This window comes from Roseibium sp. M-1 (genome assembly GCF_054515675.1).
Map to the genome: position 1 here is coordinate 5,166,029 of NZ_CM137257.1, position 56,790 is coordinate 5,222,818.

Here is a 56,790-nt window from a genome sequence, read left to right on the forward strand (position 1 = left end):
TCGCAGATGTCCTGGCTGACAGGCGGCGAGGACGGGCTCAACTACAAGATCCCGCGCGAGTTAACCCCGGCCTTCAAGCTGTTCAGCGCGAAGATCTTCGGTGTCACGATCAACGGCAAGGTCCTGGCCTACTACCTGGTCTTCTTCGCGGCCCTGATCTTCTTCCTGGTGATGCTCAGGATTGTCAACTCGCCCTTCGGACGGACGCTGAAGGCGGTGCGCGACAATGCCTTCCGGGCCGAGGCCATCGGCTACCGCGTGGTCTGGTACCGGACCACCGCAACCGTGCTCTCCGCCGTGATGGCAGCGCTCGCAGGATCGCTGCTCGCCATCTGGCTGCGTTATACCGGTCCGGCGACGACGCTTTCCATGGAAATCATGATCGACATCCTCTTGATGGTCGTGATAGGGGGCATGGGCACGCTCTACGGGGCCGTGCTCGGGGCGACGCTGTTCATCCTGGCACAGACCTATCTGCAGTCGCTGATGGGGATTGCGGCCGAGGCGACGAGTGCGGTGCCGTTGCTGTCGACACTGGTGGCACCGGAACGCTGGCTGCTGTGGCTGGGCGTCCTGTTTATTTTGTCGGTTTATTTCTTCCCGTCAGGCATTGTCGGGCGATTGCGGGCAGGGCGTGCGTGAGCCAGGAATTGCTGCATATCCGGAATGAAGGCACGGGGCGGCCGCTTGTTCTCGTTCATGGCTGGTCCTGTCCCGGAAACTTCTTTCACGCGCAGATCGAAGGCCTCAAACAGCACGCCCGCTGCATTGTCCCGGATCTTCCGGGCCATGGGCTGACCGGTGACAAGTTGCCCTTGAGCATCGAAGCCGCCGCCGATGCCCTTCATGAGGCGCTGGCGGCGCGCGGCCTGACGGACATCGTCCTCTGCGGCTGGTCCATGGGGTCTCTCGTTTCCTATGCGATGATCGAGCGTCACGGCGCGGAGCGGATCGCACGGTTCGTGTCCGTGGACATGTCGCCGAAGGTGCTGAATGCGCCGGACTGGAAGAACGGCACGCTGAACGGCCTCACCGCGGACCTGAACGGGCATTTCCTCGATGCGCTGGTTGCGGACTGGCCAAAGTTGCCGGGCCGGATCGCCAAACGCCTCTTTGCACAAGGCATGGAGATAGCTCCGGACAAGCGCGACTTCGCCCGCCGGGAAATCGCCGCCTGCGATCCGGTCCTGCTGCGCCAGATGTGGGCCTCGCTGACGGCGCAGGATTTCCGATCGCTCCTGAAGAAATTTCCGGTGCCGTTTCACCTGGCGGCCGGACTGAAAAGCCAGCTCTACGGCGAGGGCGTTCACCGCTGGCACCGGGACAACGTGCCGGACTTTCATTTCCACGGCTTCGAGTCCTCCGGCCACACGCCGCATCTGGAAGAGCCTGAGGTCTTCAACCGGCTGCTGCTGGAGCTGGTGCATTCATAAGAGCTGGCCCAACGTGATGCCTCATCCTGAGGAGGACCGACAGGTCCGTCTCGAAGGATCGGCGGCACACTTATGAGCAAGCGGCCCGATTCTTCGAGACGCGCGCGAAGCGCGCTCCTCAGGATGAGGGGGAATGTGAAGCACTGTCGTCATCCTTTTGGGGCGCGTCAGTGGCAAGACCGGTTGCAAATTCAAAACAAGCCGCATCCCACGATGTCACCCCGGGCGACCAAAGGGAGACCCAGGGCCTACTCATTTCCAGAGAACACGTGTTTCGGTACCAGATCGGCAATTCACCTGCTTCAGCAAGCGGATATGCGAGTAGGCCCCGGCTCTGCGCTTCGCTTGACTGGGGTGACACCAGAGTTGACGGCGAAGCAGGTCTGAAACACAGCTGTCTCCCTAGCTTGCAAAACGCCTCGCATCCTGATCTGCTCAGAAACCTGAGCTTTTCCTAGTGCCCGCCACCGAGTTTCGCCTTCACGAATTCGATGATCCGGTCGAGGAAGGTCAGGCCGAGAAAGACAGCCAACAAGCCGGCGAAAAACCTCAGGTCTGTCACGAACGTGCCTCTCGTGACACTCCAGGTCTGGAAAACGGCCGGGACATAGGTCCAGATGGCCCAGGCGATGGCGACCAGGGCTGCTGTCATGACGGTCGAGATCAGGACGGTCTGCCAGAGGGGAAGCTGCGGGCTGTCGCTCATTTCAACACCCTTGCGGTCGAAAGATCCGCCTTGAAGACCATCAGGTCATCCAGCCGTTCCACGTCGCCCTCGACCTCGATATAGAGCGCCAGCAGCGGATTGATTTCGTCGCCAAGAAGGTTGCCATCCTTGTCCGCTATCAGAAAGAACGAGCGGCCCTCGACCGTGCCGGAGGAGACGAAGACCGGCGGGATGCCGCCTGTCAGGCAGAGATCGGCGCAGGCCTTGTGGGCAAGGCCGCGGCCGGGGCGCATGGCACCGGCATAACATTTGCCGTCGCAGATCTCGCCGGTGAGTTTCCAGCGTCCGAGCGGCACAGGCTCAGAAGGGGTGAAACTTGCCGTCTCGCCTTCGACAGGGGTCACCTGGCCAACCTGGATCATGGTGAGATCGCCGCGGCTGACCGGCACACCACGAAGGGTCACCGATCCCGAACGGTTGGCTTCCGCCTGTTCGAAGACGCCACGTTTGCCCTGCCCGGCAAGCATATAGGTGCGTGCGGGCGCTTCATCTGCCGCCGGGACGCGCAGGACGGGGTAAGGACGAAGTTCCAGCACGCCTTCATTTTCGAACCGGTTGCCCCATTGGAAAGCGCCATTGCCCGGATCACTCTGCGTCGAAGACAGGGCGAAGGCGGCAAGGCCGAGACCGGTGACGAAACAGATCGTAAAGACACCGAGAAACGCCTGAAGCGGCTTCGGCACCTTGGTGAGATAGCCGACGAAGAAGGGCGCGGCCTTGGTCTGTCTCCAGGTCATGCAGCACCTCCGATCACGACCGGCTCGACATAGGTGCCGGGCGGCAAGGCCTTGGGGTCAAGCAGGACGGTCGAGCCGACGAGTTTCAGGCGGTAGGTGGCGATCTTCTCGGTGAAAGGCGCAGGTGCGCGGCCGTCGGCGAGATTGTACTGGTAGCCGTGCCAGGGGCAGGTGATGCAGCCCCACAGCACCTTGCCCTCGCCGAGCGGGCCGTTCTGATGAGCGCAGACATTGGTGACCGCCGAGAGCTTGCCGTCATATTTGAAGATGGCGACGCGCTCGTCCTCCGAAAGCGTGACCACCTTGGCGCATTTGTCGTCGATGTCTTCGATGTCGCCAGCAATGACCCAGCCTTCGTTTTCGAGCGACGCTTTTGCCGACGCCTCGCCGCGTTCGCGGCGGACCTCCATGCGCCCGGTCGCAAAGTGAAGGCCGGAGACGAGCACCACGCTGGCGGAAACCATGGCGGTGAAGACCGGGTCGGAGGGACCTTGAAGCGCACCGAGTGCGACATGCAGCACGACGAAGGCATAGGCGGCATAAATAGCCATGTGCAGCGCCTTCCAGATCGGCGCACCCAGAAAGCTCAGCCAGAAATCGTGGCTGGTGGCAGCCAGAACGAACAGGATGATCAGTGCCAGGATGCCGAAGGCCTCGAAGGGAAAGCCCAGGATCTGCGTGTAGCTGGTGTTGGAGGAGAGCAGCGCGACGTAGCTGTCCGTCGGCGAGAAGGCAAAATACCAGCCGAGGACATAGCTGGCATGAACGGCCGCGATGCAGGCGGTCAGAACACCGAAATGGCGGCGGTTATAAAGCAGCGGCAGGAAACGGCGGTCGAGGCGGGCGAGTGGGCCGATGCAGAGGATCACCGTCAGCATCAGGAAGGCGCAGCTGCCGAAGGCGCGCATCCTCAAGGTGGCGCCGTCGATGGGTCTGGTGACGTCTTCAAAGAGCGGGCCAACCCGGATGAAGATGTAGAGATAGAGCGAAACGGCGACGATCAGCACCGCGTCGTAGATCATCTTGTTCCGGTTCCAGATGACCGGCGTGTATTGCACGCTCATTGGCCGGCCTCCATGGAAACAGGGGCTTCGATCAGGATCGCCGGGCGGTCCGCGGGCGGAGACTGGCGCAGCGCCAGGACCGTGAAGAAGGCGAGCGGCAGCAGGATGACAAGGAGGGTCCAGATCCTGGCATGGGCCGTCCGGTGGGCACGCTTCATCGCCTTGCCTCCCCGTATCTGGCAAGCACATACCAGCGATAGAGCACCAGCGGCCAGACGAGGCAGATGCCGGGAATGAGCAGCGGGCGGAACGCAAAGGAACCGCGCGCGGACGGCTCCACCCGGTCGATGCCGATCACCAGGAACAGGGCCGCGACCACGCCACCGGCAATCAGGTACCAGCGGCCAATCTCGATCAAAAGGGAAGCGGTTTGCAATGGGTCCCCCGAACGTCCTGTAAGCGCCGAGCTGTCAGCTTAGCGAAAAATGAGTTGGTGCCAATGATCTGGATTCCTAAATTCCTGACTTATTGAAATGGCCGCCAGCACCTCTTCAGAATGCGAATGACACTTGAAATTCAAGGCCAGGCAACTTGCACCTCTCTCCTCCCTTGAGGGGGCAATTGCATTTGGGAAACAATCTCACCAAATGCGATTAGGAATTTACCTCCACGGTGTCACCCCGGACAAGCGAAGCGCAGATCCGGGGCCTACTCGCCGGGCCAAATACCGAAGCACAAGACGTTTCTTGAAGATGGGCTACCCCACTTCAACTATCTGGAAACGAGTGGGCCCCGGGTCTCGCGATGCTCGCCCGGGGTGACACCTGTGCTTTCGGCAGGTCCCTTCCATATGCGATTGCCTGCCCTCAAGGAGGAAAGGGGAGCAAGCCGACAGACCAGCTCTCCGCTTCGCTCCGGCCGGGATGACAGCGGTGCTTGTGGAGCGTCCTCACACCAGATCCGGATCTGTGATGATCTCCACCAGCGACGGGCCCTTGTGGGCGATGGCATCGGCAATTGCGTCCTTGAGGTCCGAAGCTTCCGTCACCCGGTGACCGTGACCGCCGCACAGGCGTGCGAAAGCTGCGAAGGAAGGGTTGGTGAGGTTGGTTTCCCAGACCGGCCATTCGCCCGCGCGCTGCTCCTTGGAGATCTTGCCGAGCTCGGAATTGTTCAAAAGGATATGGCTGATATCCATTCCGTATTTGACGGCCGTGGTGAATTCCATGCCGTATTGGCCGAAGCCTCCGTCGCCGGATATCGAGATCACCTTGCGGCCGCGAAACTCCTCGAAATCCTGTGTCGCCGACCAGGCGCCGAGGGCGGCCGGAAGACTGAAGCCGATGGAGCCGAGGTAGCCGGACATGAGGATGCGCTGGCCGGAGGGTTCGAAATAGCGGCCGAAGGAATAGGTGTTGTTGCCGACATCGACGGGAATGATCGCGTCGGACGGGCAAAGCTCGCTGAGCGCCTTGAAGACGGCGGCCGAATGGATGCCCCTGCCGGCGGCCTCGTTCAGGCGGCGTTCCTTTTCTTCCCGCCAGATCGCCCACCGGACGACCAGTTCCACCACCTGGTCCGCCGCATCGCCCGGCCGCAGAACGCCGTCAAGGATCGCCTCGCAGAAGGTTCCGATCTCGCCCCAGACAGGCAGGGTGACGGGGTGGAACTTGCCAAGCTGCATGCGTTCGAAATCGACCTGGATGATGGTCTTGTAGGGCGCGATGCCGGTGTGATTGGCAAAGGACGACCCGAGCGAAATCAGAAGATCCGCCTCATTCATGAACCAGCTGGCGACCGGTGTCCCCGAGCGGCCGAGAACACCGGCGGCGAGCGGATGGGTGTCCGGGATGAGGCCCTTACCCTTGAAGGTGGTCAGCACCGGAGCACCGATCTTTTCGGCAAGCGCGATCACCTTGTCCCGCACGTCCTTGGCACCGTAACCGAGCACGATGACGGGACGTTTGGCGGTGTTGATCATCTCGACGGACCTGGCAAGGTCGTCCGCGGACGGCGTGATGGATGTGCCGCTGATCCGCCCCTCGGGCTTGCCTGCTTCCTTGCTGCTGGGGTTGGTCTGGACATCGTCCGGGAAAATCAGGTTGGCGACGTCCCGTTCCACCAGCGCCGTCTTCAATGCCAGGGACATCAATTCGGCATGATTGGAGCTGCCGAGTACCGGCTGCGAGAATTTCGACACGGCCTCAAAAGCGGATTTGAGGTCGATGTCCTGGAAAGCGCCCGGGCCGAAAACCTGCGTCTGGACCTGGCCCGTGAGCGCCAGCACCGGCGCGCGGTCGACCTTGGCATCCCAGAGGCCGGTCAGGAGATTGGTCGCGCCGGGTCCCGCAATCGTCAGGCAGGCGGCCGGCTTGCCGGTCAGCTTGCCATAGGCGGAGGCGGCAAAGGCGGCTGCTCCCTCGTGGCGGATGCCGATATAGCCGAGATTGCCTTTTGCCACCTGCAGGCGGATGGCATCGGCAAGGCCGAGGTTGGAGTGGCCGACCATGCCGAAGACACGCTTGACGCCCCAGTTTACCATGGTCTCGGCCATCACATCGGTCACCGTGCGCTCATGCGGTGGCTCCGGTTCGAGACCGATGAAGATCTCTCCGCCGTCGATCTTCAGCGGATAAAGCTTCTGGCCGCTGTCCTCGTGGCCGCCGGGAGGCGCGCCGGTCAGCGGGTCGAAATCCCAGCCGTGCCATGGACAGCGGATCCAGCACTTGCCGTCGCTGCCCTTTTCGATGGAGCCTTCGCCGAGCGGGCCGCGCTGATGCGGGCAATGGTTGTCCATCGCCGCCCATCGGCCGTCGAAATGGGAAAGGCAGATTGAGGTGGTGCGGGCCGTGACAGTCTTCACGCGGCCTTCGGGCAGGTCGGTAACCGAGCCGACCCTGATCCAGTCGAGATCCTGAGCGTCCATGAAATTTCCTCCCTCAAAATCCCGGCTGGTCAGGCAACGCCGCCATAGGCAATGCCGGAAAGATCCGCCATTTCCCGTTTCCAGGTGGTGAGATCGCCGGCGTTGAACTGGTTCAGATGCGAATGGCCGCAGGCGCGCGCCATCACCTGCATCAGCTCCACGGAAGCCTCGAAGAAATTGGTGAGCTGGCGGGCGGATTTTTCCACCTCCAGCCGGCTGACCAAATGCGGCTTCTGGGTTGCGATGCCGACGGGACAATTGTTGGTGTGGCAGGCACGCATCGCGATACAGCCGATCGCCTGCATGGCCGAATTGGAAAGGGCGACCGCGTCGGCGCCGAGCGCCAGCGCCTTGACGAAGTCGGCGGGCTTGCGCAGGCCGCCCGTGATGATCAGCGTGATGTCGGGCCGGCCAGACTTGTCGAGGTGCTGCCGGGCACGGGCGAGTGCCGGGATGGTTGGCACGGAAATGTTGTCGCGGAAGATGATCGGTGCCGCACCGGTGCCGCCTCCGCGCCCGTCCAGAATGATGTAGTCGACGCCGACCTCCAGCGCCGCGTCGATGTCCTTCTCGATATGCTGGGCGGAAAGCTTGTAGCCGATCGGAATGCCGCCGGTGCGGGCGCGCACCTCATTGGCGAAGTTCCGAACCTGGCCGACATCGGTCCATTCGGGAAAGCGGGGCGGCGAGATGGCATCCTCGCCCTCCTTCAGTCCCCGGACTTCTGCAATCTTGCCTCTGACTTTCGCGCCGGGCAGATGGCCGCCAGTGCCGGTCTTGGCACCCTGGCCACCCTTGAAATGAAAGGCCTGGACCTTGTCGAGCTTGTCCCAGGCAAAGCCGAAGCGAGCGGATGCGAGCTCGTAGAAATAACGCGAATTGGCTTCCTGCTCCTCCGGCAGCATGCCGCCTTCACCGGAACAGATGCCGGTGCCGGCGAGGTCCGCGCCGCGTGCAAGCGCGATCTTGGCCGGCTCCGACAGGGCGCCGAAGCTCATGTCGGAGACGAGCAGCGGGATCTTCAGGCGCAGCGGCTTCTGGGCGTTGGGGCCGACGACGACCTCGGTGCCGACGGGATCGCCATCAAGCAGCGGGAAGCGGTGCAACTGGGCGGTCAGGATCTGGATGTCGTCCCAGTCCGGCAACTGGGTGCGCGGCACGCCCATGGCGTCGACCTTGCCGTGGTGGCCGGTCCTGGAGAGCCCGTCACGGGCATATTGCTGGATGAGACCATTGTAAGGCTCTTCCTCGGTACCGTGGCTGGTGTCGGCGTAGAGCCCGAGATACTTCTTGCGTTTGAAGGGCTGGGGATGGTCCTTTGCCCAGGCGGCGATCTCGTCCTCGTCGACCAGTACCTCGTCGCCATCGACCCAGCTCCGGAATTTCGGCAGGGCTTCGGAATTGTTGTATTCGGAGACGCCGCTGTCGAGCCGGTAGTCCCAGTAGTGGACGCCGCAGATCAGGTTCTTGCCCTGAACGTAGCCGTCGGACATCAACGCGCCACGATGCAGGCAGCGGCCATAGAAGACCGAGACTTCGTCATCGAAGCGCACGACCACAAGATCGACATCCGCTACGAGCGCATATTGGGGCTTTCTGTCCGGCAATTCGCTTAAGCGCGCAACAACCTGTCTGATCATGTCATCCCCCCGGCTATCGGCGCAGTGCGCCCTGGCAAATAGGTTTCGCATCCTGCCGGTTGAAATGGTCCTTCGGGCCGGCAGTTGCCGTGAAACGATGTCCCTTCGTATGTGCGACGACCTTAAGGTCGCTTCCGCCACTTGCTCAAATCATAATGCGATGACGCCTCTGTGTGGCAATCGTGATTTTCTTCGCTCAAGCACCGGACCGGTCACCGAAGCCCGGCAAGATGCTGCAGGATACGCTCTGAGTCTTCCGGCCGCGCCGCTATTTCCAGGATCAGTTTTTTGCGCACGGCTTCCGCGAAAGTCTCTTCGCTGTCGGCGGTGACGACGAAGGCGGCAGGGCCGCCGATGATCTCGCGGTAGAACCGGTCCTCCAGATCGTAGGCGACGGGGCGGCCGGAGCAATGGCGGCAGAGGACGGCAAGGCCGTTGATGACGATGCCGGAGGAAACCACGATCGCGCGGGCTTCCGGAATGGTCGGCCCGTTCCAGTTGTTGGCGCTGTCGGCGGAAAGATCGATCACCCGGCGAAGGCCTTCATAGTCATTGCCATCGATCAGCTCCTTGCCCCGCAGCAGTGCCGCACCGATGGCATTGCGGCCATAGGCGCGGCGGGGCGCTGCCATCAGCTTCTCTGCAAAGCCTGCCGCCGCATCCGGGCCATCGATCACCGTCCAGTCGACGACGACGTCCTGGGAGAACATGTCGGCCCATTCCACATAGGTGATGACGATCTTGCCATAGATGTTGCTGGAGATTGCATTCAGCACTGACGGGTCCGTGATTGCTTCGGCATAGCCACGGCGCTGGAAGCGGATTTCCGCATCGTCGATGGATCCGGTCGCATCTGCCAGCAGCACAAGTTCCAGGTCGAGCTCTTCGGCAGCAGCCGGCAACGGCAGGACGAGAAGGCAGGCAACAGCAACAAACATCCACCGCATGGCAATCGGCTCCCTGGAAAATGGCACCAGAGGGTAGCTAGGGCGGGGGGAGGCGAAGGCGACGGGGCAAGGGTGGTTTTGTGGGGCCGTCATTCCGGACAAGTGAGGCGCAGCCGAACGCAGATCCGGGATCCAGACATCAGCGCGAGCGCAAGCTTGCTCTTTAGCTAGAGAAGGAGCGCCTGCGGCGCAAATACATCTGGGTTCCGGATCGTCGCACAGCTTCGCTGCACTTGTGCGGAATGACAGTAGGGAGAGGAGGTAGTGCTCCCTAAAAAGGAAAACCCGCCCTCTTGCGAGAACGGGTTCCTGACTTGTCAGCTTCCGTTTGCCGTTACGCGACGGAGCGGGCCAGCGCGCATTGCGACCACAGGGCGTTGATCGCGTTGGCGAGATGTTCGATGTCCTCGGCCGTGTGCAAAGGCGTCGGGGTGAAGCGCAGGCGCTCGGTGCCGACGGGCACGGTCGGGTAATTGATCGGCTGCACGTAAATGCCGTAGGTCTCCAGCAGGATATCGGAGATCCACTTGCACTTCTTGGCGTCGCCCACCATCACCGGCACGATGTGGCTCGGGTTTTCCATATGCGGAATGCCGCGCTTGTCGAGCGCCGCGCGTACCTGGGCAACCCGGTCCTTGTGCGCCTTGCGCTCGAAGGGGCTGTTTTTCAGGTGACGGATCGAGGCCGTCGCACCGGCGGCCAGTGCCGGCGGCAGGGCGGTGGTGAAGATGAAGCCGGAGGCGAAGGAGCGGATGAAGTCGACGACCGTCCTGGAGCCGGTGATGTAACCGCCCATGACGCCGAAGGCCTTGCCGAGAGTGCCTTCGATGATGGTCAGGCGGTCCATGAGGCCTTCGCGCTCGGCAACACCGCCGCCGCGCGGGCCGTACATGCCGACAGCATGGACTTCATCGAGATAGGTCAGGGCACCGAACTTGTCGGCAACGTCGCAGATTTCCTTGATCGGCGCGATGTCGCCGTCCATGGAATAGACGCTTTCGAAGGCGACCAGCTTGGGTGCGGCCGGATCGTCGGCGGCCATCAGGCGCTCCAGATCGGCAACGTCATTGTGCTTGAAGACACGCTTCTCGCAGCGGGCATGACGGATGCCCTCGATCATGGACGCGTGGTTGAGGCTGTCGGAATAGACGATCATGCCCGGAACCTGGGAGGCCAGCGTGCCGAGGGCCGCCCAGTTGGAGACGTAGCCGGAGGTGAAGATCAGGGCCGCTTCCTTGCCGTGAAGGTCGGCCAGCTCTTTCTCCAGAAGAACATGGTAGTGGTTGGTGCCGGAAATGTTGCGCGTGCCACCGGCGCCTGCGCCGCATTTGGCAAGCACCTCCTGCATGGCACCGACGACCTTTTCGTTCTGGCCCATGCCGAGATAATCGTTGGAGCACCAGACGGTCACGTCCTGAACGGAGCCGTCCTCGCGGTAACGCTTGGCGCGCGGAAAGTCGCCGGACTGGCGTTCGAGATCTGCAAAAACGCGGTAATTACCATTGTCATGCAGTTTGCCCAGGCGCTCTTCCAGATACGCGTGCACGTCCATACTCAGGATCCTCTCTTCGCAGGCACCCTTGCCAGCGCCTCTCCTGCCCGCGCAACTCGCGTCCCGCGCGGCCTTATGCTCGCCTGAACCTTTCCGTCCGATTCCAGACTAGCAGCTAATTTATAGCCATTCAAAACTGCTTACCAAAGTTTCTGCCTTGATCAAGGTCAAATGGCTGGCTGCGTCCAAACGTCATATATCATTTTTTGCATGTTTTGGAGGTCAATTTCGGCCAAACGAGGCCATCAGCATTTCAGCGATGGCGAAGGCAGGCCGATTTCACAGAAGGTTCTTGCAATTGAACGTCAAACATGAATACTGATTCATGTTTCAGGAAGTTGGGAGGACACCGGACGTGCGCAAACCGGCCGCAGAAGCAGAGGTGCCGCAGAAGGGGGCCGTGAGCCAGCCGAAAACGGCGCGCGGGGAAGCCACCAGGAAAGCGATCCTTGCGGCTGCCGAACGGGTGATCGGCGCGAAGGGTTACAACGACGCTTCCATCGGCCACATTACCAGCGAGGCCGGGGTCGCCCAAGGCACTTTCTACATCTATTTCGCCACCAAGGAGCAGGTCTTCTCCGAGCTGGTGCTGGAAATGGGCCGGCTGGTGCGGCACACGATCGCCGAAGCCACACAGGGCATCGGCAACAGGCTGGCCGCCGAAAAGGCCGGCCTCTTTGCCTTTCTCGAATTCGTCCAGGCTCATCCAGATCTTTACCGGATCGTCCAGGAGGCCCTCTTCGTCGATCCCGCCGCCTATGAAGAATACTACAGGACCTTTGCGGCCGGTTATCGCGCCGGTCTGGAAGTCGCGGAAGCCGCCGGGCAGATTTCCGCAGGCGATGCAGAAACCCGCGCCTGGGCACTGATGGGCATTGCCAGGTCGCTCGGCGAACAACTGGTGGTATTCAAGGCGGAGAAGCCCATTTCCGAATTGGTCGAGACTGCCTACGATCTCATCGAAAACGGCATCAAGCCGTGAGCCTCTTGCCATGAGCCTCCTGTCATGAGTCTGGTCGAAACAGAACTGCGCAACGGGGCGATCTGGCTCTGGTTGAGCCGGGCCGAACGGCACAATGCGCTTGTTCCGGCACTGATCTCCGACCTTCGTAATGCCATTAAAGAAGCCGCGGCAAGGGAGCCGGTGGCGCTGGTTCTTTCCGGCCGCGGCAACAGCTTCTCGACCGGTGGCGATATTGCCGGATTTCTCGACCATGCCCGCTCGCAAAAAGAACTGCTGGCTTATGCGGATCTTCTTGTCGGTGGATTGCACGAGGCGATCCTCGATCTGCTTGCCTTTCCGGCGCCGGTGCTGGCTGCCGTCAACGGCCCCGTCACGGGCGGGTCGACCGGGCTGATGCTGGCGGCCGATCTGGTCGCCTTGTCGGAAACCGCTTTCATCCAGCCCTATTACAGCGAGGTCGGCTTCGGGCCGGATGGTGGCTGGACCGCGCTGCTGCCGGACCGGATCGGCACGGCAAAGGCCCTGGCGATCCAGTACCGCAACTCCCGCATTGGTGCAGCCGAGGCCGTGGAACTCGGCCTTGCCGCCAAATCGGGACCGCTGCAGGGTCTGGCCGGCATCGTCGAGGCCTGGGTCGAAGAGCTCGGCAAGGGCTTTGCGCAGACCCACCAGGCAACGCGCCAGAATGTCTGGGACGACCACCGTCGCGGCGACGTCCGCCGGCGGCTCGACCAGGAAAAGACGCGCTTCCTCGATCTGATCGGCCGTCAGGGCACGCTCGAGGGCATGAAGGGCTTCACCAGAAAACGGGCCTGAAAAGGGTCTGAGAGGAACTCGGGCCTCAAGCCCGACGGGACCCACGTGTTGGGAGGACACATGGAGTTTTTGACCGACATGGCCGCGAAGAGGGCCGAGCTTTCGCCGGACGCGGTCGCTTTCATCGACCATGAGACGGGCCGGAGCTTCACCTTCGGCGAGATCAACGACCGTGCTACCCGGCTCGGCAACCTGCTCATGAAGCGGGGCCTTCATAAGGGCGACCGGGCGGCCGTGCTTTGCCTCAATCATCCGGATGTCTTCGTGGCGCTGTTTGCGGCACAGAAGACCGGGATCCTGCTGGTCCCGCTCAACTGGCGCCAACCGGTGGCAGAGCTGAAACCCATTCTGGACGTTTCCGGTGCCAGAATTCTCTTTCACGATGATGCCTTCGCCGGGGCTGCAGAAGAGCTGACCGGCGGCAGCGGGCTGGAATTGCTGCCGCTGGGTGCAGGCGGCACACGCGGCAGCGCGCTGGACGGGCTTCTGGAGGATGCCAGCCCGGCTGCGATCGGTTGCGGCAAGGTCAAGGCCTCCGTCCCCTGGTACCTGCTCTACACCTCCGGCACCACTGGCCTGCCCAAGGCCGTCATCCAGACCGCGGGCATGGCCTACGCCAACATGATCAACTACTGCCAGGCGACAGGTCTCTCGGTTGAAGAGAAAGGCGTCAACTTCCTGCCGCTCTTTCACACCGCCGGCATCAATCTGCCGACGCTGCCGATCTTTCTGAACGGCGGCCTGTCGACCGTGCTGCGCAAGTTCGATCCCGACACGGTTCTCCGGCTCATCAATGAGGGCAAAGTTACCTGCTTTTTCGGCGTGCCGGCAATCTATCAGGCGCTTGCCCTGTCATCCCGCATCGGCAAGACGGATTTCGCCAAGGTCCGCTCGCTCGGATGCGGCGGTGCACCGGTGCCGAAGCATCTGCTGACCGACTTCCAGGAGCGCGGCGTCACCATCTGCAACGGCATGGGCATGACCGAAACTGGCCCAACGGTGTTCCTTATGGACAGGGCGCATGCGGGCGAGAAGATCGGCTCGGTCGGCAAGCCACAGATCCTGACCGACGTGCGCCTTGTCGACAGTGACGGCGGCATCGTCGAAGGTCCGGGGGAGGGGGAGGTCCAGTTCCGCGGTCCCAACATCACGCCGGGCTATATGGACAACAAAGATGCGACCGTCGCTGCCTTCACCGTCGACGGATGGCTGAAATCCGGCGATATAGGCCGGCGCGACGAGGACGGCTACTACTACATCGTCGACCGCATCAAGGACATGTACATTTCCGGCGGCGAGAACGTCTATCCGGCGGAAGTGGAGAAGGTTCTGGTCTCCCATCCCGCCATCCTGGAAGCGGTGGTGATCGGCATTCCGGATGCAAAATGGGGTGAGGTCGGGGCCGCTTTCCTGATCGTCCGGCCGGATGCAGAGATCGACACGGCCGAGCTGCCGGACTGGTGCCGCAAGCAGCTTGCCGCCTACAAGATCCCCAAAGACTTTGCCGTCGTCACCGACCTGCCGCGCACGGCCGCAGGCAAGGTGCGCAAGAATATCCTCAAGGACGACTATCTGTCGGCCAGAACTCCGGAGGACGCTTAAAACCATGTCCCTTTCCGCCGACGCGCAGGAGCGCACGACCTTCACCTGGACCCCGCGTCAGGCCGATTTCGACGCCTTCGCCAAGCTCTCCGGTGACGACAATCCGATCCATGTGGATCCGGAGTTTTCCGCCCGCACCCGCTTCGGGCGTACTGTCTCCCACGGCATGCTGCTCTATACCCGCGTGTTTGCCCATCTGCAGGCGATCTATCCAGGACGGCCGCAGCAAATGCAGACGCTGATGTTCCCAAACCCGGCCTATGCGGACGAGGAACTGGCATTCTCCTTTACCGAGTGTGCGACGGAACCGGATCTTATCGAGATCGAGATTGCCCGCAGTGAAGACGGCGCCGTCACCCTGGCCGGAAGCTGCAAACTCGGAGTACGCGCATGAGCACCGGAACAGCTCTTTTCGAGGTCGGGCAGCGTGCGGAACTGACCCGGGCGTACTCCCTCGCGGACATGCGCGACTTCGCGCTGATCAGCGGTGACGACGGCAACGTTCCGGTCGCGGTTCCCGGACCGTTGATCGGTGGGTTGTTCTCTTACCTGCTTGGTGTCGAACTGCCGGGGCGGGGCACCAACTACCTGAAGCAAAGCCTGGAATTCCTGGCGCCGGCTCCTGTGGGCGAAACGCTGACCGCCTCCGTCACCATCACGCGCCTCCGGCCCGAAAAGCACCTCGTCGATCTGGAAACGGTCTGCGAAACGGCTGACGGGACGAAGGTCTGTCAGGGCCGGGCACTGGTCTATGTCGAGGATGTCGGCAAGGACTGAAAGCCGGTCCGGCCGCGATAAATTCACCTGATCCGATTTTTATTCAACCAAATGGTTGACTAAATTTGGCACGTGTTGTAATTCAACCATATGGTTGAACGAAAGCTTGATGACCGGAAACTCACCGACATCCTGAAAGCGGTGAGCGATCCGACCCGGCGAAGCCTGCTGACCCTTGTGGTGCAGCACGGGCCGATCCGGGTCACCGATCTGGCAAGGCATTTCGACGTCAGCCTGAATGCGGTGTCGAAGCACATCAAGGTTCTGGAAGCTGCCGGGCTCGTGCGCCGGCGGACCGAATGGCGGGAGCATCTGATCGAGGCCGACATGGGCCCGGTCAGCGAGATCGACCGCTGGTTCCAGGATTTGCGGTCCATCTGGGCCAAACGCCTCGACATCCTGGACGAATTGCTCTTGAAGGAGACGGACGATGAGTGAATTGAGTGTAGTCGTATCCCGCCGGTTTTCCGCTTCCATTGCCCGGGTGTTCGAAGCCTGGCTCGACCCCGAAGCCCTGGCGAAATTCATGACGCCATGCGTTGGCGGGCCGACGGCCCGGGTCACCAACAACCCGGTCGAGGGCGGGGAATTCGAGATCGTGATGCGCACGGAAGACAAGGAAATCCCGCACCGGGGCTTCTACAAGACCATCGACCGCTACCGGAAACTGGTCTTTACCTGGGACAGCCCGTTCTCGCTGCCGGACAGCGAAGTGACGCTGGATTTCGTTGAGCGTGCGGGCGGCACGGAAGTGACGCTGACCCACGTGAAATTCGCGTCGGAGGAAGCCCGGAAAGGCCACGAAGGCGGCTGGACCGGCATTCTGACGGCGCTGGATCCGGTGCTTGCCGAAAGCAAGGCTGCCTGACCCGCCGGTCTTTGCGGCCCGGGGGATCACATCCGGGCCGGATTGTCCCTATTCGCCTTCGACAAGCCTGACCTTCGCCGGCCAGAAGGCGTAATAACCGGCAAGTTTCGCAGCCATTGGTACGGGGGTCTTGTAGACCCAGCCGATCTCCTCGCCGTCGTGGGAAACGTAACTCGCCTCGCCCTTGATCGGGCAATGGGTGGATTTGTCGACATAGCCGAAATGGGTTTTCAGATCGGCTTTCGGGACATAGATCACCGGATCGTAGAAGCTCTTGCCGATTTCCAGGACGCGCAGCGCGTGGACGGTGTCGGCGAGAAGCGACGCGCCCTGAAAGATGCGAATGCGCCGCGGCACGTCCTTGATCACCATCAGATGGGTCGGATTGTCCGGGTTCCGGATCGCGGTATCGAGGGCGGCAGTGGTCAGCGCAGTCATCTGGTCCTCCGGACTGAGGGCGGATTGCCCGCCCTGATCTGCGCCCTCATGTGTGGTCTGTGGCTCCTGAACGCAAACCAATTCGTTGCTGCAGAGCACAAGGCCAGGTGGCATTTCTCTGCCTCCGCACACCTGCTGTTCTTTTCGTCTTGAAATTCCGTACCGTTCTGCGCTCAAACAGAAGAACTTGAACCAACCTCGGTTGGAGGTGGTCTCCGCAGGCGACTTACGCATTCGGGTTTGAAACGGCGCCACCGTTTTTTCGACACGATCCGGGATCAGGGTGGCTCCGGTCCGCCGCGGGCAAAGGTCAACGATTTCCGGACGATACGGATCCGACATGAGCCGCACTGCAGAAGCGAAAGACTTGAGACAATGTGCCGGTCGGCGCTGGTGAAGGACTGGACTTGAGCGAAATAACCATTACCCGTGCCGTGCGCCTGCCAGACCCGTTCCGTGTCGAACGGTTCCTTTCCAATCCCAAACTCGGGCCGAGGCTCCTGTTCTTCTCCGGAGGTTCGGCGCTGAACGGGGTTGCCCAATGTTTGAAGCGATATACCCACAACTCGATCCACCTGGTGACACCGTTCGATTCCGGCGGAAGTTCGCAAGGGCTGCGGCTTGCCTTCAACATGCCTGCTATCGGCGATCTGCGCAGCCGGCTGATGGCGCTCGCCGATGAGACCGTGCTCGGTCATCCGGAGGTTTTCCGCCTCTTCACCCATCGCTTTTCCAAACAGGCCGACGCAGCGGATCTCGGACGGCAACTGGAGGCGATGATCGCCGGGACGCATCCGCTGGTGGAAGCGATCGAGCAGCCCATGCGCACGCTGATCCAGAACCAGCTCGGCATGTTCCACGCCGCGCGGCCGAAAAGCTTCGACCTGCGCGGCGCCAGCATCGGCAACCTTATCCTGGCGGGCGGCTATCTCAACCAGAGCCAGCAGCTGGAGCCGATCATCTTCCTTGTCGCCAAACTCGTCGGCGTACAGGGAACCGTGCGTGCCGTGACGGACGCCAATCTCCATCTCGGCGCCGATCTTGCAGACGGTGGCACGGTCATCGGCCAGCACCTTCTGACCGGCAAGGAACATGCCCCGCTTGACGTACCGATCCGGGATCTTTTTCTCAATCCGGACCTCAGCGGCCGGGCGCCGGTTTCAGCCAGTCTCCCGGAACGCAACCGAACGCTGATGCAGTCGGCCGATCTCATCTGTTATGCGCCGGGAAGCTTCTATACGAGCCTCATCGCCAACCTGCTGCCGGAGGGTGTCGGCAAGGCGGTCGCCGCGCGCACGGTGCCGAAGGTCTACGTGCCCGGCATCGGTGCGGACCCGGAGACGGGTGCCATGACGCTCCGTGACAAGGTTGAAACACTGCTGGCGTATCTCAGGCGCGACGCGGGCGAAAATTGCCCTTCAGAGAAGCTGCTTAATTTCGTGATCATCGACCGGAATGTGCCGGAAAGCGAGACCCGGGGTATCGAAGATCACGGTGTCCGGGTTGTCCGTCTCGACCTCGTCAGTGAGGCATCGGCCCCCTATTATGATCCAGCACCGCTCTGCGAAGCCCTGGTCTCTCTGACCTAGAATGTCCGGAGAAGAAAAAGAGAAGCCATGAAACGTACAAAACTCCTGAACCGGCACCTGAGCAAGCTCGTTGCCTCGCTCGGTCATCTGGATGAAATCGTGCTGGCCGACGCCGGATTACCGGTGCCGGCGGGAATCGGCGTGATTGACCTGGCCGTCAGCCCGGGCATTCCCGGCTTCTTCGATGTGCTGGATGCGCTCTCCGACGAACTGATCATCGAACAGGCCGTCTTTGCCGAGGAAGCCTCGGAAGAGCTCGCAACGTCAATCGAGGTCCGGCTTGCCCATTGGGCGGCTGAAACGGGCAAGCCCATCGAGCATGTCCGCGTTTCACATGACGACTTCAAGGCAAGATGTTCCCGCGCCCGCGCCGTCATCCGCACCGGCGAATGCACGCCCTACGCCAATCTCATTCTTGTGTCCGGCGTGGCGTTCTGAGGCGGCGGATTTCGTTAGCTTTCTAGGTGCAGCCGCCGAGATTGGCTGAAAACAGTGCAGCCCCCCCTGTGTCACCCCGGCCGCAGCAAAGCGGAGAGCCGGGGCCCACTCATTTCCAGTGCGTTTAGCAAAAGTTCCTGAGCGTGCGGCTTTGCTCGCCCGCATAGCATAGATTTCAGCAAGTTTACCTGCGAGTGGGCCCCGGATCTGCGCTGCGCTTGTCCGGGGTGACACCGGCGGCGTTGTCATAGTCAAAGCCTTCAAACTTCAGGCAGTCGCTTTCTCATGGGCCACAAATACACGCCAGCTCCGAAACGGCCAAACCTGATGTTTTGTTGCGGGGACAGGGACTTCCCGCTTTGCGAAAAATTTTGTTTCTGGCTCCGAAACCGATTTTGTTGACTTACAAAATCGGTTTTGTAACCCTTTTACCCAAGAAAACCTGATGCCTGAGCGAAGAGCGCCGGGGAAATGGGCGCGAGGCGTCCAGGGAGGATCGATGTCGCGAATGCGCGATTCCGTCACGATTGACGACGTGGCACGCCATGTGGGCGTGGCCAAGGGAACCGTCTCGCGGGTCCTCAACAATTACACCGATATCTCCGAAGCGACCCGCAAGCGCATCCTGAAGGCAGTGCAGGACCTCGGCTACCAACCATCGGCGACGGCTAGAAACCTGAAGCGCGGCCGCCAGGACACGCTCGGCATCATTATCCCCGTCGGCCACGGCAGCGGCGCCGATCCGTTCCTCTCCGAATTCATCGACGGCATTTCCCGGGCGCTGGACGAACTCGGGCTGGATCTGCTGGTGACAACCGCCCACTCGCGCGGCCACATGATCGAGACGCTGAAGCGCCTGATCGCCCGGCGCAAGGTGGACGGGTTCATCGTCACCCGCACGGAGGTGGACGATCCGCGGATTGCCTATCTGGTCGAGCAGAACTTCCCGTTCGTTGCCCATGGCCGCACACGCGATCCATCCGGCTACGCCTGGTTCGATATCGACAACGAAGCCGCCTTCGCCGACGGCGTCCGTCATCTCTATAGCCTCGGTCACAGCCGGATCGGCTTTGTCGGCGGACCGCTTGAGCTCAATTTCGCCCTGCAGCGGAGGAACGGCTACCGGCAGGGACTGGAAGCACTGGGCGTGCCGCACGATCCGGACCTGGAAAGCCTGCAGACACTCGGAGAAAAGGGCGGATTTGCTGGCGCCAAGGCTTTGCTGAGCCAGAAGACACCGCCGACCGCGCTGCTCTGCGTCACTGATGCGCTTGCCATCGGCGCCGTGCAGTTCTGCCGCAAATACGGCCTCAAGGTCGGCTCCGACGTCACCGTGATCGGTTATGACGGCCTGCCTGTCGGCGAATATCTCGACCCGCCGCTGACGACCTTCTCGCAGAGCGCCCAGGAGGCCGGCGGCCGCGTGGCGCGCATGCTGATCGACAGTCTCGACGGCAAGAAGCCCAAGGATCTGCAGGCGCTCGCCAAGGCGGCCCTGATCCGGCGCGCCTCCGACGGCGCACCGGGCAAGACACCGGAGGCGCTGGCAGAAGCGCTCCGTAACCGGCTGGAGCAACAGCCAAATTCCGGCCGGCCAAAGTCTGGCGGGCCAAACACTGGCAGGAAGGGAGAGTAGTATGTTTGGGAGGACAACATTCCTGGCCTCGACGATTGCGGGCGTGCTCGGTTTGGGCATGACCGCGGCGCAGGCCGACACGCTTCGGTTCTGGACGACGGAGGAACAGCCCGAGCGTCTGGCCGTGCAGCAGGAAATCGCGGCCGCGTTCAAGGACAAGACCGGCATCGACGTGGATGTCATTCCGGTCTCGGAGACCGATCTCGGCACACGCGCCACGGCCGCCTTCGCCGCCGGCGATCTGCCGGACGTGATCTATCACACGCTGCAATATGCGCTGCCCTGGGCGGAAGCAGGTATCCTTGATACGGAAGCCGCGACGGAAGTGTTCGAAAAGCTGGGTCCCGGAACGTTCGCACCGGGCGCGGCTGCCATGGCCAGCGTCGAAGACGGTGTCGCCTCGGTGCCGGTGGACGGCTGGACGCAGATGGTGATCTACCGCAAGGACCTTTTCGAGGAGAACGGTCTCGCCGCCCCGGACAGCTACGAAAACATCCTGGCCGCGATGGAAAAGCTGCACAATCCGCCGGAAATGTTCGGCTTTGTCGCCGCCACCAAGGTTGACGAGAATTTCATGAGCCAGGTGCTGGAGCATGTGTTCCTGGCCAATGGCGTCAACCCGGTTGACGGTGACGGCTTCAAGCCACTCGACGAAAAGAAAACCGTCGAAGCGCTCGAATTCTACAAGGCCATCGCCAAGGCTTCACCTCCGGGCGATCTCTTCTGGAAACAGTCGCGCGAACTCTATTTCGACGGCAAGGCCGCCATGATCATCTGGTCGCCGTTCATCCTGGATGAACTTGCGGGCCTGCGAGACAGCGCTCCGCCGACGATCACCGACGATCCGACGTCGTCCGAACTTGCCTCGAAGACTGGCGTCGTCACCACCCTCAAGGGGCCGTCCAATCCGGACGGCGCAGCCTGGGCCGACATCCGCTACTTCGGCATCACCAATGACGCCGACACCGAGGCCGCCATGCAGTTCGTCGAATTCTCGATGGATGACGGCTACCTGAAGACGCTGTCGATCGCACCGGAAGGCAAGTTCCCGATCCGCCGCGGTGCGGCCGGCAACGCGACCGGGTATGTCGATGGCTGGGCAAAGTTGCCGGTGGGTGTCGATCGCAAGGCGCCGCTGACCGACCTCTACGATGCAGACACGATCCAGACCATCGTCTCCGGTCTCGATACCGCCAGCCGCTGGGGCGTCAAGGAAGGTCAGCTTTCGCTTGCTTCCAAGATGATCAACAGTCAGGTCATCAACCGTCTGGTACGGGAATATATCGACGACGAGCGTGATGCATCAGCGACCGTTGCCAAGCTCAACGAAGAACTGGCCAAGATCCAGTAACCAAAGTTCCGTCTCTCCAGCTCCCATTTGGAGAGACGGGATGGTGCCGACCATCCAAGAGCGGACCGGGCAACCCGCCCGACGGTTGCCCGGTCCGGCAAATGGTTCTCCGATGTGGCGAAAGATTGCGAAGGGGAACGTGGCCTCAAGTATTGGCTGCGACTTCAGATCACCTCTCCCAAGGGGAGAGGTCGGAGCACAGCTCCGGGTGAGGGGACAAACCTCTCGACTATCCAATGAAGCCGTAACCCCTCACCCCAACCCTCTCCCAATGGGAGAGGGGGATAGCCTAACCGGGACGAGGTTCTGGCGATCCGAACAAATCAAGGTTTTACCGGCAAGCCGAAAGCCACAAAGATGAGCACCAAGACCCAAGCCGACACATCGTCAGGTCCGCCGAAGGGCATTGGACCCATGCAGCGCCGCGAGATGTGGCTTGCCTATCTCATGCTGGCACCGACCTTTGCCATCATCCTGATGATTGTTGCCGGACCGCTGATGGCCAATTTCTGGATCAGCGTGAAGCCGGTCCAGCTCGCCGACCTGCGCCCGCCGGCCGTGCTCGTCAACGAACGGCTGCGCGGCAGGCCTGAAGCGGAAGGCGATGCGGCGAGCCTGGAATACCGGTCGCGCAATTCCTCGCAGGACGAGGAAATCCGCAATGTCGTCCTCACCGATCAAATCCCGGACGGCTTTGCCGTGACATCTCTGCCGGATGTTTGCACGGTCGACGGCAGCAAGCTGACCTGCGCACTTGGCACTGTTGCCGCCGGCTGGCGCGACAATCTCGCACTTGAAGGCACGGTCTCGGCAGCATTTCTCGCCGCCAACCGGCCGGAGCGAGCCAGCGAGCCGATGGTTACCGGCGAGGCCAACAACGTCCTTACCAATCTCGACTTCACCTTCGAGAATTTCAACCGGATCTTCAGCGCCGATGAATTCTGGTCGGTGCTGCGGGTGACGTTCTACTACACGATTTTCGGCACGGGCGGGGCGCTGGTGCTCGGCCTCTTTGCGGCGCAGCTGCTCAATACGGTCTTCATCGGCCGGGGTGTCCTGCGCGGGCTGTTTCTCTTTCCCTATGTCTCGCCGGTGATCGCGGTTGCCTTCACCTGGGTGGTGCTGTTCGACCCCTTCTCCGGATCGCTGAATGCGCTGCTTACCAAGATGGGCGTCGTCACCGACCCGATCAATTTCTTCGGCCAGCGCGCCATCGAGTTCTCCTTCCTCGGCATTCCGATGGAATTTCCGCTCGCCCTCAGCACTGTCATCGCCTTCGAGGCCTGGCGTTATTTTCCGCTGTCCTTCCTCTTCATCCTGGCGCGCATGCAGTCGATCAACACGGATATGTACGAGGCTGCCGAAATGGACGGGGCGACGCCGCTGCAGCAGTTCTGGTACCTGTCGCTGCCGCAGCTGATGGGCATCCTCTCGGTGCTGTTCCTGCTGCGCTTCATCTGGACCTTCAACAAGTTCGACGACATTTTCCTTTTGACCGGCGGCAATGCGGGTACCCGTACGCTCACCGTCGATGTCTATGAGCAGGGTTTTGCCCTCTCCAATCTCGGTGCGGGGGCTGCCGTTGCCGTGGTGGTTTTCGTGGTCCTCGTCACCTTCGCCACCCTCTTCATCCGCTTCTCGCCGAAGGAGGAAGGGCTATGAGACCGGCAAGCCTTCTCATCACCGCCATCACCGGCCTCATCTGGGGTGTCACCGCAATGGTCGTGATCGGGGTGACCCTGACCCTCGTCACCGGCGATGTGGCGATGCCACAGGCAACGGCCGCCGGGCTTGCGGGGCTCCTCGGTGCGCTGGTTTTCGTCTGGCGCCAGTCTTCCGCCAGCGCCGGAGGGCTGCCGGCATGGACACTTGCCGCCATGACCCTGTTCCTGGTGCTGATGGTGGCCTCCTTCGCAGCGCCCTTCGGCCTGCCGCTCAGTTCGGTGCCGCTCTGGCAGGCCTGCGCGCTGGCTCTCGTTGTCGGCGGGGTTACCTTTGCAATCAGCATCACTCTGTCGGGTGCGCACCTCGGCGCCATGAGCCGCTACGAGCGCGAGGTCGTCTATATCCGCATTGCCAAGGGCATAGGCTTCGTCGTCTTTTCCATCATCGTCGCGCTGCCTTTCTACGTCATGGTGATGACATCGCTCAAAAGCCAGCAGGCTCTGCTTGCAAATCCGCTGGATCTGTCGATCGACTTCTCGCAAGGTCTCGACGGCTTGCTTCGTTCCTATGTGGAGCTGTTCACGAAGTTCAATTTCGGCCGCTATCTGCTGGTTTCCACCTTTGTCTCGATCGCGACGGTCCTGCTGACACTGCTGTTCTCCGTGCCTGGCGCCTATGCGGTCTCTCGGCTGAAGTTTCCGGGCCAGGCCTTCCTCGCCCGCTCGGTGCTCTTGATCTACATGGTGCCGGCTATCGTGCTGGTGATCCCGCTTTATGCCGTCTTCTCGCAGCTGGGCCTGCGCAACACGCTGACGGGGCTCCTGATCGTCTATCCGGCGACGACCATTCCGGTCGCGCTCTATATGCTGCAGGGGTATTTCCGGGGCATTCCGGCAGAGCTTGAAGAGGCCGGGCTGATGGACGGGCTGTCGCGCATCGGCGTCATCCTGAAGATCACCCTGCCGCTGTCGCTGCCCGCGCTTGCCTCCGTGTCGCTCTATGTCTTCATGATCGCCTGGAACGAGTTCCTGTTCGCTTTCATGTTCCTCGACAATCCGGACATCTTCACCCTGTCGCGCGGGGTCGTGTCCCTCAATTCCTCCGAGGTGCCGCGTCAGCACCTCATGGCGGGTGCGGTGATTGCGACCGTGCCCGTCCTTGTCATCTTCCTGTGGTTCGAGCGCTTCCTTGTCCAGGGCCTGACGGCCGGCAGCGTCAAGGGATAGCGTTAGGTTTGAAGAGGGCTGGAGCGCAGTCCCGAGGAGTTAGCTGTGTCACATGCGGATCTGGACAAAAAGGCCCGGGACATCCTGATCGGGAATGACCAGGGCGGTTACACGATCCCGACCAAGGGGCTCTATCCCTATCAGTGGAACTGGGATTCCGTCTTTGTCGCACTTGGTTTTGCCGAGTTTGACCAGGACCGGGCCTGGCGGGAAATCGAGATGCTGTTCCAGGGTCAGTGGCGGGACGGCATGGTGCCGCACATCCTCTTCCGCAAGGACGACCCGAGCTACTTCCCGGGTCCGAGCGTCTGGGGCACAGATGGCGGACCGATCCCGAGTTCCGGCCATTCCCAGCCGCCTGTTGCGGCGTCGGTCGTCAATGCACTGGTGGAGGGCGACAGGACCGGTGCGGGCTTGAAACGCGCGGAAACGCTGCTGCCGAAGCTGATGGCATGGCACCGCTGGTGGCTCTCCTATCGTGATCCGCAAGGCCTCGGCGTCATTGCCGTGATCCACCCCTGGGAATCCGGCCGTGACAACCTGCCGGACTGGGACGATGCGCTGCGCGCCGTCGAGGTCAAGGACATCGAGCCTTATGAACGCAAGGACACCTCTCATGTCGACCCGGCCATGCGTCCGCACAAGGAGGATTACGACCGCTACCTCAGCATCGTTGCTGCCTGTCGCAAGGTCGGCTGGGATCCGCAGAAGGTCGCCGAAACCTGCCCGTTCTTCGTTGCCGATCCGGGCGTTACCTTCATCTTCCTGCGGGCCAACCGGGATCTCCTGAAACTTGCGGAACGGCTCGGCCGGACCGAGGAAGCCATGGAAATCCGCACCTGGATTGCCAGGATGGAGACGGGAGCAAAGGCGCTTTGGAACGACGACCTAAAGGCCCATGTCGCGCTGGATTTGAGGTCCGGCAAGAAAACCGATGGCATCTCCTGCGCCAGTTTCCTCGCACCCTATGCGGGGCTGACGGACAGCTACACGCTGACGGCGCTGCAGACGCATTTCGACCGCTTCGCGTCGAAGGTCAATTTCATGATGCCGTCCTATGATCCGGAGCACAGTTGCTATGAACCGCTGCGCTATTGGCGCGGTCCGGTCTGGGCAATGATCAACTACATGATCGCGAAAGGCTTTGCCGAAGCGGGCGACACCGCGCGGGCGGAGCGGCTGCGCGCGGACACGGCCCGGCTGATCGGGCTCAGCGGTTTTGCGGAATATTTCAGCCCGGAAACCGGGACGGGCGCCGGTGGCGGTTCGTTCTCGTGGACGGCGGCAATCTGGCTCAGCTGGGCCTCGCCCGCCCATGCGGCGCAAGCGGTTTAGGAGGGAGCGGGAAATGGGAGCGATCCAGCTCAACAAGGTCGAGAAGTGGTTCGGAAACCTGCAGGTCATCAAGGGCATTGACCTTGACATCAGGGACGGTGAGTTCGTGATCTTCGTCGGCCCGTCCGGTTGCGGAAAATCCACGCTTCTGCGCCTGATCTCGGGACTGGAGGAAACCAGCCGGGGCGCAATCGCGATCGACGGCAAGGACGTCACGGCGCTGCCACCGTCGGGGCGCGGGCTTTCCATGGTGTTCCAGTCCTATGCGCTCTATCCGCATATGTCGGTGCGCGAGAATGTCGGCTTCGGCCTCAAGACCGCCGGCCTGCCCAAAGCGGAAATCGACCGCAAGGTGAATGCCGCAGCAGAAGTTCTGAAACTGGACGATTATCTCGACCGGCGCCCGAAGGCGCTCTCCGGTGGCCAGCGTCAGCGTGTTGCCATCGGCCGGGCCATCGTGCGCGAACCGAGCGCTTTCCTCTTCGACGAGCCACTCTCCAATCTTGATGCGGCGCTGCGGGTGGAAATGCGCTTCGAGGTCGCCCGTCTGCACAAGAGCCTCGGCACCACCATGATCTATGTGACCCACGACCAGGTCGAGGCGATGACCCTGGCCGACAAAATCGTGGTGCTGCAAGGCGGGCGTATCGAGCAGGTCGGGTCTCCGCGCGAACTCTATGAACGCCCCGACAATCTCTTCGTCGCCCAGTTCATCGGCTCGCCGAAGATGAATGTACTGCCGTGTTCGGTGGACGGCGGCAAGTTCTCGCTGCAGGGCCACGGCGGCGGCACCTATCCGAACGCCGGGTCGGCAGGTACCCCGGTCAAGCTGGGTATCCGGCCGGAGCACATGCGTGTGGTCGGCGAAGGCGAGGGCCATTGCGCGGGCGTCGTTGAAGTCGCCGAATATCTCGGCGCCGACACGTTTCTTTATGTGGTGCTCGACGGTCTGGGCACGGTGCTGGTGCGCATCAGCGGAGCCGACGAAGTCGCTGAAGGCGCGCGCATCGGCCTCGCCTTTGACGAAGGCCGCATGCATTTCTTCGACGCGGATGATCAGGCGGTACGCTAGCCGAAGCTGCGCAGAGACTGTTGGAGCAAATATGACGATTGAAATTCGCTGCGGTCTTGCGAGTGAGAGGTCTGAACTTGTGGAATTGCAGCGTCGCGCATCGCTGGCCAATGAGGGAGACCGCGCTGCATTGCTCGCTCACCCAGAGGCGATTGATTTGCCGCAAGATCAGCTCGACTCAGAAAATGTCATTGTGGTTGTCGACCACGGCAGGCTTGCGGGGTTCTCTGCGATTTACATTCGCGAAGACGGAAATGCGGAACTTGACGGCCTGTTTGTTGAACCGGGTCTGTGGAAGTCCGGGTTCGGCCGAGTGCTGGTGGAGCAGGCAGCCAAGAGGTCCAGGGCGCTTGGTGCGCATATCCTGCATGTTGTCGGCAACCCGCACGCAGAACATTTTTACACGCGGGTCGGCTTCGTTCAGAAGGGAGAATTTTCAACCAAGTTCGGGAGAGGCCTGCTGATGGAGTTGGCACTTTAGTTCTTGCAGAGAACGAGCACCGTATACTGCGAGGCTTCCTCGTCGATCTTCGTCGGGCTCTTGATCCTGGTGATGGTGTTGTAGGAGGGCGACAGGCCGAGGCTCTGCATGAACTCGGCCATCAGCTTGCCGCGAATGGCGAAGTTGATGTTTTCCGGCAGGTCCCCGGCGAGCTGCAGCGTCTTGAATTTGTCGAGGCGCGAAACGACCGTGCCGATCACCGCTCCGGTGCGGTCGAGCACCGGTCCGCCGGAATTGCCCGGCTGCACGGGAGCCGACAGCATGAATTGGCGCTCGTCGCCCTTGATGCCGGCAAGGGACGAGACCATGCCCTGCGTGAAGTTGAGGTTGTTGTTGAGGATCTGCGCGAAGGGATATCCGAGTACGAAGACCTCTTCGCCGCGCACGACCGGCTGGCCGGCCCGGAACTGCGCAAAATGGTCTGACTTGCGGCTGTCGAGCTGCAGAATGGCAATGTCGTTCTGCGGATCGGCCTTGATGAGGCTGGCACTGCCGTAGCCGGGGATTTCCAAAGCACGGCAGTTGCCGGCAACATGGGCATTGGTGCCGATATGGCCCTCCGCCGTCACGAAATAGCCACTGCCGGTGGAACTTGTTTCCTCAAGGCCCGTCGCGGGCTGCGTCTGCTTCGTCTGGCCGTCACCCAAAGGAGGCGTCGCACGCTGCAGGCCGGGCGCCGAGGTGACGGCGTCGAGCGCATTGTCATCGCCGCCGTCATAAACGGTCATGCTGTTGGACATGGCGATTGCGACCCGGTCCATGAAGACGGCGTGTTTTGCATCCCAGATCAGCGAGAAGCCGCGGCTGTCGGTCTGGGTCTTCAGCATTCTGAGATAGAAGTCGCGCCCGTCCAGCTGGCCGGAGACGACGAAGAAATCGTTGCGGAAGAACTTGTAGACGACTGTCCGTCCGCCACCTGGTCGGGACAGCCTCTCATAGAGCGCCTTGTAGTCAATTTCCTGCCGTGGAACCTGCAGCGTTTCCAGCTCGATGCTGTCGTCAACCGCGCGCCAGCGGTTGCCGCGCCGGGTTGGCGAGGGCGGTTCGAAGAGTTTTGCCGGCAGTCCCAGTTTCAGGCCGGTTGCAGCCTCGTTGCGGCTCTCGAAGCCGACCCGTTCGATGAGATCGAGACCGTCGCGGCGCAGGATTCCCACCTGCTCCTCGTCGAGGACGCCGTTCGGGAAAAACTCGCGGTGCTTCTGAAACGTGGTGAGGGCATCATAGGTCAGGCGGCCAAATGCGCCATCGACATTGGACGCATAGTCGCCCGTGAAAACGAGCAGAAACTGGACACGAACGCGCTCGCGCCAGTCCATTGAATAGAACCAGCCCTTGGACTGGTTGTAGTCGGCCAGGCTCGGACCGAAAGACAGGAAAAAAACAACGACTGCATAGATGACCGGACGCATAACCAGCTCCCCTTGGTTATGAGCCGATGGTAACAAAACACCCGGACCCGCAACAGGTTTTTACCGGTCAAATCGGGGATATCTTGCAATCAGCGTCAGGTGCCGGCCGGAACAGCCTTCGGCGGGGCGGTTTTGCCGCTATCGGCCACATGCGGGACTACATCCACCTTGTGGCTCGTGGTCTGGCCGCCGGCGGTGCGCAGCACACCCTTGACCGGCGCGGCATCGCCATAGTCGCGGCCGCGTGCGACCACTATATGGTCCTGGCCAACCCTCAGAGCATTGGTTGGATCGTACTCGATCCAGCCGATATCAATACCGCACCAGGCACGCACCCAGGCATGCATGGCATCGGCGCCTTCCAGCCGCTCCTGGCCCTCTGGCGGAATGGTCCTGAGGAAACCGCTGACATAGCCCGCCGGGATGCCGATGCTTCGAAGGCAGGCGATCATGATGTGGGAATAGTCCTGGCAGACGCCATGGCGGCGTTCGAAGGCATCCAGCGCAGGCGTATCGACCGTCGTTGCCTCGGCATCGAAAGTCATGTCCTTGTTCAGCGCCCTGCCGATCGCCTCGACGGCAGCAAGCGTGCTCATGCCGGGGTTGGCGTGTTCCTGTGCATAGACGGCGAAGGCCGGAGCCAGGGGCAGGCGTGGAGACGCCGCCAGAAAGTGCACCGGCTCCTTCGGCGCCAGCGACTGGATCGTGGCCAGTTCCCGGCCGAGCGCATTCAGCGGCGGAGATATGTCGAACTCTTCCGGTGTCGTTGTCCGCTCGATCCGCGCCTTCAATCTGAAGATCAGCTCGCTGTGGCTTTTGCGATAGGTGACGTCGGTGACCGCATTGCCGAAGAAGTCGGTCCGGTCGTGCCGCTCGGACGGGCCAGGGTCCAGTTGGACCTGGCCGGCGAGCAGCTTCTGTTCGCCGGGCAGGGAGGCAGGCATCAGGCGCAGGGAGTGGCGGCCGGAGGCTGCCGGGCTGGCATAGTCGTAGGTGATTTCAAGCGTCACGTCGTAAAGCACGGGTGTCTCGCTTCAATGTGTGGCATGGCCACGGAACGCTCTAACGGATATAGGCATCGGTCAATTCCACGGAAAGATAGGAGATCTGGTCGCGCAGGTCCTCGAGCACTTCCGGGGTCAACGTTTCCGGGGTCGCGATTGCAAGGCTGGTATGAACCTGCAGGACCGAACGAGCCAGCGCCGACAGGTGGCCGTTTTCCGTCGCGCCGGGCAATACCGCAACATGGTCCTTCATGTCGGAGAGCTGATAGAGCACCGCGCGCGGGTTCTTGGAATCCATCGCCAGAAGATCCAGCACGGTGTCGTGGCTGAGCGACACGGCATACCGGCGGCTCATGGACATGGCGCTGTCGCCAACTTCCAGCAGCAGTTCCAGCGCGCCTTCCGGGCTGTCCGGTGCGGTGTAGACGGATAGAAGATCGGCCATGCGGTGAGCGCGTTCCAGCGCCCGGCCGATGCTGAGGAAGCGCCAGCCCATGAAGCGGTACATGTTCTCGTGAACGAGGCCGGAAAAGCCGGTGATCTTGCGCAGCAACAGACCCATGGCCCGGGTGACGTCGGCGTTGTCGCGCATTGCCCGCTTGGCGCCGTTCGCGGTTTGGGCAAGGTCGTTCAGTGCCAGCCAGCCATCGACAGAGAAGCGGTCGCGCACCTTGGCGGCGCTGGCAACAGCCGATTGCAACATGTCGCAGAGCCCGTCGGGAATGGGTTCCGTCGGCGCAACCCCGATCTTGTCGAGATATTCGCCGGTCATCGCCACCAGCGGTGCCTTAGGGTCGGCGGTTTCCATCAGGCGGGCATGGTAGGCGCGCAGGAGGCGGACAGCCCCTTCTGCCCGTTCCACATAGCGGCCGAGCCAGAAAAGGTTGTCCGCAGCGCGGGACGGCAGAGCGCCGGACTGGGCCTTGAAGAAGGGCGACTCCGTCTGGTGCAACAGGGTTTCCTTGACAGGCTTCTGGCCTGCGATGACCCAGACATCCGCCGCGGAACCACCGGATTGCATGGCAATTGCGCTGGCGTCTTCCGTGCGGCCGATACGGGCGAAACCGCCGGCCATCACCTCCCAGCCATGCGCGGTACGCGCCAGGAAGACACGCAGGCTCATCGGCCGCGGCAGCAGCAGTCCGTCGTGATAGGCAGGTGTCGTCGACAGGGTCACAGCTTCCTGACCGACCAGATTGTCGCCCATGCCGTCGATCCAGGTCTCAATGAGGCCCTTGCCGAACTTGTGGAAGTCCTTGCCGATGAAATCCGTCTGCGCGGAGGTAAAGGGCAGCGCCGTCGAAAGGGCCGGGCTGAACATCATCTCCTCGGCATGCTGCTTGACGTAGTCCCGGGTCGCGGCTTCGCCGCACCACCAGGTGGCGACATTGGGCAGTTTCAGGGGTTCGCCGAGCAGCCGTTCGCTGATGCGCGGCAGGAAGGCCAGCAGAGCGCGTGTTTCCAGGATGCCGGTGCCGAGCGCGTTGATCATCGATACCGACCCGCGCCGCACCGCTTCGACCAGACCCGGCGTGCCGATGTGGGACGTCTCGTTGAGTTCGACAGGGTCCGACCAGGCGGCGTCGAGACGGCGCCAAAGCACGCTGACGGGTTTCAGGCCGGCAACGGTGCGCACCATCAGCTTGCCGTTTTCCACGGTCAGGTCCTCGCCCTCCAGCAACATGAAGCCAAGGTACCGGGCGATGTAGGCATGTTCGAAATAGGTGTCGTTGAGCGGCCCGGGCGTCAGGATGGAAACGCGGCTGTCGGTCTCCTCGCGCAATTCGACGAGGTGATCGCGGAAGCGGCGGAAGAAACCTGCAAGACGGTGTACGTTCGCCTTGGCGAAGAATTCGTTGAAGACGCGGCCGGTCGCAACGCGGTTCTCCAGGGCAAAGCCGGCGCCGGACGGGGCCTGGGCGCGGTCGGACAGCACCCACCAGGTGCCGTCGGGTCCGCGTCCAATTTCGAAGGCGAGAAAGTGCAGGAAGTGGCCCGACTTCGGCGTGATGCCGACCAGCGGGCGCTGCCACTCGGGACTGCGGGCGATGAGGCCGGCGGGCAGATATCCGTCGGCGACCAGGCGGTTGCCGCCGTAAAGATCGGCCACCACCTGCTCGAGCAGTTCGGCACGCTGGGTCAGTCCGTCGGCGATGACCTGCCAGTCGTCCTGGCTGATGATCACCGGAATATGGCTGAGCGGCCATTCCCGCTCATTGGCGCCATCCTGGCCGTATTGGCGGAAATAGACGCCGGCATCGTTCAGGTACTGGTTGCCACGCGAAAACCGCTCGTTGATCTCGTCGGGTTTCAACGCCGAAAAGTGATCGAGAAAGGGCCGCCAGACCGGGCGGACCCGGCCGTCGGGATACAGGAGCTCGTCCGAAACATCCGGAAACGGGCGATAGGCCTTCAAAAGGCCGTAGCGAAGCGCGCCCGGCTCAGCGTTTTCGTCCAAACTCATGCATCTGGTTCCAATGACGGGAACTTACCGTCCTGTCACATATTCTGCGGTCTTCTCAGGTCCAAGGTCAACGGAAACTCCGGATGGGGTCTTTCCAGGCCCGGCAGATAGAGGCCGGGCGTATGTCCGTGCGGTTCGAAGCGGGCGAGGCGGCGGGCTTCCGCCTCGTTGCCATTGACCGGGAACGTGTCGTAGTTACGCCCGCCGGGATGGGCGACGTGATAGACGCAGCCGCCGAGCGCCCGGCCGCTCCAGCGGTCGAAAATGTCGAAGGTCAGCGGTGCGTCGACAGGATGGACCGGATGCAGCGCCATGGCGGGCTGCCAGGCCTTGTACCGGACGCCCGCGACGGACACTCCGTTGGTTTCCGTCTTCTTCAGTGGCATGGTGCGGCGGTTGCAGGTCACCGTGTAGCGATCCGGATCGCTGGCCGTGAGCTTGACCTGCAGCCGCTCGGTCGAGCTGTCCGTATAGCGCACGGTGCCGCCGATGGCGCCGGTCTCGCCCAGAACGTGCCAGGGTTCCAGCGCCTGGCGCAGTTCCAGATGAACACCCTCGACCTCGATCTCGCCGCAGAAGGGGAAGCGGAACTCGGCCTGGGCCTCGAACCAGTCCGGCCGCATCTGGAAGCCGTGGTGTTCGAGGTCCCGCAGGACATCCTGGAAATCGGCCCAGACGTAATGCGGCAGCATGAAGCGGTCGTGCAGAGCCGTACCCCAGCGGGTGAGGTCGCCGGACAGCGGATGCTGCCACAGCCGGGCGACCAGCGCGCGCAGCAGCAGCTGCTGTGCCAGGCTCATGCGCGGGTCGGGTGGCATTTCGAAACCGCGGAATTCGACCAGGCCCAGCCGGCCTGTCGGACCGTCGGGGGAATAGAGCTTGTCGATGCAGATCTCGGCCCGGTGGGTGTTGCCGGTGACATCCACCAGGAGATTGCGCAGCAGCCGGTCGACCAGCCAGGGGAAGGGGGCCGGACCTTCGCTTGGGCGGTGGATCTGCGAGAGGGCGACTTCCAGTTCGTAGAGGCCGTCGTGACGGGCTTCGTCGACGCGCGGTGCCTGCGAGGTCGGGCCGATGAAGAGGCCGGAGAAGAGATAGGAAAGGCTCGGATGGCGCTGCCAGTGCAGGATCAGACTGCGCAGCAGGTCCGGGCGGCGCAGGAACGGGCTGTCGAGCGGCGTTGCGCCGCCGACGACGACATGGTTACCGCCACCGGTGCCGGTGTGCTTGCCGTCGATCATGAACTTGTCGGCGCCGAGGCGTGACTGGCGGGCGTCCTCATAGACGCCCTCGGTGATGGCAACGCAGTCCTGCCAGCTGGCTGCCGCATGGATGTTGACTTCAATGACGCCCGGGTCCGGCGCGACGCGGATGACATTCATGCGCGGGTCAGGCGGAGGCGGATAGCCCTCGATGTGGACGGGAAGGCCAAGATCGCCGGCGGCGGTTTCTGCGGCCGCAATCAGTTCCAGGTAGTCCTCGATGGTCTCGACCGGCGGCATGAACACGCACAGCCTGCCATCACGTGCCTCGACGGAGAGGGCGGTTCTGACCGCGGCGTTGCCGAGCTCCGCATCGGGCAGTTCCTGTTCCTGCCGCTCCTGCTGAGGACTGCTGGCGGTGAAGCTGGCAATGTCCTGCGGCCGGTCGGATCTTGGACCGACCGGAAACTCGGGCAGCGGTTCGCGCGGCACGGTCGGATCGGCGACGTTGGTATAGGGATATTGTGCCGGGCTCACGTACGGAAGGGATTCCAGCGGCAAGCGGTAGCCGACGGGACTGTCGCCGGGGACCAGGAACAGGGCGTCGCGGCGCAGCTTCCACTTTTCGGAGCGCCAGCGCTTTCCCGAGGCCTGGGCCTGCCAGCGCTGGACCGGCAGCACGTGGCCGGAGGGCTTGCTGAGGCCGCGGTCGAACACCCGGGCGATCCTGTGACGCGCCTCGGCGTCCTCGAGTTTCGAATTCGCCGGCGTGACGTTGTCCGGCAGATTGGCTTCCTTCACCAGCCAGACGGCGGGGTCCTCATAGGCCGGCACGACATAATCCGGCTGGATGTCGAGCCTCCGCGCGATCTGTTGCAGCAGGGCCTCGGATTGGGCCGGACCTGCACCGGTGTCGCTGCCTTCGTCGGCAATCAGCTTCGGGTCATGCCAGATGGGCTTGTCGTCGCGGCGCCAGTATAGCGAGAAAGTCCAGCGGGGCAGGGTCTCGCCCGGATACCATTTGCCCTGGCCATAGTGGAGAAAGCCACCGGGTGCGAAACGCTCGCGCAGGCGGCGGATCAGGATGTCGGCCTTTTCGCGTTTGGTCGGACCAACCGCGTCGGTGTTCCATTCGGCAGCTTCGAAATCGTCGATGGACACAAAGGTCGGTTCGCCGCCCATGGTCAGGCGGACGTCCTCCTGGGCGAGGATACGATCGACTTTCGCGCCAAGCTGGTTGAGTGCTGCCCAGGCGTCCTCGGAGAAGGGCTTGGTGATGCGCGGGTGTTCGGCGACGCGGGCGACCTTCATGTCGAAAGCGAAGTCGACCTCCGCCTTGCTCGCCATGCCGACGATCGGGGCCGCATTCATGTAATGCGGTGTCGCGGCCAGAGGAATATGGCTTTCCCCGGCCAGCAGACCGGAGGTCGGGTCAAGGCCGATCCAGCCGGCACCCGGAAGATAGACTTCGACCCAGGCATGAAGATCGGTGAAGTCGTGATCCGTGCCGGAGGGGCCATCGAGGGCCTCGAGATCAGGCTTCAACTGGATCAGGTAGCCCGAAACGAAGCGAGCCGCGAAACCGAGATGCCGCAGCGCCTGCACCAGAAGCCAGCTGGAATCGCGGCAGGAGCCGGTGCCCTTTTCAAACGTTTCCTCCGGCGTCTGCACGCCCGGCTCCATGCGGATGACGTAACCGACTTCCTGAGAGACGCGCGCATTCAGGCCGACGATGAAGTCGACCGTGCGCTGCCTGTCCCGCGGAACGGTTTCAAGGAAGGCTTTGAGGCGAGGGCCCGTCGGCTCCAGCCTGCGATAAATCTGCAGGTCCTCGATGAGTTCGGGCGGATAGTCGAAGGGCCATTCCTCTGCGCTTTCCTCGACGAAGAAGTCGAAGGGATTGTAGACGGTCATGTCGGCGACCAGGTCCACCTCGATCTTGAATTCGCGCACGGGTTCGGGAAAGACGAAGCGGGCAAGCCAGTTGCCGTAGGGGTCCTGCTGATGATTGACGAAGTGTCCCGAGGGAGAAATTTTCAGCGAATGGGAAAGGACGCGGGTGCGGCTGTGCGGGGCCGGACGCAAACGAATGATCTGGGGGCTTAAGGTGACCGGCCGGTCGTAACGGTAGTGGGTCAGGTGGTAAATGCTTGCTCGAATAGACATTTTCAGTGTCCTGTCAGCCTCAGGTCCAGTGCGCGGGCTCAGGTTTTCACAAAACGCCGCTCAGAACCACGTCTTTCTGTAGGCATTTTTGCTGAAGAGACGAGCAGCGCCATCGCGGGGCGGAATACCTCTCCTATTTGCCGGGCACGACAGAGAACGGCCTTCAAAGCTGTTCTTGACCGGCCGTCCCGGCCCCTTCTCGCGAAGGGAAGGACTTCAGGATCTGTTAAGCAATCTTTCGGTTTACCCGGAGGTCTGCCTGCGGAAACCGGGCGCCGGTGTGGTATTTTCGGTAGGGCTACCGGTTCGTGATCCGACTTACCTCAGAGGCAGTTGGAGGAAAGGCCGCCTGGCTGCGGGTTGTTCATCAAGATGATTGCGCGCTGCGGTGGATGCGATGCCGATTGAGCCGGTCTTTCAACAGGCTGGGGCAATTTTGTGTGTGTAAGTGCTTGTCACTTCTGCAGAACATGCGGGTAGTGACTAAACTGTCTTTATCAGCAGAACGGGCTGCCGTGAGGCAGGTTCACCCCAAGGTGCTGCGGTGCGAAGGGAAACGATGATCGCAAGACTTTTATGCATGATGTTTTTGTTGATCGCTGCCGGGACAGTCCAGGCGGCGGACTTTCGCGTCACCTTCATCAATCCGGGATCCGAGTCCGGATTCTGGGGAGACGTGTCCAAAACCATGGCCGCCGCCGCCGCGGATCTGAATGTCGAGCTCGAAGTTCTTTACGCCAACCGGCAGGCCTACGGCATGGAAGAACAGCTCAGCCGGCGGCTGGAGCAGGGCAATCCACCCGACTACTTCATCCTGGTGAACGAACACCAGGCAGCGCCTCGGCTGATGCAGCTGATGGAAGGCCAGCCGAGCAAGGTTCTGTTCCTCCTGAACAAGCTGACACCGAAACAGAGAAGCGATCTGGAGCGCCGCAATATCGATCTGAAAAGCATCGTCGCGACAATCGTCCCGGACAACGAAACGGCCGGCTACGAAATGGCGCAGGCGTTGTTCCGGGAAGCCCGGCGGCTCAATCCGGACAAAAGAGAAATCAGGTTGCTTTCGCTCACCGGCGATACGGCGACACCCGCAGGTCTGCAGCGCGAACTCGGCATGCTGCGCGCGGTTGCCGATAACCACGACGTCAAACTGATCCGGGCCATCCCTGTCGAGTGGAGCGAGGAGCTGGCCTACCTGAGAGCGAAGGATCTCCTCGGCCGTACGGAAATTAACGTGGTCTGGAGCGCCAACGACGACATAGCCTTCGGCGCCCAGCGCGCGGCCTCCGAAGCAGGACTTGCCATCGGCAAGGACATTCTCTTTGCCGGGGCCAACTGGTCCAATCGAGGCATGAATGCGGTACAGGCCAACACGATGACCATGACCCATGGCGGTCATTCCTTTGCCGGTGCCTGGTCGATCGTCATGTTGCGAGATCATTTCTCCCGCGATGCCAGAGGCGAGGTCTTTGTCGACGTTGTTTTCAAGATGTCGCCGATTACAGCCGAGAACGCCGACCTTTATCTGGAGCGGCTTGGGGACGGCAACTGGGACAAGATCAATTTCGCCCGGTTCTGCAAGTCCGCCTCAGGGCGCAGCCATTACGACTTTTCCGCCAAGGCCATCCTCGACGCGGCGGGAAGCTGAGGGCAAGTTCTCCGCAAGCTTTCTCTTTCGTCCGTCCGGTGTCCGGTTTGTAGGTGTCTCGGCAGGTTGACAATCACATAACGCCTTGAAATCTCTGCTATCCAAGCGTGCCTCCGCAACGCTATAGATGCCCCTCAAGAACCTCTTGAGAAGCGTTCGAAGGGAGTGAGAGATGAGCGAAAAAAACGGGCCGGACAGTGGCTACAATCCGGAAACCGAAGGCGCGGAAATGCGCTTTGCGGACAAGATGTCCTATGGCGACTACCTTGGTCTGCCGCAGATCCTGACCGCCCAGGCGCCGCTTTCCAAGGCTCCGGACGAGCTGCTTTTCATCATTCAGCACCAGACTTCCGAACTCTGGATGAAGCTGATGCTGCATGAGCTGAACGCAGCCCGAGATGCGATCGCCGAGGATCACATGCCCCAGGCGATGAAGCTTCTGGCCCGGGTCAGCCGCATCATGGAACAGCTGAACTCTGCCTGGGATGTTCTCAGAACCATGACGCCGAGCGACTACACCCAGTTCCGGGACGCGCTGGGCATGTCGTCCGGCTTTCAGTCGCTGCAGTACCGGCTGATCGAATATGCCCTCGGCAACCGCAATACGGCGATGGTCCGCCCGCATGAGCATGACCCGGAAGCCGTTCGGCTGCTCAATGAGGAACTCGCCCGCCCCAGCCTTTACCAGGTGGTGCTGGCCTTTGCCCGGAGGCGCGGTCTCGGCGTGCCGGAAACCCTGACCGACATACCGTCTTCAGTACCGCACAAGGAAGTGCCGGAGATCACCGCGCTCTGGCAGACCGTCTACCGCGATCCGTCGGCCCATTGGGCGCTATACGAAGTCGGCGAGAAGCTGGTGGATCTGGAGGACTACTTCCGCCGCTGGCGTTTCAATCATGTGACCACGGTCGAACGGGTCATCGGCTTCAAGCGCGGCACCGGCGGCACCGGCGGTGTGAGCTATCTGAAGCGGATGCTGGAAGTCGAACTCTTCCCCGAACTCTGGCACGTGCGCACGGCGCTTTGAGTTCAGGGTCTTAACGCAGGCGGCTTGGGAACTGTCACCCCTCCCTGTGGGAGAGGTCGGACTGAAAGTCCGGGTGAGGGGGCAAATCTCTCGTGGAAACGGTACCGTTTACGCCCTCACCCTGCCCCTCTCCCAATGGGAGAGGGGATTCTTGCAGCAACCGGTCTCGGGTTGCAGGTAAGCCGAAGCCCGCAGTCTATTCCCCAAAATGCGTGTTTGCCATTGCCGGGCGTCCCGCTAGAGTGTCCAGCGAGGGTCTCGGCAAGAAGGCCCGAAGAGATTGAAAAAGAGGGGATTTCCAATGCTTAAGCAGTTTACGGCGGCAGCCGGTGCGCTGGCGCTCCTGTCCGGCGTGGCGCTCGCCGAGCCGGTCAAGGTCGGCATGATCACGACGCTTTCCGGCGGTGGTGCCGGTCTCGGCATCGACGTCCGCGACGGTTTCCTGCTGGCGGTCAAGCAGTCCGGCAATTCGGATATCGAAGTCATCGTCGAAGATGACCAGCAGAAACCGGATATCGCGGTGCAGCTCGCCGACAAGATGGTCCAGTCCGACAAAGTGGATGTGCTGACCGGCATCATCTGGTCGAACCTTGCCATGGCCGTGGTGCCGTCGGTGACCGCGCAGGGCAAGTTCTACCTGTCGCCGAATGCGGGCCCATCCGCGCTTGCCGGCAAGGGCTGCCATCCGAACTATTTCAACGTCGCCTGGCAGAACGACAACCTGCATGAAGCGGCAGGCGCCTATGCCAAGGATACAGGCTACAAGAAAAGCTTCATCCTGGCGCCGAACTATCCGGCCGGACAGGATGCGCTCACCGGTTACAAGCGCTTCTATGACGGCGAGCTCGCCGGCGAGATCTATACCAAGCTCGGTCAGACCGATTATGCGGCAGAACTCGCCCAGATCCGCGCGTCGGGCGCGGACAGCGTGTTCTTCTTTCTGCCCGGCGGCATGGGGATTTCCTTCCTTAAGCAGTACAAGGATTCCGGCATCGATCTTCCGGTCGTGGGGCCTGCCTTCTCCTTCGACCAGGGCATCCTGCAGGCTGTCGGTGACGCGGCACTGGGCGTGAAGAACACCAGCCAGTGGAGCAAGGATATCGACAACGAGGCCAACAAGGCCTTCGTGGAGAGCTTCCAGGCCGAATATGGCCGCCTGCCGTCGCTCTATGCCTCGCAAGGTTTCGACACTGCCAACCTGCTGCTCTCGGCCATGGGCAAGGCTGCCGTCTCGGACGCCGATGCCTTTCGCGCGGCACTCGAAGAAGCCGATTTCGCCTCGACTCGCGGCAAGTTCAAGTTCGGCCCGAACCACCATCCGATCCAGGACATCTATGTCCGTGAAGTGATCAAGGAAGGCGACGTCTACACCAACAAGATCGTCGCGACAGCCATGACCGACCACGCCGACGCCTATGCGGCCGAGTGCAAGATGTAAGGCTGGTTTTTCCGGCCAGGAGAAATGAGAAGGCGCGGTGACAATGCCGCGCCTTTTTATTTGAATACCCCCGCATCGATCATCTGCTGGAACATGTCCTCCATGCTGTCCCTCATCGGCCGGTAGCTGACCCCGAGCAGTCGTTTGCTCTTGGAATTGTCAGCGCGCCATTTGACGTCCACATTCCTCTCGACGAACTTGCGCGAAATGCCGCCAGCAATCGGGCCGACGAGCCAGACGAGCCATTTCGGCAGGGAGGTGCGTGGCAGCGGATAGCGGTCCCCGTATTTTTCGATCAGCGACTTGCCGATTTCCAGAATGTTGGTGTCATGACCGGAGACGATGTGGCGGCCTTCTGCCTGCTCGCTGAAGCCGGCCGCGACATGGGCCTTGGCAAGGTCGCGCACATCAACGACGCCGATACCGATCTTCGGGGCGCCCCGCTTCATCGTGCCGTCGCCCATCTGCCGGACGATGTTGAAACTTTCCGAGGTCGGGCTGTCGTTGAGGGCCGGGCCGATCACCAGGGACGGATTGACGGTGACCAGCTTGAAGCCGTCCTGCGCCCCGGCGATCTTCCAGGCTTCCTTTTCCGCAAGGGTCTTGGAGTAGCTGTAAGGCTGGTAGGCGAGCGAGGCCGTGGTGTTCCAGACAGCTTCCGTGAGAATGCCGCCCGGTGCCTTCGCGCAATCCATGGCGTCAGCGTAGATCGCTGCGCAGGAACTGGTCACAACGACACGCCTGACGCTCGGCGTCCTTACGGCGGTTTCCAGGACGTTGCGGGTGCCCTTGACGGCGGGATCGATCAGTTCCTTCTGCGGGTCCCGGATGCTGGTGGTGAAGGGCGAAGCGGTGTGGAAGACGACAGTGCAGCCTTTCATTGCCTTCACGTAGGAGCCTTCGTCCAGAAGATCGGCCTTGAAGAAGCGGATCGTGCCCGGTGCCGTTTCGGCGATCTGGGTCAGATGCCTGAGCTTGCGGGCGTTGCCGGGATCGCGCACGGCCGCGTGCACGATGGCGCCCGACTCAAGCAGCTCCTTCACCAGCCAGCCCGCGACATAACCCGTGGCACCGGTTACAAGCACCCTGGCACCGGCTGTAATCGTCGTCATCTTGTTTGTCCTCTTGTCCGGTTCCAGCGCCGACACTTTCCGCCGCATCATTTGCGGACCGGTCGACACGGTCAATGACAGCGTTCTATGTGCAAGGAATTCAGGCGTGACCGGATTGGCCGGCCAAGCGGGACGTGCCAAATCGAGTTGCCTTTGGACTTGTTGCGATGCAACATCTTTGTTCAATTTTCGTTTTGCAATGCAAAACGAACCTCGACTGAAGTGTCTTTGTGCAAAAAATGAAAGACTCGAAACCTGGCTTCGTGCTACATTTCTGGTCAAATTTGTGACACACTGGACGTTGCAGTCGGAGTTCGACGGACAGTGGTTGTGGGATTTTTCGAGCGGTTATGGCGTAAAAAAGTTAATTAAAACAATATCTTGAACCTCATCGAGATCGGCTGAATTATCTACTAAAAATTTAGTTTGACATCATGGCGATGCTGTGACCATCTATGCCTAGCCGGATAAGAACGGCGTTATTTATCTCACGGGAGGAGATGCAGATGCGTAAGTATCTACTCTCCGCAGTCGCAGCAGGTGCTGTGCTTGCGGGAGCAGGGTCCGCTTTTGCCGATGAAGCAGCGGCGCAAAAGTGGATCGACCAGGAATTCCAGCCATCCGTTCTGTCGAAAGACGAACAGCTTGCAGAAATGCAGTGGTTCATCAAGGCGGCCGAACCCTTCAAGGGCATGGAAATCAACGTCCTTTCCGAAGGCATTCCGACGCACTCCTACGAGTCGGAAGTTCTGACCAAGGCCTTCGCGGAAATCACCGGTATCAAGGTCAATCACCAGATCCTCGGCGAAGGGGAAGTGGTGCAGGCCGTGCAGACCCAGATGCAGACCGGCCGGAACCTCTACGACGCCTATGTCAACGATTCCGACCTGATCGGCACCCATTCCCGTCTGCAGCTGGCCTATAACCTGACCGACTGGATGGCCGGCAACGGCAAGGACGTCACCAACCCGGGCCTGGACCTCGCCGACTTCATGGGCACCCAGTTCACCACGGGCCCGGACGGCGATCTCTACCAGATGCCCGACCAGCAGTTCGCGAACCTCTACTGGTTCCGCAAGGACTGGTTCGACCGAGAAGACCTGAAGACGGCCTTCAAGGAAAAATACGGCTACGATCTCGGCGTTCCGGTCAACTGGTCCGCTTATGAAGACATCGCCGAATTCTTCACCAAGGATGTGAAGGAAGTCGACGGCGTCCAGATCTACGGCCACATGGACTACGGCAAGCGCGCACCGGATCTCGGCTGGCGCATGACCGACGCCTGGCTCTCCATGGCAGGCGCCGGCGACAAGGGCGAGCCGAACGGCATTCCGGTCGACGAGTGGGGCATCCGCATGGAAGCCGGTACCTGTAACCCGGTCGGTGCCTCGGTATCCCGCGGCGGTGCCGCCAACGGCCCGGCCGCTGTCTACGCCATCCGCAAGTGGGATGAGTGGCTGCGCAACTACGCCCCTCCGGGTGCTGCCAGCTTCGACTTCTACCAGTCCCTGCCGGCGCTCAGTCAGGGCAACGTTGCCCAGCAGATCTTCTGGTACACCGCGTTCACCGCGGACATGGTGAAGCCGAAGTCCGAAGGCAACAACACGGTGGACGAGGAAGGCACGCCGCTGTGGCGCATGGCTCCGAGCCCCCATGGTCCTTACTGGGAAGAAGGCCAGAAGGTCGGTTATCAGGACGTGGGTTCCTGGACCATCCTGAAGTCCACCCCGGAAGACCGCGCGAAAGCTGCCTGGCTCTACGCACAGTTCGTGGTTTCCAAGACGGTTGACACCAAGAAGAGCCATGTCGGTCTGACCTTCATTCGCGACAGTACGGTGAACCATGAATCCTTCACCGAACGGGCTCCGAAGCTTGGTGGTCTGGTCGAGTTCTACCGGTCTCCGGACCGTGTGGCCTGGTCGCCGACCGGCATCAACGTTCCGGACTATCCGAAGCTGGCGCAGATCTGGTGGCAGCAGATCGGTGACGTGAACTCCGGTGCGTTTACCCCGCAGGAAGCCATGGACCGTCTGGCGGAAGAAATGGACATCGTCATGGCCCGCATGCAGCAGGCTGACGAACGGGCGAATGTCTACGGCGGCTGCGGTCCGCGTCTCAATGAAGAGAAGGATCCGGAATACTGGCTGTCTCAGCCGGGTGCTCCGAAGCCCAAGCTCGAAAACGAGAAGCCGCAGGGCGAGACCGTGAACTACGACGACCTGGTTGCCCGCTGGGCAAAGAACTAACCAGGACGGCGGGCTCTGGCATCCTCCAAAGGTTCTATTGAGCCCCGGGATGCCAGGCACCCATCACCGCAACACCGGACCGGGGCTTGACCCCGGTCCACCACCGATCCGAAAGTGACAGGCCGCGAAACCGAAGTTTCGCCTATAATGGCCGTCCGGACGCGGGCAAAAAACACATGTCTCTAGAACTCAAGAACGTCAGCAAGCGCGTTGCAGGCATCACCCATGTCAAGGATACGAGCCTGACGCTGCATCCCGGCCACTTCAATGTTCTCCTCGGAGAAACCGGTTCGGGCAAGACCTCGCTGATCAAGCTGATGGCCGGCCTCGACAGCCTGGCCTCCGGGCAGATCATCCTCAACGGCAAGGATGTATCGCGCCTGTCCGCGCAAAAGCGCAACATCAGCCTGGTGCACCAGTTTTTCGTCAACTACCCGCATATGTCGGTCTTCGACAATATCGCCTCGCCGCTGAAAGTTGCCGGCGTCGCGAAGTCCGAGATCGAGGGCAGGGTGGAAGAGGCGGCGAAGCTCCTGAAGCTGAACCCCTATCTGAAGCGCAAACCGAACGAACTTTCCGGCGGCCAGCAGCAGCGTACTGCGCTGGCGCGGGCCATCGTCAAGGAAAGCGACGCGGTGTTCCTCGACGAGCCGCTTGCCAACCTCGACTACAAGCTGCGCGAGGAACTGCGCGACCAGCTTCCCGAGCTCTTTGCCGGCCGCGGTGCGGTTGTCGTCTATGCGACTTCCGAACCTGAAGAAGCCCTGCTTCTGGGCGGGAAAACGGCGCTGATGACAGACGGCAACGTGGTCCAGTTCGGCCCGACCGCCGAGATTTATCGCAGGCCGAAGGATCTGGACGCCGCCAAGGTGTTTTCCAACCCGCCGATCAATATCGCGCCGGTCACCAAGCAGGGCGATACGATTGTCCTCAACACTGCCACCAGCTGGCAGGTGACGGGGCCGTCGGCCGGACTTGCGGACGGACCCTATTCGCTGGCGATCCGGCCGCACCATGTGTCGCCGGTTGAAACCGCCCATCACCGGGTGAAGCTGCAGGGCCGCGTTCTGGTGACCGAGCTCTCGGGCTCGGAGAGCAGCGCCCATTTCGACATGGACGGCCATTCCTGGGTGTCGCTGTCGCCGGGTGTGCACCCCTATTTCGTCGGTGAGGTCCACACCTTCTATCTGGATCCGAACCACTGTTTCTTCTTTGCGCCTGACGGCGAGCTGGCGGCCTGAGGGGGAGCATCATGGCACAAATCACACTCTCTAATCTCCGCCACAGCTATTCGCCCAATCCGGCGAATGATGCCGATTATGCGCTGAAGAAGATCGACCTGACCTGGCAGGACGGCGGCGCCTATGCGCTGCTCGGTCCGTCCGGCTGCGGCAAGTCCACGCTTTTGAACATCATCTCCGGACTCCTGATCCCGTCGGAAGGCAAGATCCTCTTCAACGATCAGGACGTGACGGCCCTGCCGCCGGCAAAGCGCAACATTGCCCAGGTGTTCCAGTTCCCGGTCATCTACGACACCATGACCGTCTACGACAATCTGGCCTTTCCGCTCCGCAACCGCGGCCGCGACGAGGATGTCGTCAAACGGCGGGTGACGTCGATTGCGGAGATGCTGGAAGTCACGGAGATGCTGAATGTCCGCGCGGCAAACCTGTCGCCGGACAACAAGCAGAAGATTTCCATGGGCCGCGGCCTGATCCGGGAAGATGTCAACGTCGTCATGTTCGACGAACCGCTGACCGTGATCGATCCGCACCTGAAATGGAAACTGCGTTCGAAGCTGAAAGAACTGCACCAGCGGGTCAAGGCGACGATGATCTACGTTACCCACGACCAGACCGAAGCGCTCACCTTCGCCGACCAGGTGGTGGTGATGCAGGACGGTGAAATCGTGCAGATCGGCACGCCCGTGGACCTCTTCGAGCGTCCGACGCACACCTTTGTCGGTCACTTCATCGGCTCGCCGGGCATGAACGTTCTGCCCTGCGATGTCCGCGACGGCGCCACCTTCCTCTTCGGCGACAAGGTCGCCCTGGAAGGCCCGGTGACCGGCGTTGCCGACGGCAAGGCGGAAGTGGGTATCCGGCCCGAATTCGTCACCGTGTCTGCGAACGGTCCGGGCATTGCGGCGAAGGTCCGCAAGGTCGCCGATATCGGCCGCCACAAGGTGGTCGAGGCGATCGCCCACGACACGCGCATCAACGCCATCCTGGACGGGGACGCCCCCAACCAGGGCGACGCGGTGATGCTCGACTTCAAACAATCCCAGACGCGTCTCTACAAAGACGGCTGGCTGGCGAGCCAGCCAGAGGGAGGGGCACAATGAAAACGCAAAATCAACGCGCCTGGTTCTTCGTAACCCCGGTGCTTCTCCTCGTCGCCTTCAACGCGCTCATCCCGATGATGACCGTGGTGAACTATTCGGTCCAGGAGACCTTCGGCGACAACCTGTTCTTCTGGCAGGGCCTCGACTGGTTCGAACAGGTTCTGAAATCGGAGCGTTTCCACAACGCGCTCGGACGGCAGTTCCTGTTCACCTTCCTGATCCTCATCATCGAGGTGCCGCTCGGCGTCGCGATCGCGCTCTCCATGCCGAAGAAAGGCATCTGGGTACCGTTCTGCCTCGTCACTATGGCCCTGCCCATGCTGATCCCGTGGAACGTCGTCGGCGCCATGTGGAACATCTTCACCCTGCCGGATATCGGCCTGCTCGGTTACTTCATGAACCATGTCCTGGGTATTTCCTATGACATGACCCAGAACCCGATCGCAGCCTGGGTGACCATCATCGTCATGGACGTCTGGCACTGGACGTCGCTGGTGGTGCTGCTTGCCTATGCCGGCCTTGTCTCGATCCCCAACGCCTATTACCAGGCTGCCGAGATCGACGGCGCATCCCGCTGGGCCGTGTTCCGCTTCATCCAGCTGCCGAAGATGAAAACGGTGCTGACCATTGCCGTGCTGCTGCGCTTCATGGACAGCTTCAACATCTATACCGAGCCGTTCGTGCTGACCGGCGGCGGTCCTGGCAACTCCACCACGCTGCTTTCGATCGACCTTGTGAAGATCGCCCTCGGTCAGTTCGACCTGGGTCCGGCAGCCGCCATGTCCCTCATCTACTTCGCCATCACGCTGTTCGCCTCCTGGCTGTTCTACACGCTGATGACGATGAACGATAACAAGGCTTAAGGAGAACCGACATGCGCCTCAAAAGCCTGGTTCCCATCATCTACATCCTCTTCCTGATGTTGCCGATCTACTGGCTCGTCGCAATGAGTTTCAAGACAACCAACGAGATCCTGTCGGGCTTCACCCTGTTCCCGCAGACCTGGACCTTTGCCAACTACATCGACATCTTCACCGATCCGACGTGGTACTGGGGCTACATCAACTCGATCATCTACGTGACCATCAACACGGTCATCTCGATCACCGTGGCCCTGCCGGCAGCCTATGCCTTCTCGCGCTACTCCTTCGTGGGCGACAAGCACCTGTTCTTCTGGCTGCTCACCAACCGCATGGCGCCGGCCGCCGTCTTCGCGCTGCCGTTCTTCCAGCTCTACTCGGCTGTCGGCCTGTTCGATACGCATCTGGCCGTTGCCCTGGCTCACTGCCTCTTCAACGTGCCGCTGGCGGTCTGGATCCTGGAAGGCTTCATGGGTGGGGTGCCGAAGGAACTGGATGAAACCGCCTATGTGGACGGTTATTCCTTCCCGCGTTTCTTCATGACGATCTTCCTGCCGGCGATCAAATCCGGCGTGGGCGTGGCAGCATTCTTCTGCTTCATGTTCTCCTGGGTGGAGATGCTGCTTTCGAAGACACTGACGGCCGTCGAAGCCAAACCCATTGCCGCCGTGATGACCCGGACCGCCTCCTCCGCGGGATATGAACTCGGGCTTCTGGCGGCCGCCGGGACCCTGACCATCATTCCCGGCGCCATCGTCATCTACTTTGTCCGTAACTACATTGCCAAGGGCTTCGCCCTGGGGAGGGTGTAATGCTCGGTTGGATGGCCTGGACCTGGCCGACGGCAGCGCTTTTCGTCGGTATCTTTTCCGCAATCGGGTTCCTCACCGCGCTGGAACTCAAATATCCCGGCGGCCATGCCCGCCGGGGCGTCCTGGGGCTCGAGACGACCCGCGGCGACCGGCTCTTCATCACGCTGCTCGGGACGGCCTATATCTTTCTGGCCTGGCTCGGCCTGATGGGCTACCCGCTCTGGGCACCGCTGGGCCTGAGCATCGCCTGGGGCGCCTTCTGCTTCTGGAAAGTGTAACGACCTGCCCTGTCCCGGTTCTTCGGGGCAGGGCATTTTTCCATAAACGACTAAAAGAATAGTATTCTCCGATTTTCTGGTGCATGAATGAATGTGTAGCCACATCCATTTTCCGCAATTGGCGCAGGACAGTAATGAGAAAGCGTAAGAGCAACGAGTTTTTGACCGAAGTCGAACTGGAGTTCATGACCGAACTCTGGAAGCTCGGTGAAGGCTCCGTGCGGGACATCCTGGCATGTCTGCCGCCGGAGAGAAAACTCGCCTATACGTCCTGTGCCACCATCATGCGGATCCTGGATGAAAAAGGCTTCGTGGACAGCCGCAAAGAAGGCAAGACATTCATCTACTCCCCTCGGCTGACCCGGGATACCTACCAGTCCCGTTCGCTCCGGAACCTGTCAGACAAACTGTTCGACGGCACGCCCGCCTCGCTGGTGGCCCGCCTTGTCGACGAATACGAGCTTTCGGAGGGCGATCTGGAGGAAATAAGAGCGTTGCTGGACAGGAGGAGGACAGATGACGCTATTTAACCAGATTTTCGATATCTATATCGATCTGAACATCACACTGGCCATTACCGCGCTGGTGTGGCTGAGCGCCAAGCTTCTGCTGGCCCGGTTCGGCAGCAAGGTCGACTTCTCGGTGCAGCTCACGCTGCTGAACGGGTTGTTCGCCCTGATCGTCCTGTCCCCGGCCGCCGTCGCACTGCATCAGTTTCTGCTGATGCGGGAAGTTGTCCCGCCCGCCCTGTCCGTCAATCTGGCCGACTATGCCGTCTCGCAATACCTGCGTGGCGGCATTGCCATTCCGGCGGAGGACTTTCAGTCCCTGCTTGGACTGCGCATGCGCCTCAGCGACAGCATCCTGACACTCAGCCCGGGCTTCGGGGCCGGCATCGCGCTGGCGCTGCTGGCGGGCTTTACCTATTTTGCCGCAAAGCTCGCCGTCAGCTTCGTCAAGCTTTACCGCATGCTGGCCACCTGCCACGCCTGGCACAGCAACGGCCGGGTGCATCTTCTGCTCTCCGACCATGCGCTGGTGGCGTTTTCCGCCCGCGGGCTGCGCCGTCACTATGTGGTAATCCCGTCCGACCTCCTGACACAGCCGGACGATCTGAAACTGGTGCTGAAGCATGAGCTGCAGCATCTGCGCCAGGGCGACGTTGCCTGGGAAATCGGCCTGGAGGTGCTGCGGCCGTTCTTCTTCTGGAACCCGTTCTTCTATATCTGGAAGTCCGAGGTGGAACGCCTGCGTGAACTCGCCTGCGACCAGAAGGTTGCCGAAAACGCCCATGTGGACCTGCGGTCCTATTGCATGTGCCTGCTGCGCGCCGCCCAGGCGGGTCTCCGGAAACGCAAGGAACTCGCCGGTCGCGACCGGTCCAGCGGCATTGCCGCCGTCGCGCTTCTGGAAGTCCAGGACAAGCTGCTGCGCCGCTCGCCGGCCCAGAAGCTGCGCCGCCGGGTGGAGGCGCTGCTGGTCACCAACCGTATCCGGCCGCATTGGGGCGTCACCTGCCTTGCCGTGATGCCGATGGTCGCGGTGATCTTCCTGACGGCCCTGTCGATCCAGAAACCGGCCGACTGGAGCCAGGACCGGCTGATGCTGTCGGCCATCATCAATCTGGAACGCCTGGAAACCCGCAATGGCGCCATGGAGCTGCTGCAAACGGCAAGCAGCTTTGGTGAGCGCCCGCTGCGTTGACCAAGTCTGAGAATGCCCCGGAGGGGATGCCCCTCCGGGGCATTTTTCTTTCCAAGACCGGTCCCGCTTGATTTCGGCCGCCAAAGCGGGTCTGAAGGAACCAGTCAGTTCCAGAGTTCCTGAAGCGTGCCGGACACCAGTCTTTCCATCACTGCCAGGTCCATAAGGATCAACGGCCTCGTCCAGGGCGTCGGCTTCCGGCCGTTCGTGTGGACGCTCGCGAACGAGCTTGGTCTCTGCGGTACCGTGCGGAACGATGGTGCAGGCGTCCTGATCGAGGTGCAGGGTCCGGCGCACGCGCTTGAGCGTTTTTTGGACGGTCTCTGTCAGCAAACACCGGTGCTTGCCCGGATAAAGAAGGTGGAAATCACCGATCTGCCGGTTACAGGATCTGACGAAGGGTTCCGTATCCTCACCAGCGGGCAGGGACCCGTGGCAACCGGTGTTGTGCCCGATGCCGCCACATGTCCGGCCTGTCTCGCCGATATCCGCAATCCCGCCGACCGGAGGCAATCCTACGCCTTCACCAATTGCACCCATTGCGGTCCGAGACTGTCGATCCTGCGGCACATTCCCTACGACCGCGCATCGACGTCCATGGCGGCCTTCCAGATGTGCGCGGTCTGCGAAGAGGAATACGAAGACCCGGCCGACCGTCGCTTCCACGCCCAGCCGGTTGCGTGTCCCGAATGCGGTCCCAGGCTCTGGTTCGAGGAGGCCGATGGCCATCGGATGTCCGGCAATCCCGTGAAGCTTGCAACGGCAAGGCTGAAGGCTGGTGCGATCCTGGCGATCAAAGGCCTTGGCGGGTTTCAGATCGCGGTCGATGCGTCGAACGAAGCGGCTGTCGCCGAGCTTCGCCGCCGCAAGCACCGACCGGCCAAGCCACTCGCGTTGATGGCCGGAGATGTCGATCAGATCCGGCAATACGCCCGTGTCAGCGAAGCTGAAGCGGAGCTTCTCAAGAGCCCGGCAGCCCCTATCGTTCTTCTGCGGAAATCGGGACCAGAACTTTCGGAAAGCGTTGCCGGTGGTTTCGACAGGCTCGGTTTCATGCTGCCGAATACGCCCCTGCACCACCTGCTGATGGCGGAACTGGACGGGCCCATCGTGCTGACCTCGGGAAACCTTTCAGACAACCCGCAGGAGACGGACAATGCGGCCGCGCGGCTGAACCTTGCCGGGATCGTCGACGGTTTCCTGATGCACGACCGGGAGATCCTCAACCGGCTCGACGACAGCGTCGTGCGCATCGACCGGGCTGGTCCCGCCATTCTGCGCCGGGCGCGCGGCTACGCACCAGCGCCGGTCCGGCTGAAGGTCGAATTTGAAACGGCACCCCGCATCCTTGCTCTTGGCGGCGAGCTGAAATCCGCGTTCTGCCTTTTAAACGGCCGCGATGCGATCCTGTCGCAGCATATCGGCGATCTGGAAAACGCACCGACGCTGGCGGACTACAGGAAGATGCTGCGGTTCTATCTGGACCTCTTCCAGTTCAAACCCGAGCTCGTCGCCGTCGATGCCCATCCGCAATATCTGTCGACGCAACTGGGCGATCAGCTTGCAAGGGAGATGGACGTTCCGCTGATGCGGGTGCAGCACCATCATGCCCATCTTGGTGCCTGCCTCGCCGAACAGGGCAGCGAGATGGGCGGGGAGGTTTTCGGCATCATTCTGGACGGTCTCGGCTGGGGGGTGGACGGTACGGGCTGGGGCGGGGAGATCGTGAAAGGCGGTCTTCGCGGCTTTGAGAGGGTGGGGCATTTTCAGCCCGTGGCGCTGCCGGGTGGTGCAGCGGCGATCCGCGAGCCATGGCGGAACCTTGCCGCGCAGCTCCTTGCGGCCTTCGGTCCGGATTACCGGGAACAACTCGTTGGAACCGGGCTCGAGGTGCGGTTCGCCGGCCGATCATCGACTATGCTCGACGAGATGATTGCCAAAGGCATCAATGCGCCGCTGTCTTCTTCTGCCGGACGCCTTTTCGATGCAGTAGCCGCCGCGCTCGGCCTTTGTCCGGACCGGCAGAACTTCGAGGGGGAGGCGGCCATGCGGCTGGAAGCGCTGGCGGCTGCAGCCTTGGGCGACGAGGTTGGGTATCCGCTGGACGTCACACAGTCCCCGGCTGCGGTTCTTTCCTTCCGGTCTCTCTGGACGGCGCTGCTGCGGGATCTTCGCGCAGGTGTGCCGGCGGAAATCATCTCCGCCCGGTTTCATCTCGGCCTGATCGACAGCCTTGTCCGTGCACTACCGGTGGCGGGCGCGAAAACGTCCGATGCCGTGGCGCTTTCCGGCGGCGTCTTCCAGAATGCCGTCCTGCGTGACGGCCTGACGGAACGGCTTGAGGCGGAGGGCTTCAGGGTGCTCAACCATAGGCAAGTTCCGGCCAATGACGGCGGCCTGGCGATCGGACAGGCGGTGATTGCGGCTGTGCAGGCAGAGAGCCGAACTCTGTCGAACTGAGCTTGGGACTAGCTCGCTGCCTCATCCTGAGGAGCTTGGCAAAGCCAAGCGTCTCGAAGGATGGGCAACAAACTCAGAGCAAGCGGCCCATCCTTCGAGAAGCCGCCAGGGCAGCTCCTCAGGATGAGGTTTGCTGGGGTGGCAGGCATTTGAGGGAGTTGCCGTCCCACTCGGTCTGATCGCTTTAGCACCCGGTCCCTGCCCCGATTTTGTGCAGGTTGATCTTTCTCAAAGACGGGTTGCCACAACTTTGGGAGCGTGAAGGTCTCGAGAGATTTCACAGGTCTGTTGCGGACCATGGTCATCATGTGATGCAGTCCGAGTTGGTCTCAAATCGATTTAACGATCGGGGCGCGACGCCTGGCAGTTGTGGAGAGGGATGCCATGGACAATGGCCACAAGTCCGGCAACGGGGTTGCGACGGCGGCGTGCGATGTCGCGCCGGTGCCGGAAGCGGAGATCTTTGCGATCTGCTCGGCTTTCGGCAACGACAGGCACAGGATGCTGGACATCCTGCGCGAGGTGCAGGACCGCTACCGCTGCATTGCGCCTTCGACAATGGACCACATTGCCACCGCCACTGGCCTCACTCGGATCGAGGTCGAAGGGGTTGCGAGCTTCTATTCCTTCCTGTCGTTGACGCCGAAGGGCCGGGTCACGATCCGGCTTTGCGACGATATCGTCGACCGGTTTTCAGGACTCGAAGAAGTTACCGGCGTCTTCGAGAAAGTTCTGGGCATCAAGATCGGACAAACATCTGCCGACGGCGCCTTCTCGCTGGAAGTGACGCCCTGCATCGGCATGTGCGACCAGGCTCCCGCCGCCATGATCAACGACATCGTCCTGACCAGGCTGACACCGAAGAGTGCCCGCGCTGCTGCCGAGGCTTTGAAGGCGGGACAGCACCCGGAGCTCCTCGTCAGCGAGCGCTTCGCGGTGTTGACGCCGCATGAGCGGGCGTTGCACATGGTCGACAACAGCATTCGCCATGCGGGGGAAGTGTTGCTAGGGCCGGTGCCGCTGGATGCGGGTCTTTCGAAGGCAGTTTCGCTGACGCCGTCGCAGATCATCACGGCGATCGAGGAGAGCGGCCTGCGCGGCTGCGGCGGCGCCGGGTTCACGACGGGACGCAAATGGCGTTTTGCCGCCGGTGAGCGTTCCGAGAAACACTTCGTGCTCTGCAATGCCGACGAGGGCGAGCCCGGCACCTTCAAGGACCGCGTGCTGCTGACCGAACGGCCGCATCTTCTGATCGAAGGCATGACCATCGCGGCCAGAGCGGTCGGCGCGCGCGAGGGCATCCTTTATCTGCGCGGCGAATATGTCTACCTGCGCGAACATCTGCTTCAGGTCCTGGACGAGCGCCGCCAGCGTGGCTTGCTGGGGAAGGATATTCTTGGCGTCAAAGGCTTCGACTTCGATGTCCGGCTTCAGTTGGGGGCAGGGGCCTATATCTGCGGTGAAGAGGGCGCCCTGATCAGCTCCTGCGAAGGGCTGCCGGGCGAGCCGAAGACCCGTCCGCCCTTTCCGGTCAACCGCGGTTATCTCGGCTATCCGACGGTGGTCAACAATGTCGAGACCTTCTGCCACGCGGCACGCATTCTCGATCGCGGGGCTGCCTGGTTCCATACCATGGGCACGGAAGGGTCTCACGGCACCAAGCTCTTTTCCATCTGTGGCGATTGCCTCAACCCGGGCATCTACGAGCTGCCCTATGGCCACAGTGTCTGGGACATCCTGGATATGGCGGGAGGGCAGGATGCGGCCGCCGTGCAGGTCGGCGGGCCGAGCGGCACCATGATTGCCCGCGACAGCTTCGACCGCAAACTCACTTTCGACGATCTCGCTACGGGTGGCGCCATCATCATCTTCAACGGTGCGCGCAACATCCTGGAGATCGTCGAGTACTACATGTCCTTCTTCGTGCATGAGAGCTGCGGCTATTGCACGCCCTGCCGGGTGGGCAACGTCTTCCTGCAAAAGGCGATCGCCAAGTTCCGCAGGGGCCTCGCGAACGCGGAGGACATCGACTACCTGAAAGACCTGTCCGGAACCATCATCGAGACGAGCCGTTGCGGCCTCGGCATGACCTCGCCCAACCCTATCCTGACGACGCTCAAGAATTTCCCGCTCGTCTATTCGGCGATGATCAAGCCGAGCAAGGACGGCATCCGAGACACGTTCGACATCCAGTCGGCCATCGATGGCGCGCGCAAGATCGCCAAGCGCCGCTCCTATATCTTCGACAAGGATTTCTCCCAATGAGTGGCACCAAGAAGGAGACCGGCTTTTCCTTCACCATCGACGGGGTCGAGGTGACGGCTTATGCCGGCCAGACGATCATGGAGGCCGCCGACGAGGCAGGGGTCTATATCCCGCGCCTGTGCGATCACGAAGGCCTGCGTCATCAAGGCAGCTGCCGGGTATGCACGGTGAAGGCGGGCGGGCGCAGCGTTGCCGCCTGCACCCAGCCGGCAGCCCCCGGCCAGGCGGTCGAGAACGAGACGCCGCATCTGACCAAGATGCGCCGGGATCTCGTTGAGATGCTGTTCCACGAGGGCAATCATCTCTGCCCGATTTGCGAGGCGAGCGGCAATTGCGAATTGCAGGCGATGGCCTACCGGCTCGACATGACGGAAGCCACGAAGTTTCCCTATCTGGAACCCTGCCGGGCGCTTGATGCGTCTCACCCGGATATTGCCCTCGACACCAACCGCTGCATTTCTTGCGGGCGCTGCATCCGCGCCAGCCAGGACGTCGATAGCAAGGGCATCTTCGGCTATGTCGGCCGCGGCATTCACCGCCGCGTCGCCGTCAATGGCGAGAACCTTGCCGATACCGACGCCGAGGTGACGGATCACGCGATCAGCGCCGAGGTCTGCCCGGTCGGCTGCATCATCCGCAAGCGCGTCGGCTTCACTGTCCCGATCGGCGAGCGGGAATTCGATCGTGGGCTCATCGGCCACGAGATCGAGGAGAAGCGCAAATGAGCGAGTTGCCCAAGGCAAGGATCGCGACCGCCTCGCTTGCCGGCTGCTTCGGCTGCCACATGGCGATCCTCGACATCGACGAGCGGCTGATCGAGCTGATGAAGCTGGTGGACGTGGACCGCTCGCCGCTGACCGACAAGAAACGCTTCACCCAGCGCTGCGACATCGGCATCATCGAGGGTGGCTGCTGCAACGAGGAGAACGTGCATGTGCTGCACGATTTCCGGCGCAATTGCGATGTGCTGATCGCGCTCGGCCAATGCGCTATCATGGGCGGCCTGCCGGCCATGCGCAATGCGATCATGCATTCCGACGCGCCTTTGCGCGAGTGCCTGGACGAGGCCTATATCACCGGCAAATACATCCGCAACACGACGCACAACGTGCCCAACGACCCGGCCCTGCCGCTGCTGCTGGACGAGGTCTATCCCTGTTCGCAGGTGGTGGAGATCGACTATCAGATTCCGGGCTGCGCGCCGAGCGGCGACATCATCTTCGACACGCTGGCAAAGCTGCTGACGGGCAAGTTCCGCGGCTTTGAACGCGACATGATCAAGTTCGACTGAGGCGGGAGGTCGATATGAGTGAACCCAGACTGATAGAAATCTCGCCGGTCACCCGCGTGGAAGGCCATGGCAAGGTCACCATTCATCTCAATGCCGAGAACGAGGTCGACGAGGCCCGGCTGCACATTGTCGAGTTCCGCGGTTTCGAACGTTTCATTCGAGGCCGGCTGATGTGGGAAGTGCCGGTCATCGTGCAGCGGCTCTGCGGCATCTGCCCGGTCAGCCATCATCTGGCGGCCGCCAAGGCGATGGACATGATCGCCGGTGTGGACCAGCTCACACCGACGGGCGAAAAGATGCGCCGGCTGATGCATTACGGCCAGGTGATGCAGTCGCACGTGCTGCATTTCTTCCATCTGGCGGCGCCGGACCTGCTCTTCGGCTTCGGAGCGCCTGCGGAAAAACGCAACATCTTCGAGGTGATCAAGGAGCAGCCGGAACTCGGAAAGCGGGCCGTCCTGATGCGCAAATACGGCCAGGAAATCATTGAGGCAACAGCGGGCAAGAAGGTGCATGGCACCGGCGCCATACCGGGCGGCATCAACCGCAATCTGCCCATCGAGCGGCGGGATCATTTCCTTGCCTCCATCGACCAGATGATCGAATGGGCGCAGGACGCGGTAAAGCTGGCGCGGGACTACACGCTGGAGCATGAGGAGCTCGTCGCCGAGTTCGGCTCCTTCCCGTCCAACTATATGTCTCTTGTCAGGGAAAGCGACGGCGCGCTGGATCTCTATCACGGCAACTTGCGGGCCCTCAGTTCGACCGGCGACATGATCTTCGACCAGGTGCCTTACACGAAATACCACGAACTGATCGTCGAGGACGTGCGCTCCTGGTCCTACATGAAATTCCCCTTCATCAAGACGCTTGGTCCGGATGCGGGCTGGTACCGGGTCGGGCCGCTTGCGCGCATGAACACGGCCGCCTTCATCGACACACCGCTGGCAAATGCCGCGCTTCAAGACCTGAAAGCCGTCACCAGCGGCACGCCGAACAACTCGACACTGGCCAACCACTGGGCCCGGATGATCGAGGTGCTGCACTGTGTCGAAAAGATCTTGGAGTTGCTCAACGATCCGGACCTGCAGGGCACGGACCTCATCGCAACGGGCGACCGGCGGGAAGAGGGCATCGGCGTGATCGAAGCGCCGCGCGGCAACCTCATCCATCACTACAAGGTCGACGAGAACGACCAGGTCACCTACTGCAACCTGATCGTCTCGACGACGCACAACAACGAGGGCATGAACCGGGCGGTGAAGGACGTCGCCGTCAAGCATCTCTCCGGCAAGGAGCAGATAACCGAGGGCATGCTCAACCATGTCGAAGTGGCGATCCGCGCCTATGACCCCTGCCTCTCCTGCGCCACCCACGCCCTCGGCCAGATGCCGCTGCAGGTGGAGCTGTTCGATTCGGATGGCGCACTGGTCGACAGCCGGACGCAGTGTGTTTGACATGACATCCCCTCCTTCTGTCATCCCGGACGAAGCGAAGCGGAGATCCGGGACCGGTGAGCCCGGAACTCTCCTTCGGCAACAGAGGATCGGAGAGGATTGTGGCTCCCCGGTCCCGGCTCGCGCTGCGCTTGGCCGGGATGACGATGGAGGGGGCGCGAGCTTCGACCGCTCTTACAGGATCTCAAGTTCGGGGACACTCTCATGCTGCTGATCGGTTACGGCAATCCGGGGCGGGGGGATGACGGGTTGGGACCTGCATTCTCCGAAGGCATGGCCGCACGCGGATTGCCGGGGCTTGAGGTCGATACCGATTATCAGCTCGTTGCCGAACATGCGCTGGCAATCTCTGAACATG

Annotated in this window: 50 protein-coding genes (2 of these 50 only partly in view); 35 read left to right on the forward strand and 15 right to left on the reverse strand. The window is 61.8% G+C overall.

Annotation, left to right across the window (positions count from 1 at the left end; translation table 11 throughout):
• Both ACX3M4_RS23420 and ACX3M4_RS23425 read left to right on the forward strand, forming a co-directional pair.
• Positions 1 to 642 carry the 3' portion of a branched-chain amino acid ABC transporter permease gene (locus ACX3M4_RS23420; RefSeq protein ID WP_459355377.1) on the forward strand. Its footprint begins 420 nt before the window's first position, so 642 of the gene's 1,062 nt are visible here — the last part of the coding sequence; its start codon lies off the left edge, out of view; its stop codon occupies positions 640 to 642.
• Complete coding sequence (locus ACX3M4_RS23425; RefSeq protein ID WP_459355378.1) at positions 639 to 1,433, forward strand: alpha/beta fold hydrolase; 795 nt, start codon at positions 639 to 641, stop codon at positions 1,431 to 1,433. Before ACX3M4_RS23420 ends, ACX3M4_RS23425 begins: the two co-directional genes overlap by 4 nt.
• Positions 1,434 to 1,887: 454 nt before the next feature.
• On the opposite strand, the gene ACX3M4_RS23430 is transcribed toward ACX3M4_RS23425, so the two are convergent.
• The 9 genes from ACX3M4_RS23430 to hemA all read right to left on the reverse strand — a co-directional run bounded on the left by ACX3M4_RS23430 (position 1,888) and on the right by hemA (position 10,966).
• Entirely contained in the window at positions 1,888 to 2,139 is a 252-nt protein-coding gene (locus ACX3M4_RS23430; protein WP_459355379.1) for a hypothetical protein, read from the reverse strand.
• Positions 2,136 to 2,897: a hypothetical protein gene (locus ACX3M4_RS23435; RefSeq protein ID WP_459355380.1), complete on the reverse strand. Its 762-nt coding sequence runs from the start codon at positions 2,895 to 2,897 to the stop codon at positions 2,136 to 2,138. The genes ACX3M4_RS23430 and ACX3M4_RS23435 overlap by 4 nt, the downstream gene beginning before the upstream one ends.
• On the reverse strand, positions 2,894 to 3,961 hold the full coding sequence (locus ACX3M4_RS23440) for a Rieske 2Fe-2S domain-containing protein (protein ID WP_459355381.1): 1,068 nt from the start codon (positions 3,959 to 3,961) through the stop codon (positions 2,894 to 2,896). The genes ACX3M4_RS23435 and ACX3M4_RS23440 overlap by 4 nt, the downstream gene beginning before the upstream one ends.
• Positions 3,958 to 4,119, reverse strand: coding sequence for a hypothetical protein (locus ACX3M4_RS23445; protein ID WP_459355382.1), 162 nt, complete (start codon positions 4,117 to 4,119; stop codon positions 3,958 to 3,960). The genes ACX3M4_RS23440 and ACX3M4_RS23445 overlap by 4 nt, the downstream gene beginning before the upstream one ends.
• Positions 4,116 to 4,337 carry a hypothetical protein gene (locus tag ACX3M4_RS23450; RefSeq protein WP_459355383.1) on the reverse strand — a complete coding sequence of 74 codons (222 nt, stop codon included), beginning with the start codon at positions 4,335 to 4,337 and terminating at the stop codon, positions 4,116 to 4,118. The genes ACX3M4_RS23445 and ACX3M4_RS23450 overlap by 4 nt, the downstream gene beginning before the upstream one ends.
• Positions 4,338 to 4,850: 513 nt before the next feature.
• Positions 4,851 to 6,827, reverse strand: a complete 1,977-nt coding sequence (locus ACX3M4_RS23455) for a thiamine pyrophosphate-binding protein (RefSeq protein WP_459355384.1) — start codon at positions 6,825 to 6,827, stop codon at positions 4,851 to 4,853.
• A gap of 29 nt (positions 6,828 to 6,856) precedes the next feature.
• Positions 6,857 to 8,467, reverse strand: coding sequence for a glutamate synthase-related protein (locus ACX3M4_RS23460; RefSeq protein ID WP_459355385.1), 1,611 nt, complete (start codon positions 8,465 to 8,467; stop codon positions 6,857 to 6,859).
• A 212-nt stretch (positions 8,468 to 8,679) separates the two neighbouring features.
• On the reverse strand, positions 8,680 to 9,414 hold the full coding sequence (locus ACX3M4_RS23465; RefSeq protein ID WP_459355386.1) for a DUF1194 domain-containing protein: 735 nt from the start codon (positions 9,412 to 9,414) through the stop codon (positions 8,680 to 8,682).
• A 334-nt stretch (positions 9,415 to 9,748) separates the two neighbouring features.
• Positions 9,749 to 10,966, reverse strand: coding sequence for a 5-aminolevulinate synthase (gene hemA, locus ACX3M4_RS23470; protein ID WP_459355387.1), 1,218 nt, complete (start codon positions 10,964 to 10,966; stop codon positions 9,749 to 9,751).
• Positions 10,967 to 11,291: 325 nt separating this feature from the next.
• On the opposite strand from hemA, the gene ACX3M4_RS23475 reads away from it, so the two are divergent.
• The 7 genes from ACX3M4_RS23475 to ACX3M4_RS23505 all read left to right on the forward strand — a co-directional run bounded on the left by ACX3M4_RS23475 (position 11,292) and on the right by ACX3M4_RS23505 (position 15,993).
• Entirely contained in the window at positions 11,292 to 11,948 is a 657-nt protein-coding gene (locus ACX3M4_RS23475) for a TetR/AcrR family transcriptional regulator (RefSeq protein ID WP_459355388.1), read from the forward strand.
• A 24-nt stretch (positions 11,949 to 11,972) separates the two neighbouring features.
• Positions 11,973 to 12,746 carry an enoyl-CoA hydratase/isomerase family protein gene (locus ACX3M4_RS23480; RefSeq protein WP_459355389.1) on the forward strand — a complete coding sequence of 258 codons (774 nt, stop codon included), beginning with the start codon at positions 11,973 to 11,975 and terminating at the stop codon, positions 12,744 to 12,746.
• A gap of 60 nt (positions 12,747 to 12,806) precedes the next feature.
• The gene (locus ACX3M4_RS23485) at positions 12,807 to 14,348 is read left to right on the forward strand and encodes an AMP-binding protein (protein WP_459355390.1); all 1,542 of its coding nucleotides are present in this window, start codon (positions 12,807 to 12,809) and stop codon (positions 14,346 to 14,348) included.
• A 4-nt stretch (positions 14,349 to 14,352) separates the two neighbouring features.
• Entirely contained in the window at positions 14,353 to 14,742 is a 390-nt protein-coding gene (locus ACX3M4_RS23490) for a MaoC family dehydratase (RefSeq protein ID WP_459355391.1), read from the forward strand.
• A complete protein-coding gene (locus tag ACX3M4_RS23495) occupies positions 14,739 to 15,125 on the forward strand; it encodes a hotdog family protein (protein WP_459355392.1) in 387 nt (128 codons plus the stop codon). Before ACX3M4_RS23490 ends, ACX3M4_RS23495 begins: the two co-directional genes overlap by 4 nt.
• A gap of 90 nt (positions 15,126 to 15,215) precedes the next feature.
• Positions 15,216 to 15,563, forward strand: a complete 348-nt coding sequence (locus tag ACX3M4_RS23500; protein ID WP_459355393.1) for an ArsR/SmtB family transcription factor — start codon at positions 15,216 to 15,218, stop codon at positions 15,561 to 15,563.
• On the forward strand, positions 15,556 to 15,993 hold the full coding sequence (locus ACX3M4_RS23505; protein ID WP_459355394.1) for an SRPBCC family protein: 438 nt from the start codon (positions 15,556 to 15,558) through the stop codon (positions 15,991 to 15,993). Before ACX3M4_RS23500 ends, ACX3M4_RS23505 begins: the two co-directional genes overlap by 8 nt.
• Positions 15,994 to 16,041: 48 nt before the next feature.
• Here ACX3M4_RS23505 and ACX3M4_RS23510 read toward each other — a convergent pair whose 3' ends face one another.
• Positions 16,042 to 16,431: a DUF427 domain-containing protein gene (locus ACX3M4_RS23510; RefSeq protein WP_459355395.1), complete on the reverse strand. Its 390-nt coding sequence runs from the start codon at positions 16,429 to 16,431 to the stop codon at positions 16,042 to 16,044.
• Between the two features lie 407 nt (positions 16,432 to 16,838).
• On the opposite strand from ACX3M4_RS23510, the gene ACX3M4_RS23515 reads away from it, so the two are divergent.
• The 9 genes from ACX3M4_RS23515 (at position 16,839) to ACX3M4_RS23555 (ending at position 27,224) form a co-directional block, all read left to right on the forward strand.
• A complete protein-coding gene (locus tag ACX3M4_RS23515) occupies positions 16,839 to 18,020 on the forward strand; it encodes a GAK system CofD-like protein (RefSeq protein WP_459355396.1) in 1,182 nt (393 codons plus the stop codon).
• A 27-nt stretch (positions 18,021 to 18,047) separates the two neighbouring features.
• Positions 18,048 to 18,458: a D-ribose pyranase gene (gene rbsD / locus ACX3M4_RS23520; RefSeq protein ID WP_459355397.1), complete on the forward strand. Its 411-nt coding sequence runs from the start codon at positions 18,048 to 18,050 to the stop codon at positions 18,456 to 18,458.
• A 508-nt stretch (positions 18,459 to 18,966) separates the two neighbouring features.
• A complete protein-coding gene (locus ACX3M4_RS23525; RefSeq protein ID WP_459355398.1) occupies positions 18,967 to 20,094 on the forward strand; it encodes a LacI family DNA-binding transcriptional regulator in 1,128 nt (375 codons plus the stop codon).
• Position 20,095: 1 nt separating this feature from the next.
• Entirely contained in the window at positions 20,096 to 21,445 is a 1,350-nt protein-coding gene (locus ACX3M4_RS23530) for an ABC transporter substrate-binding protein (protein WP_459355399.1), read from the forward strand.
• 357 nt (positions 21,446 to 21,802) lie between these two features.
• Positions 21,803 to 23,107: a carbohydrate ABC transporter permease gene (locus ACX3M4_RS23535; RefSeq protein ID WP_459355400.1), complete on the forward strand. Its 1,305-nt coding sequence runs from the start codon at positions 21,803 to 21,805 to the stop codon at positions 23,105 to 23,107.
• Positions 23,104 to 24,336, forward strand: a complete 1,233-nt coding sequence (locus tag ACX3M4_RS23540) for a carbohydrate ABC transporter permease (RefSeq protein ID WP_459355401.1) — start codon at positions 23,104 to 23,106, stop codon at positions 24,334 to 24,336. The genes ACX3M4_RS23535 and ACX3M4_RS23540 overlap by 4 nt, the downstream gene beginning before the upstream one ends.
• Positions 24,337 to 24,381: 45 nt before the next feature.
• Positions 24,382 to 25,671 (forward strand): MGH1-like glycoside hydrolase domain-containing protein, encoded by a 1,290-nt coding sequence (locus tag ACX3M4_RS23545; RefSeq protein WP_459355402.1) that lies wholly within the window; start codon positions 24,382 to 24,384, stop codon positions 25,669 to 25,671.
• Between the two features lie 13 nt (positions 25,672 to 25,684).
• Complete coding sequence (locus tag ACX3M4_RS23550; RefSeq protein ID WP_459355403.1) at positions 25,685 to 26,743, forward strand: ABC transporter ATP-binding protein; 1,059 nt, start codon at positions 25,685 to 25,687, stop codon at positions 26,741 to 26,743.
• A 31-nt stretch (positions 26,744 to 26,774) separates the two neighbouring features.
• A complete protein-coding gene (locus ACX3M4_RS23555; RefSeq protein WP_459355404.1) occupies positions 26,775 to 27,224 on the forward strand; it encodes a GNAT family N-acetyltransferase in 450 nt (149 codons plus the stop codon).
• Here the strand turns inward: ACX3M4_RS23555 and ACX3M4_RS23560 are convergent.
• The 4 genes from ACX3M4_RS23560 to ACX3M4_RS23575 form a co-directional block, all read right to left on the reverse strand.
• The gene (locus tag ACX3M4_RS23560; protein ID WP_459355405.1) at positions 27,221 to 28,654 is read right to left on the reverse strand and encodes a serine protease; all 1,434 of its coding nucleotides are present in this window, start codon (positions 28,652 to 28,654) and stop codon (positions 27,221 to 27,223) included. The genes ACX3M4_RS23555 and ACX3M4_RS23560 overlap by 4 nt on opposite strands.
• Positions 28,655 to 28,749: 95 nt before the next feature.
• Positions 28,750 to 29,676, reverse strand: coding sequence for a transglutaminase family protein (locus ACX3M4_RS23565; RefSeq protein WP_459355406.1), 927 nt, complete (start codon positions 29,674 to 29,676; stop codon positions 28,750 to 28,752).
• A gap of 40 nt (positions 29,677 to 29,716) precedes the next feature.
• Entirely contained in the window at positions 29,717 to 32,122 is a 2,406-nt protein-coding gene (locus ACX3M4_RS23570; RefSeq protein WP_459355407.1) for a circularly permuted type 2 ATP-grasp protein, read from the reverse strand.
• 35 nt (positions 32,123 to 32,157) lie between these two features.
• Complete coding sequence (locus tag ACX3M4_RS23575; protein ID WP_459355408.1) at positions 32,158 to 35,490, reverse strand: transglutaminase family protein; 3,333 nt, start codon at positions 35,488 to 35,490, stop codon at positions 32,158 to 32,160.
• 580 nt (positions 35,491 to 36,070) lie between these two features.
• Here ACX3M4_RS23575 and ACX3M4_RS23580 point away from each other — a divergent pair.
• From ACX3M4_RS23580 to ACX3M4_RS23590, 3 genes are all read left to right on the forward strand, one after another.
• Positions 36,071 to 37,138, forward strand: coding sequence for an ABC transporter substrate-binding protein (locus ACX3M4_RS23580; protein WP_459355409.1), 1,068 nt, complete (start codon positions 36,071 to 36,073; stop codon positions 37,136 to 37,138).
• Positions 37,139 to 37,310: 172 nt separating this feature from the next.
• Complete coding sequence (gene kynA / locus ACX3M4_RS23585) at positions 37,311 to 38,165, forward strand: tryptophan 2,3-dioxygenase (protein ID WP_459355410.1); 855 nt, start codon at positions 37,311 to 37,313, stop codon at positions 38,163 to 38,165.
• A 301-nt stretch (positions 38,166 to 38,466) separates the two neighbouring features.
• Positions 38,467 to 39,603, forward strand: coding sequence for an ABC transporter substrate-binding protein (locus ACX3M4_RS23590; RefSeq protein ID WP_459355411.1), 1,137 nt, complete (start codon positions 38,467 to 38,469; stop codon positions 39,601 to 39,603).
• 56 nt (positions 39,604 to 39,659) lie between these two features.
• Here the strand turns inward: ACX3M4_RS23590 and ACX3M4_RS23595 are convergent, their stop codons facing one another.
• Positions 39,660 to 40,715: an NAD-dependent epimerase/dehydratase family protein gene (locus tag ACX3M4_RS23595; RefSeq protein ID WP_459355412.1), complete on the reverse strand. Its 1,056-nt coding sequence runs from the start codon at positions 40,713 to 40,715 to the stop codon at positions 39,660 to 39,662.
• A 506-nt stretch (positions 40,716 to 41,221) separates the two neighbouring features.
• Here ACX3M4_RS23595 and ACX3M4_RS23600 point away from each other — a divergent pair.
• The 14 genes from ACX3M4_RS23600 to ACX3M4_RS23665 form a co-directional block, all read left to right on the forward strand.
• The gene (locus ACX3M4_RS23600; RefSeq protein ID WP_459355413.1) at positions 41,222 to 42,961 is read left to right on the forward strand and encodes an ABC transporter substrate-binding protein; all 1,740 of its coding nucleotides are present in this window, start codon (positions 41,222 to 41,224) and stop codon (positions 42,959 to 42,961) included.
• Positions 42,962 to 43,137: 176 nt separating this feature from the next.
• Entirely contained in the window at positions 43,138 to 44,202 is a 1,065-nt protein-coding gene (locus tag ACX3M4_RS23605; RefSeq protein ID WP_459355414.1) for an ABC transporter ATP-binding protein, read from the forward strand.
• Positions 44,203 to 44,213: 11 nt separating this feature from the next.
• Positions 44,214 to 45,305: an ABC transporter ATP-binding protein gene (locus ACX3M4_RS23610; RefSeq protein ID WP_459355415.1), complete on the forward strand. Its 1,092-nt coding sequence runs from the start codon at positions 44,214 to 44,216 to the stop codon at positions 45,303 to 45,305.
• Entirely contained in the window at positions 45,302 to 46,168 is an 867-nt protein-coding gene (locus ACX3M4_RS23615; RefSeq protein ID WP_459355416.1) for a carbohydrate ABC transporter permease, read from the forward strand. Before ACX3M4_RS23610 ends, ACX3M4_RS23615 begins: the two co-directional genes overlap by 4 nt.
• An 11-nt stretch (positions 46,169 to 46,179) precedes the next feature.
• The gene (locus ACX3M4_RS23620) at positions 46,180 to 46,977 is read left to right on the forward strand and encodes a carbohydrate ABC transporter permease (RefSeq protein WP_459355417.1); all 798 of its coding nucleotides are present in this window, start codon (positions 46,180 to 46,182) and stop codon (positions 46,975 to 46,977) included.
• On the forward strand, positions 46,977 to 47,255 hold the full coding sequence (locus ACX3M4_RS23625; protein ID WP_459355418.1) for a DUF2160 domain-containing protein: 279 nt from the start codon (positions 46,977 to 46,979) through the stop codon (positions 47,253 to 47,255). The genes ACX3M4_RS23620 and ACX3M4_RS23625 overlap by 1 nt, the downstream gene beginning before the upstream one ends.
• Before the next feature lie 134 nt (positions 47,256 to 47,389).
• Entirely contained in the window at positions 47,390 to 47,785 is a 396-nt protein-coding gene (locus tag ACX3M4_RS23630) for a BlaI/MecI/CopY family transcriptional regulator (protein ID WP_459355419.1), read from the forward strand.
• Positions 47,772 to 48,959 (forward strand): M56 family metallopeptidase, encoded by a 1,188-nt coding sequence (locus tag ACX3M4_RS23635; protein ID WP_459355420.1) that lies wholly within the window; start codon positions 47,772 to 47,774, stop codon positions 48,957 to 48,959. The genes ACX3M4_RS23630 and ACX3M4_RS23635 overlap by 14 nt, the downstream gene beginning before the upstream one ends.
• 126 nt (positions 48,960 to 49,085) lie before the next feature.
• Positions 49,086 to 51,419, forward strand: coding sequence for a carbamoyltransferase HypF (gene hypF / locus ACX3M4_RS23640; RefSeq protein WP_459355421.1), 2,334 nt, complete (start codon positions 49,086 to 49,088; stop codon positions 51,417 to 51,419).
• A gap of 384 nt (positions 51,420 to 51,803) precedes the next feature.
• A complete protein-coding gene (locus ACX3M4_RS23645; protein WP_459355422.1) occupies positions 51,804 to 53,684 on the forward strand; it encodes an NAD(P)H-dependent oxidoreductase subunit E in 1,881 nt (626 codons plus the stop codon).
• The gene (locus ACX3M4_RS23650) at positions 53,681 to 54,409 is read left to right on the forward strand and encodes a 2Fe-2S iron-sulfur cluster-binding protein (RefSeq protein ID WP_459355423.1); all 729 of its coding nucleotides are present in this window, start codon (positions 53,681 to 53,683) and stop codon (positions 54,407 to 54,409) included. The genes ACX3M4_RS23645 and ACX3M4_RS23650 overlap by 4 nt, the downstream gene beginning before the upstream one ends.
• On the forward strand, positions 54,406 to 54,975 hold the full coding sequence (locus ACX3M4_RS23655; protein WP_094072290.1) for an NADH-quinone oxidoreductase subunit B family protein: 570 nt from the start codon (positions 54,406 to 54,408) through the stop codon (positions 54,973 to 54,975). The genes ACX3M4_RS23650 and ACX3M4_RS23655 overlap by 4 nt, the downstream gene beginning before the upstream one ends.
• A 14-nt stretch (positions 54,976 to 54,989) precedes the next feature.
• The gene (locus tag ACX3M4_RS23660) at positions 54,990 to 56,432 is read left to right on the forward strand and encodes a Ni/Fe hydrogenase subunit alpha (protein ID WP_459355424.1); all 1,443 of its coding nucleotides are present in this window, start codon (positions 54,990 to 54,992) and stop codon (positions 56,430 to 56,432) included.
• Between the two features lie 204 nt (positions 56,433 to 56,636).
• Positions 56,637 to 56,790, forward strand: the 5' portion of a protein-coding gene (locus ACX3M4_RS23665; protein ID WP_459355425.1) for a hydrogenase maturation protease. Its footprint extends 308 nt past the window's final position; 154 of the gene's 462 nt are visible here — the first part of the coding sequence; its start codon is at positions 56,637 to 56,639; its stop codon lies off the right edge, out of view.

Excerpts from the sequence above, each read along its gene's own strand:
- ACX3M4_RS23555 (WP_459355404.1), top strand. The coding sequence starts at position 26,775 with ATGACGATTGAAATTCGCTGCGGTCTTGCGAGTGAGAGGTCTGAACTT.
- ACX3M4_RS23630 (WP_459355419.1), top strand. The coding sequence starts at position 47,390 with ATGAGAAAGCGTAAGAGCAACGAGTTTTTGACCGAAGTCGAACTGGAG.
- ACX3M4_RS23535 (WP_459355400.1), top strand. The coding sequence starts at position 21,803 with ATGAGCACCAAGACCCAAGCCGACACATCGTCAGGTCCGCCGAAGGGC.
- ACX3M4_RS23595 (WP_459355412.1), bottom strand. The coding sequence starts at position 40,715 with ATGACGACGATTACAGCCGGTGCCAGGGTGCTTGTAACCGGTGCCACG.
- ACX3M4_RS23635 (WP_459355420.1), top strand. The coding sequence starts at position 47,772 with ATGACGCTATTTAACCAGATTTTCGATATCTATATCGATCTGAACATC.
- ACX3M4_RS23485 (WP_459355390.1), top strand. The coding sequence starts at position 12,807 with ATGGAGTTTTTGACCGACATGGCCGCGAAGAGGGCCGAGCTTTCGCCG.
- ACX3M4_RS23560 (WP_459355405.1), bottom strand. The coding sequence starts at position 28,654 with ATGCGTCCGGTCATCTATGCAGTCGTTGTTTTTTTCCTGTCTTTCGGT.
- ACX3M4_RS23500 (WP_459355393.1), top strand. The coding sequence starts at position 15,216 with ATGGTTGAACGAAAGCTTGATGACCGGAAACTCACCGACATCCTGAAA.
- ACX3M4_RS23475 (WP_459355388.1), top strand. The coding sequence starts at position 11,292 with ATGTTTCAGGAAGTTGGGAGGACACCGGACGTGCGCAAACCGGCCGCA.
- ACX3M4_RS23480 (WP_459355389.1), top strand. The coding sequence starts at position 11,973 with ATGAGTCTGGTCGAAACAGAACTGCGCAACGGGGCGATCTGGCTCTGG.
- ACX3M4_RS23645 (WP_459355422.1), top strand. The coding sequence starts at position 51,804 with ATGGACAATGGCCACAAGTCCGGCAACGGGGTTGCGACGGCGGCGTGC.
- ACX3M4_RS23655 (WP_094072290.1), top strand. The coding sequence starts at position 54,406 with ATGAGCGAGTTGCCCAAGGCAAGGATCGCGACCGCCTCGCTTGCCGGC.
- ACX3M4_RS23620 (WP_459355417.1), top strand. The coding sequence starts at position 46,180 with ATGCGCCTCAAAAGCCTGGTTCCCATCATCTACATCCTCTTCCTGATG.
- ACX3M4_RS23440 (WP_459355381.1), bottom strand. The coding sequence starts at position 3,961 with ATGAGCGTGCAATACACGCCGGTCATCTGGAACCGGAACAAGATGATC.
- ACX3M4_RS23540 (WP_459355401.1), top strand. The coding sequence starts at position 23,104 with ATGAGACCGGCAAGCCTTCTCATCACCGCCATCACCGGCCTCATCTGG.
- ACX3M4_RS23580 (WP_459355409.1), top strand. The coding sequence starts at position 36,071 with ATGATGTTTTTGTTGATCGCTGCCGGGACAGTCCAGGCGGCGGACTTT.
- ACX3M4_RS23465 (WP_459355386.1), bottom strand. The coding sequence starts at position 9,414 with ATGCGGTGGATGTTTGTTGCTGTTGCCTGCCTTCTCGTCCTGCCGTTG.
- ACX3M4_RS23570 (WP_459355407.1), bottom strand. The coding sequence starts at position 32,122 with ATGAGTTTGGACGAAAACGCTGAGCCGGGCGCGCTTCGCTACGGCCTT.
- ACX3M4_RS23490 (WP_459355391.1), top strand. The coding sequence starts at position 14,353 with ATGTCCCTTTCCGCCGACGCGCAGGAGCGCACGACCTTCACCTGGACC.
- ACX3M4_RS23575 (WP_459355408.1), bottom strand. The coding sequence starts at position 35,490 with ATGTCTATTCGAGCAAGCATTTACCACCTGACCCACTACCGTTACGAC.
- ACX3M4_RS23530 (WP_459355399.1), top strand. The coding sequence starts at position 20,096 with ATGTTTGGGAGGACAACATTCCTGGCCTCGACGATTGCGGGCGTGCTC.
- rbsD (WP_459355397.1), top strand. The coding sequence starts at position 18,048 with ATGAAACGTACAAAACTCCTGAACCGGCACCTGAGCAAGCTCGTTGCC.
- ACX3M4_RS23525 (WP_459355398.1), top strand. The coding sequence starts at position 18,967 with ATGCGCGATTCCGTCACGATTGACGACGTGGCACGCCATGTGGGCGTG.
- ACX3M4_RS23605 (WP_459355414.1), top strand. The coding sequence starts at position 43,138 with ATGTCTCTAGAACTCAAGAACGTCAGCAAGCGCGTTGCAGGCATCACC.
- ACX3M4_RS23650 (WP_459355423.1), top strand. The coding sequence starts at position 53,681 with ATGAGTGGCACCAAGAAGGAGACCGGCTTTTCCTTCACCATCGACGGG.
- ACX3M4_RS23435 (WP_459355380.1), bottom strand. The coding sequence starts at position 2,897 with ATGACCTGGAGACAGACCAAGGCCGCGCCCTTCTTCGTCGGCTATCTC.
- ACX3M4_RS23510 (WP_459355395.1), bottom strand. The coding sequence starts at position 16,431 with ATGACTGCGCTGACCACTGCCGCCCTCGATACCGCGATCCGGAACCCG.
- ACX3M4_RS23615 (WP_459355416.1), top strand. The coding sequence starts at position 45,302 with ATGAAAACGCAAAATCAACGCGCCTGGTTCTTCGTAACCCCGGTGCTT.
- ACX3M4_RS23495 (WP_459355392.1), top strand. The coding sequence starts at position 14,739 with ATGAGCACCGGAACAGCTCTTTTCGAGGTCGGGCAGCGTGCGGAACTG.
- ACX3M4_RS23445 (WP_459355382.1), bottom strand. The coding sequence starts at position 4,119 with ATGAAGCGTGCCCACCGGACGGCCCATGCCAGGATCTGGACCCTCCTT.
- hemA (WP_459355387.1), bottom strand. The coding sequence starts at position 10,966 with ATGGACGTGCACGCGTATCTGGAAGAGCGCCTGGGCAAACTGCATGAC.
- ACX3M4_RS23505 (WP_459355394.1), top strand. The coding sequence starts at position 15,556 with ATGAGTGAATTGAGTGTAGTCGTATCCCGCCGGTTTTCCGCTTCCATT.
- ACX3M4_RS23430 (WP_459355379.1), bottom strand. The coding sequence starts at position 2,139 with ATGAGCGACAGCCCGCAGCTTCCCCTCTGGCAGACCGTCCTGATCTCG.
- ACX3M4_RS23600 (WP_459355413.1), top strand. The coding sequence starts at position 41,222 with ATGCGTAAGTATCTACTCTCCGCAGTCGCAGCAGGTGCTGTGCTTGCG.
- kynA (WP_459355410.1), top strand. The coding sequence starts at position 37,311 with ATGAGCGAAAAAAACGGGCCGGACAGTGGCTACAATCCGGAAACCGAA.
- ACX3M4_RS23660 (WP_459355424.1), top strand. The coding sequence starts at position 54,990 with ATGAGTGAACCCAGACTGATAGAAATCTCGCCGGTCACCCGCGTGGAA.
- ACX3M4_RS23625 (WP_459355418.1), top strand. The coding sequence starts at position 46,977 with ATGCTCGGTTGGATGGCCTGGACCTGGCCGACGGCAGCGCTTTTCGTC.
- ACX3M4_RS23460 (WP_459355385.1), bottom strand. The coding sequence starts at position 8,467 with ATGATCAGACAGGTTGTTGCGCGCTTAAGCGAATTGCCGGACAGAAAG.
- ACX3M4_RS23610 (WP_459355415.1), top strand. The coding sequence starts at position 44,214 with ATGGCACAAATCACACTCTCTAATCTCCGCCACAGCTATTCGCCCAAT.
- ACX3M4_RS23455 (WP_459355384.1), bottom strand. The coding sequence starts at position 6,827 with ATGGACGCTCAGGATCTCGACTGGATCAGGGTCGGCTCGGTTACCGAC.
- ACX3M4_RS23590 (WP_459355411.1), top strand. The coding sequence starts at position 38,467 with ATGCTTAAGCAGTTTACGGCGGCAGCCGGTGCGCTGGCGCTCCTGTCC.
- ACX3M4_RS23550 (WP_459355403.1), top strand. The coding sequence starts at position 25,685 with ATGGGAGCGATCCAGCTCAACAAGGTCGAGAAGTGGTTCGGAAACCTG.